A 57,671-nucleotide genomic window follows, 5' to 3' on the forward strand; every position below is an offset into this window, starting at 1 on the left:
GAACCATTGATGATGGGGACGTAATCTCACTCATCCGTAAATTCTTGGTGAGTGGCGTACAAATTGATGAAGAATATAAGGAAACAGTGATAGGCACTCCGCAAGGAGGAAACTTATCTCCCTTACTTAGTAATATTATGCTGAACGAATTGGATAGGGAATTAGAAAATCGAGGATTACAGTTCGTTCGCTACGCTGATGACTGTATTATTATGGTGAAAAGTGAGATGTCAGCTAAACGAGTCATGAGGTCTGTATCGAGATTTATCGAAGAAAAACTAGGATTAATTGTAAATGTGGAAAAATCAAGAGTAACGAAGCCTAGTGACCCCGATATGAAGTTCCTAGGGTTCGGGTTCTTTAAAGACTATCGAGCTGATTTGTATAAAGCAAGACCACATCAAAAATCCCTAGAAAGTTTTAAGTTCAAACTTAAATTGCGAATGTGTATCTGGAAGAAATGGAAAACAGCGAAAAATCGCAAGAAAAACCTTATTAAATTAGGTATGGATAAATATAATGCCTATAAAAACAGCCACACAAGTAAAGGTGCGGCTCGAATCGCTAACTCATGGGTACTCAGCACCACTATAACAAATAAGAGATTAGCCCAATTCGGACTACTCTCTAGTCGACAACATTACATGAAAGTGCATGTTTAGTATAGAATTGAACCGCCGTATACGGATCCGTACGTACGGTGGTGTGAGAGGTCGGATAATCAATTAATGATTATCCTCCTACTCGATAATTGTTCTTAGCAATGAGAATGGGCACTTATTCCTCAGCCCAGAAAAACTGATATATTTGCAAAATTTCCCAAACTTGAAGAGATGTAAGGCCGTCTAACCGCAAAAGGTCATCCGCGTAGCTGTTTTAGTGAACCCATTTTTCCTCACCATTTTTGTTGTGAAAACATTTTGCAACATTTATGTAACTTTATCAATGATATTGAAGTCAAAAAAGTGAAGACAATTTTTAACATATTTATATTTACGAATTTTTTCGTTCAAAGGAGGATGAATAGTTGATGAAAAGGAGAGCGTTTTTTATCACTGCTGCTACGATTTTACTTTGTTCTGTTGCGCTCTATGTTCTTAATAAGGATGATAGCGCTAACCGTCAAGCAAAAGCTCTACCGTTTGCAACCGATAACAGTACAGGTCCTGTTATTTCGTCAAAAGAAAAGCTTAATCAATACTTTAAAAGGGTAATGAAGGAGGAACGAAGCAATTTCAGCTTATATAAGATGGAAGAATCGACTACAGTAGCAGAAGATAGTAGTGGATCTTCTGAGAATAGTGCACAAGCATTTGATGCTTCAGAAACGAATAATCAAGTACAAGGGGTGGATGAAGCGGATCTTGTCAAAACGAATGGAAGTCATATTTTTCAAGTTGTCGACGGAAAAGTGCATATTATCGAGACAAATGATGGCGATGATATGAAATTACTTCATTCATTTTCCTTTCCAGATCACTTTTCTCCGTCAGAACTGTTTCTCCATGGTGATAAGCTGTTAATTGTTGGACATAGCTATGAGGAAATGGAAGCTTCTAAGAAGGTAGACGATTCAAATAAGATGATGATTGCTCCTATCAATGAGATGACTAAGGCAATCGTCTTTAATATAAAAGACCCGAGCAACCCAAAGGAAGAAAGAACGATATCCCTTGAAGGCCATATTGTGTCGATGCGCAAAATAGACGGAAAAGTGTATGTTGTGACAAATCAATTTCCCCAATATTGGCTGTTGAGGGAAAATGAAGATGTGGATTTAAGACCTCGTTATACAGATAGTACTGTAAGTGGAGAAAATCTCTCTATCGGTTATGATCAAATTCACATTTTTCCTCAATCTAAAGAAGGAAATTATACCATTATTGCTGCATTTGATTTAGAAAACCCAGAAAAAGAGGCCAAGATCACTACGTATTTAGGCGGGGGAAATCAACTTTATATGTCTAAGGAAAATTTATATATTGCCCTGCAAAATTGGGAGATCAGACCGTTAAGTGATCGACCAGATGCTACAGTGAACACAACCATTTATAAATATGCAATCGACAATTTAAATGTAGACTTTGTTCATTCTACCGAGATCGAAGGGACAATTTTAAATCAATTCTCAATGGATGAGCATAACGGTTATTTTCGAGTGGTTACGACTGAAGGAAGTACATGGAATGAAGGTAATCCGTCTGCCAATCATTTATTTATTTTTGATGAGCGTTTAGAAAAGGTAAGCTCTATTGAAGATTTAGCAAGAGGAGAAAGAATATATTCAGCACGTTTTATGGGAGAAAAAATTTATATGGTTACTTTTAAAGAAACAGACCCTCTATTTGTCATTGATGCATCTAAACCTGAAAAACCAGAAGTTTTGGGAGAATTGAAAATTCCTGGATTCAGCAACTATCTTCATCCCTTTGATGAAAATCATTTAATCGGTTTTGGTCACGATACAAAAGTTGTACCGGCAAAAGACTCAAGTGAACCTTTAATTTTCACGGAAGGTGTTAAGCTCTCCTTATTTGATGTATCAGATATGAAAAATCCGCAAGAAAAGTTCACGAAAGTGATTGGAGGGAGGGGCACATATTCACCGTTAAATCATGATCATAAAGCACTATTATTCGATAAGGAGAAAAATATTTTCGCATTCCCAATCAATATTTATGAAGAGATTGAGGGAGAGAATTTTGAAGAAGGTTTTAAGTTTCAGGGAGCACACGTATACAATATTGATCTAAATCAAGGCTTCCAATTAAGATCTGAGATCAGCCATATGAAAGGAAAGCAAATATATGAAGAATGGCATAATGAAATTAGGCGACTCCTCTATATAGATGACACCCTGTATGTCCTTTCAAATGCAAAAATTACATCACATTCACTCGCCGACTATAAGTTAAAAGATGAATTAATAATGAATTAGTTATGATTAAGAAAAAACTCAAATCTATCGTTTGAGTTTTTTCTTATTTTTGAAACTTTTTCCTTCTGCCTTTGTCTAAAAACATGAGCTCAGAAAGCATGTTAAAAGGGGTTTAGTAATGGAGTTAATTAGCAGATTTGTTTTATACATTGATAATGCTTTTTATTTGAGTCATTTTAGCAAAGGGATCATTATTTGGTCACTGACTGCTCTTTCAATCTATGGAATCTTTACTTTTTTTTATAAGGCTTGGGATGAAACAAGAATGGCAACTTATGTTGGTTTTATGGTGAGACTCGTCTTATTAATTGGGTTATCTATTGAAATGTTGCATCAAGTAAATATAACCGAAATATCCGCTTTGTATTATGAGCGTCAGCCATCCTTACGTCAGTTTTTGCACTTTCTCTTTTTTGGCTACATCATTGTTGTTGGCTTTTATTATATCGTCACACTTAAACAAAACAAGACAGAAGGGCTGTTTTTTACCTTTGATATAGCCGTTTTAACACTCCCGTCGTTTCAGTTAATCACCAGTCTTGTTATGTATTTACTAAATGGGGAACTTAGCCAATCCGAAATGCTCGGTTTACTAATTATTCTTATCATTATAATAGCAAGTCTTTACTTGTTTTTTTCAAACTATTGGGAAGTACGTATGCGCACGCTCATTCCCTTTTATTTCATTGTTATAAGTGTTAGTTTACTTGCATTTTTAGTAGGTTTTAGAATTATGGAGTTATCCAATTTATTTGTCTTTTTGACATTATTAATGACGTATCATCTTATTAAAAATAGCAAGTGCAGTTGGCTAGAAAAGGTGAAACGTCCGTTTTCGTTTACCGTTGCTATCCTCTTTCTTATCTTGTGCAATCCACTCTATAATGTTGCTGACTTTGCCCTTGCTTCAACAAATGCCGAGGTGAGGTTACGTTATTTCGATTCGACTAAATTGATCCAGTTAAAGGAAGCAAAGGAGATAGCGCAGAATATTACTGGAGATGAGCATTTTTTGTTTCAGCAGCCAGAAACGGAAGATTTTCATAATCGTTATTGGTTCAGGTCGAAAAATTATTCTGTGGAAATTGATGGAATTTCAGGAGCAGTGTTTAGTCTTCAACGTCAAACAGAATCGGTCGGTAAGAAGTTGTCACCTGAAGAATATGTGAATAAGTCCAAGCAATTGTTGGGAAAATTAGGAAGAACCTTGCTTAGTGATGAACAAATTTTAACTTCAATATCCGAGGAAAATGGATTTGTTCATATTGAAATGGCTCCGAAATTAACAAGTGGAGCGCAAATGCCTGGCGTTTTAATGACAACTTTTACATGGGAAAAGGAATCACTTGTTGCATTCTACGAACGATTTAATCTTTATCCTGTTGAAAATTTGAAGGGCATTGAAATAAATACTAAAGAGATAAACTCGATCTTGAAAGAATGGTATACAATGCTTGAACAAGAGATGCCCGATTATGTAATTGAGGATGTTCAATACGGTTACAGTAATCGGACAATTGAAATTTATTTGCTAACAGCAAAAGGACATAGCATTCACTTAGACGGTCATACGGGTGAAGTATTATATTTTGCTGGAAATCTAGAAAATGATGAGGAAGTAGATTTCGAGGAAATGGAAACAAAAATATTAGCAAGTAAAAACATCCATTTTAAAAATTGGAAAAGAGAGCGTGTCTCGATTTTTTGGGAGTGGCGCGAAAACGATCCAGATGATATGAAGCTTTCCTACGTACACCAATTTGCTCATACAATAGGAGACCCCCTATTCATATATGATAAGGGGATCGACTATTACCATAAGGTAGAGCGCCATGTGAAAATTGATTCTAGCAAAGAAGCTTACGCGATCATCGCAAAGGAAATAGATTATACTCCTTATGCTTCAAGAGCAAAGCTGACTGAAGTTATAGATGAAAATGATCAAATTCGATTAGCATGGCTAATTGTGATTCAACCATATAAACAATCAGAACATCGCCTTTACTTAGTAGATATAGAAACGAAAGAGTGGGTTTCTCTTTATGAATAAAAAAGATGAGTGTGCATTATTTCAAGATTTGTATGAATTGTATGTGGATGATGAAGTAGAGGAAGAAACTAAAAAGTGGATGAGTGAGCATGAGAAAAACTGCACTCATTGTCATAATGGGGAGAACGCTAGGAATGTTATACGAGTCGATGTTGAAGAAAATGGAAAAATATGGGGAATCCGAATATTGATGATGCTTATTTATAGCCTGTTTATTTTTCTTTCAATTTGGATGTCCATTTGGTACTGGTGGTAAATGAGCGGCTGGAAGACGTTAGAGGAGCTTTATGCCCTATATTATGATGAGATCTTTCGATATTTACTTCAACGTACGAGGAAAAGAGAACTTGCTCAAGATCTAACTCAAGACACATTTTTGAAGGCATTTAATGGATTAACCTCATTTAAAGGAAAATCGAGTATTAAAACATGGCTTTACACAATTGCCCATAATACTTTTATTAATTGGTATCGACGTGAAACAAAATATAGTAACTATTCCCTTGAAGAAACCTACTCTCTGGAACAAAAAATATATGAAAATCCAGAACATGTGATTGAAAAAAAAGCAGAACAGGCTGAAATGATGAAAGCGATCCAGTTTTTAAAAGAGGATTTTCAGGCTGTTTTAATATTGCGCCAATATCAGGAACTAACATATGAGGAAATAGCTGAAGTTCTTGGCTGGAAGCTTTCAAAAGTGAAAACCAATCTCCATCGAGCCAAGCTTGAACTGCGAAAGCAGCTACTTAAACAAGAGGGTGATCGAAATGAAATGTAACTTAGTGAGAGATTTGTTGCCACTCTATATAGAAGGGGATTGCTCTAGTAGAACGAATCGAATGGTTAAAGAGCATCTCCTAAATTGTTCAAAATGCCGAGAATTATATGAAATAATGGAGCCACCGATTGATCTAAAGTTTGTATTACCTCAAGAGAGTATGAAGGATTTGGAAATACGGCAAAAAAAACTTTGGAGAAAATATTATGGCCGCCTTATTTTGAAGGGGAGCTTGCTTTTTATTGTCGTTTATTCGGCTGTGCTCTCGTTTATAGAGCTAATTAAATAACGGAATCCTTTATGAGAAATGCTTGGACTATACAAAATAAGTTCTAGCATTTTCATTTGAAATGGATTTTTCTGAAAAAAGAGAATGTGGGTCAATTTTTAATCAAGAATGATTTACATTTTCATTTGTCATGGTTATGATATATTTTAGTAGTTTACTAACATGGTGAAATGGAATAAAAATATGTCAGTTAGAGAGGATTTACATTCATGATTCGTCGCTTTATTTCTTATTATAAACCTCATAAGAAATTATTTACGCTTGATTTTACAAGTGCTATTATAGTAGCTTTATTGGAGTTGGCGTTTCCCCTTGCTGTTCAGTGGTTTATCGATGATCTTTTGCCTGATGAAAATTGGTCAATGATTGTCTCAGTGAGTGCAGGGTTGCTTGCTCTATATTTAATGAGTATGTTCCTACAATATATCGTCAATTATTGGGGGCATAAGCTGGGAATTAATATTGAAACGGATATGCGACAGGAGTTGTTCCAGCATGTGCAAAAGCAATCGTTCCGCTTTTTTGACAATACAAAAACGGGGCATGTGATGAGTCGGGTCACGAATGATTTATTTGACATTGGAGAATTAGCCCATCATGGACCAGAGGATGCTTTCATCGCTGTGATGACTTTTGTCGGTGCATTTTGGATTATGCTGACGATCAATGTCCAGCTCGCTCTTGTAACCTTTTTAGTTGTACCTTTTCTTATATGGTTAATTACGTACTGTAATATTCATATGAATAAGGCTTGGAAAAGAATGTACGGAGAGATTGCTGATATCAATGCCCGTGTTGAAGATGCTGTATCTGGTGTCCGCGTCGTGCAATCATTCACGAACGAAAAATTCGAAATTTCGAGATTTACAACCAATAATCAGAGATTTCGTACGGCAAAATTAGCAGCTTATAAGGTCATGTCCTATACTTCTGCTGGAATGTATATGATGACGCGTTTATTTGTGTTAATCGTGTTAGTTTATGGTGCTTGGTTAAGCTTTAAAGGAGATCTCTCATATGGAGAACTCGTCGGCTTTGTTCTTTATGTAAATGTACTTTTTAAACCAATCGATAAAATCAGTGCATTGATGGAGCTATATCCTAAGGGAATGGCAGGATTCAAGCGATTCACTGAGTTGATTGATACGATCCCTGAAGTACAGGACAAAAAAGATGCCATTGAAGTACGGAATTTACAAGGCGATATTACCTTAAATAACGTAAGCTTTGCATATGATAAAAGTAAGCAAGTGCTTGATAATATAAACTTGCAGATTCGTTCTGGTGATACGGTTGCTTTTGTGGGCCCATCTGGTGCTGGAAAAACAACGATCTGTTCTTTAATCCCTCGTTTTTATGATGTGGATGGAGGAAGCATTACGATAGACGGAATGGATATTCGCGACATGACGAAAAAATCTCTCCGTTCCAATATTGGCATCGTGCAACAGGATGTATTTCTATTTACTGGTACGTTAAAAGAAAATATTGCTTATGGCAAGCTTGATGCAACAGATGAAGAAATTAAAGCAGCGGCTCGACGTGCTCATCTTGAGGATTTTATTTATTCCCTTCCAGATGGCTACGAAACGCAAATTGGTGAACGTGGACTTAAGCTTTCTGGTGGACAAAAACAACGCATTGCCATTGCTCGCATGTTTTTAAAGAATCCACCGATACTAATTTTGGATGAAGCAACATCTGCATTGGATACAGAAACAGAATTAATTATTCAGAAGGCGTTAAATGATCTTGCCCAAAATAGGACGACATTAATAATTGCCCACAGACTGGCAACGATTCGCAACGCGGACCGTATTGTCGTCGTGACGGAGGATGGCATTGCAGAAGAAGGAAGCCACGATGAATTGATCAAACGTGGTGGAATTTTTGCAAATCTGCACAACGTACAATATCAACAGAGCTAAACGTTCTTTTATAACACCTGATTCGGGATTTTAGATGTAGAACTTACACCATTGGAACGGCGAAACCGTGATCTAAAAATAAACTTACGAGTCAAAGAGAAGGTGTAAATGTCAGCTAACGTATATTTAGAAAAAAAGCAATATCTTTTGTGGAAATGAAGAATAAGGGGGAATTAATGGTGAAGCTTCGTGTTTCAGCAGTACAATATCAATTGCAAACAGTTAGCTCTTTCGAGGAGTTTGCTAATCAATGTGTTCATTATGTAAAAACGGCGCAAGAGTTCGGAGCGGAAATTGTTCTTTTTCCAGAATTTTTTACAACACAGCTACTATCAATTGGAGATGATGAAGGTGCTCCGCTTACAATAAATGATTTACCGCGATTTACAGAGCTATATGTAAAGTTGTTTTCGGAATTGGCAAAAACAACAAATATGCACATCATTGGCGGCACTCATGTAATTGAAAGGGGCGGTAAATTATATAACGTAGCCCATCTATTCTATCCAGATGGAAGGATAGGAGAACAAGCGAAGCTTCACATTACACCAACAGAAGTGGACGAATGGAATATGTCGGCAGGCGATGATTTCAAAATTTTCGATACTGATAAAGGCAAGATTGCCATTTTAACTTGCTATGACATTGAGTTTCCTGAGATTGTTCGGATGGCAAAGGCGAAAGGGGCGGACGTTATTTTTTGTCCGTCATGTACAGATGATCGCCACGGTTTTCATCGGGTTCGTTATACGAGTCATGCGAGAGCGATTGAGAATCAAGTCTATGTGGTCGTAACAGGTACAGTCGGTTCGTTGCCAACAGTTGATTTTATGAGAGCAAATTTTGGTCAGGCAGCAGTCATTACTCCGAATGATATCCCATTTCCGCCAAAAGGAATTATGGTTGAAGGAGAATTAAATAATGATATGGTTGTTACAGCAGATTTGGATTTATCTCTCCTTTATGAAGTAAGAGAAAGAGGAGCTGTAACGACATGGAGAGATCGCCGAACCGATCTTTATGTTGATTGGGAAAAATCGAGCAAGGGTGAAATGAATGAGCTATAGGAGTGATTTCTATGTCTTTGATAATGGCAAAACTTTGCCTGCAGTGATTCGAAATTACGATATGAACGATTTTGATCAATTAATCAAAATTCAATCGGAATGTTTTCCCCCGCCGTTTCCATCCGAGCTTTGGTGGAATAAGGAGCAATTAAAAAACCATACGGCATTGTTTCCGGAAGGGGCGATTTGTATGGAAATTGATGGGGAGCTTGCCGGTTCATTAACAGGTCTGTTAGTTAATTTTGACCCAAGTACTCCTACCCATACATGGGAGGAAATTACCGACAACGGATATATTAGAACGCACTTGCCAACGGGAAACACTTTATATATTGTTGACATTAGCGTTCGGCCAAAGTTCAGAAAGCTAGGTTTAGGTAAAATGATGATGCAAGCCATGTATCATCTTGTTATTCAAAAAGGTCTCGATCGTCTACTTGGTGGCGGAAGAATGCCAGGCTACCATCATTTTGCAGAACGATTAAGCCCTGAGCAGTATGTGGATGAAGTCGTATCAGGAAAAATAAAAGATCCGGTCATATCATTTTTATTAAAATGTGGCAGAACCCCAATCGGGTTAGTGGAAAATTATTTAGAAGATGAAGAATCACATCATTACGGGGTATTAATGGAATGGAAGAACCCCTTTCAAAAAGGGTAATTGAAAAAGCTTTGTCAAAGGGGTTGATAAAGGTGGTGACCCCACAAAGTTAGAGTTTTTATTAAGCAGCTGATTGGCTGGTTTGAGTTCGGTATTGTATTGGACTTAAACCAGCTAATTTTACTTTTATACGCTTATTATTGTAATAATCTATGTACTCAACAATTTGTTTTTTTAGCTCTTCATAAGAAACTAATTCTTCTCCATAATACATCTCTTGCTTGAGGACCCCAAAGAAATTTTCCATTGCCGCATTATCCGCACATGTTGCTTTTCGAGACATGCTTTGAAAAATATTATTTTTCTTTAATGTTTTTACCCAAGTCTTATGTTGATAATGCCAACCTTGATCCGAATGAATGGTGGTGCGATATTCTGCTTCATTTGTAATGGTTCCTAATGCTTCAATTTAAGAAGCTGAGATGGGTGAAAAGAGTTGATTCATCGTTTCTACTGTTCATGATGAATTCGGCAATAGTTGTGTTGTGGATGAGGGTTCTCTCGACACACGATACTTTCAAAGCAAAATTCTCTTGACAACTAATCGCTTACTGGGCATAATATATAAAAATATTGAACGTTTATGAGGGACTAGTACGCATCGTGTGGAAGTGTCAGAGATTGGGGTTTATGAGCTGAGAGATCCCATCACGAAAGCCTTGTGGAACCTACCCTCAGAGTCCTATGCAAACATAGGCGTTTTCTCAGCGTTATTGGGGTAAAGTGGAATGTTGTTTAAAAAGCATTCAACCAAGGTGGTACCACGGAAAGCTAAACCCTTTTCGTCCTTATTTTTATAGGACGGAAAGGGTTTTTTGACTTTTAGTTAAAGGAGAAGCAACAGCATATGGATAAAAAACGAATTGTCGTTAAAATTGGTAGTAGTTCGTTAACGAATGCAAACGGGGAGATCGCGGAAGGAAAGCTTAAAGACCATGTAAAGGCAATTGTTTCGGCTAGGCGGGCAGGACATGAGATTATTCTCGTATCTTCTGGTGCAGTTGCAGCTGGCTTCAAGAAGCTTGGCTATCCTGTAAGACCGGTTAAGTTAAAAGGGAAACAAGCAGCTGCAGCCGTGGGACAAAGTTTATTAATACAAACTTATGCAAAAGAGCTTGCTCCTTTTGGAATTACTCCAGCACAGATTTTGTTAACGAGAAACGATTTTTCCAAAAAGGATCGTTATCGCAATGCTTATTCAACTATCTCTGAGCTGTTGGCACGCGGGGTTCTTCCAATTATTAATGAAAATGATACCGTCTCGGTTGAAGAATTAACTTTTGGAGATAATGATATGCTTTCTGCACTTGTAAGTGGAATGCTTCATGCTGACCAGCTGATCATTTTGACTGATATTAATGGGTTATATGATCGTGATCCACGTGATGATTATAATGCAAAACGTTTTGATTTTTTAGAGGATGTATCGGAAGAAATGATGGAGGCAGCAAAGGGGACGGGCTCAAATGTTGGAACAGGGGGCATGAAATCGAAGCTATTGGCTGCAAAAACAGCCATTTCTTTAGGGGTGAAGGTATTCATTGGTTTAGGGAATGGTGAAGACAAATTATTGCGAATTCTTACTGGATTTGGAGATGGAACTTATATCGGAACCGAAATGCTCTCCTCCGTCAAGAATAATAAGCAATGGATTTCCCTACATTCACCGATAGCTGGGAAGTTATTTATTGATCAAGGTGCTGAAAAAGCTTTGTTGTCACAAGGGAGTAGCTTACTGCCAGCAGGAATTTATGGGGTTGATGGAGTATTTGATAAAGGAAATGTTGTTGAGGTCTACGGAAGAAGCGGTTTATTAGGAAAAGGAGAGGTTTTATACTCATCCGATGAAATCCGGAAGCTAATGGGGAAAGGGCGAGAAGAACTCAAATTTGAAAAAGTTTACATCACTAATGAGGTTATCCATCGGGATCAATGGGTGCAAATATATGAAGGGAGAGATGAACATGAGTGAGGTCATTTTTAAAGGTGAGAAGGCTAAAGTAGCAAGTCATCAGCTAGTAGGGGTCACAACGGAGGAAAAAAATAAAGCTTTGCAGAAAATTGCTAATAAATTAAGATCGGAAACAGACCATCTCCTTGCAGAAAATGATAAAGATTTACAAGCTGGAAAAATGAAAGGACTGTCAGATAATATTCTAGATCGGATCATGCTGAATGCTAAGCGAATTGACGATATGGCAAATGCGATTGAACTGTTGGTCAAGCTAACGGATCCAATTGGAGAAAATTTAGAAACAATCAACAAAGAAAATGGTTTATTGATTAAGAAAAAGCGCGTCCCAATTGGAGTGATTGGCATGATTTATGAGGCACGTCCTAATGTGACGGTTGATGCTGCGACCTTGTCGATAAAAACAGGAAATGCAGTTGTTTTAAGAGGTAGCTCTTCAGCTTATTATTCAAATAAAGCACTTGTGCAGGTGATTCATCAAGCCCTCGAAGAAACTGCGATTCCACTTGATGCTGTACAGCTTATTGAGGATACAAGTCGTGAGACAGCGAAACAATTATTTACTTTAAATGAGTACTTGGATGTCCTTATTCCCCGAGGCGGAAAAAACTTAATCGAAACGGTAGTCCGTGAATCTACTGTGCCTGTTTTAGAAACGGGTGCAGGAAATTGTCATGTCTATATTGATGAGTCGGGGATTTATGAAATGGCTGAAAGCATTGTTATTAATGCAAAAACACAGCGCCCTTCTGTGTGCAATGCGATTGAGACGGTGCTGATTCATGAAAAATGGTTTCAACAATACGGCTTGAAGCTACTTGCCACGTTAACAAACCATGAAGTGGAGATTTATGGCGATCAAAAAGTCGTTCAGTCTTATAGGAGAGCTAAACGAGCAACAGAGGAAGATTGGGGGACGGAGTTTTTAGCTCTTAAGCTTAGCGTGAAAGTTGTGGAAAATGTTCATGAAGCAATTGAACATATTAACCGATATGGGACAAAACATTCGGAGACAATTGTAACAGAAACAAATGAAAATGCTGAGGCCTTTCTAATGCAGGTTGATGCAGCAGCAGTTTATCATAATGCTTCAACTAGATTCACTGATGGTTTTGAGTTTGGCTATGGTGCAGAAATTGGAATCAGTACGCAAAAATTGCACGCCCGAGGCCCGATGGGACTCGAAGCGTTAACATCAAGCAAGTATTTTATTTATGGAAGTGGACAAATTAGGGAATGAGCTTATTCCCTTTCCCATGAAGCACTTTGTTTATTAGTGTGAACGATTGAATGAACTCCTTCAAAAGTATACCTGCCTGTTTAAAATCATATCTTTACCTTGAGAGGAAAACCGTCCCGGTATACTCATGAAGAAGGGGTTCATTTTTTGCTATTTTCATTTTTGTAAAAAGTTACTTATCGTAATTCCGTTTTCTACTAAACTAACGGAAATTTCCCTTGCTATTGCTAAGGCGTTTTCTCCATCTCCGTGAAGGCAAATGGTATCTGCTTTTATATCGATATCAAGACCTTCGTTAGATTTTATTTTTCCTTCCTTTACGATACGGATCGCTTGTTTTGCTACTGCTTCTTTGTCACTTAGGACACTATTTACTACGTATCGTGAAGCTAATGAGCCGTCGCACATATATGTGCGATCAGAAAAAGCTTCTGCAGCTGTTTGCAAACCAAATTTTTTCCCTGCCTCAATGAGGGCGCTGCCCGCAAGTCCGAAAAGAATTAGTTCGTCATTGACTTTATAAATTGCTTTTGCAATGGCTTCAGCTAATGGTTTATTTTTTGCAGCCATATTATAAAGTGCACCGTGCGGCTTGACATGCTGCATTACTCCTCCCTCTGCGGTAACAAAGGCTTGTAAGGCGCCAATTTGATAGACTACTAAATCATATGCTTCTTCGGGGTTGATATTGATTTCTCTGCGACCAAACCCATTAAGATCGGGAAGACCAGGGTGGGCACCGATGGCTATATTTTTATCAATGGCTAGGAGTACGGTTTCTCGCATAATTCTAGGGTCACCCCCATGAAAACCGCAAGCGATATTTACGCTCGTCACATAGTTCATGATTTCTGCATCGTTTCCAAACTTATAATGACCATAACCTTCTCCAATATCACAGTTCAGATCAATGGTATACATGGCTATTTTCCTCCTTAGCTGTATTTGAGGCAAATTCCTGTTTTCATTAGTTGTAAATATCGTTCTCTTTGTCTCAAAAGTTGTTGCGCTTTTTCAATTGTTATGAATTCAAAATCAATACGATCGCCTGGTTTCATTTGTGCAAGAGAAGGGAAATCGACAGACGCAACCTGTGCGATCTTTGGATAACCTCCTGTCGTTTGCCGGTCAGCAAGAAGAATAATCGGCTGCCCATCTGTTGTAATTTGAATCGTTCCAAATGTGACGGCTTCTGACAACATTTCTTCATCTCTTTGCAATGCTAGTGGTATTCCTTTTAGGCGATAGCCCATTCGATCTGATTCTGTTGTTATCGTGTATGGGGATTTAAAAAAATTCGTTCTACTTATATCCGTGAATTTCTCATATTGTCGTCCTTTCATGACACGGATTAGTTTATTGGAGTAAATACATTGATAGGGGACTGACCAGTTTGCAACCGTGCTTTCAGTCAACTTTTCAAAAATTCGTTTATTTAGTTTCCTAATAGGACCAAAGGTAAGCTTGTCATTCAACTGTAATGTTCTTCCGTCTACACCGCCAAATTTTCCACGAACATATGTGGAGGCACTTTTCATCACTTTGGGCACGTGGAAGCCGCCGCTAACTGCAAGATAGCTTCGAGCACCAGCAAGACATTTGCCAAACGAAATGACGGTATCTTTTTTTATGAGAATACTTTTCCACATCGGTAGAGGTCTTCCATTGATAGATGGTGAAAGATTGCCTCCACAAATCGCTATGATCGCGTCTATATGAAATTGAAGCTGCGGCCCGTTTAATGTTATTTCCAAAGTGGGACTGTTCTCGCAGTTTCCTACTAAATAATTAGCGATGCGGTGGGCATAATCGTCCAATACTCCACTTACTACAACACCATCTTTTTGATATCCATATCTCCCTTGGTCTTGAACAGTAGTAAAGAATCCGCGTTTAAGTACTGTCAACATTGTCCATTCACCCATTCATGATATTCATCTCGCGAAATAGGAATAAATTTAATTTTGTCACCTGCTTTTAAAAAAGCTGGTTTTTGTTTGTCAATTTGAAATAAACGTAGTGGAGTGCGACCGATGATTTGCCAACCTCCTGGTGAATCGATTGAATAAATTCCTGTTTGTTTACCAGCAATGCCAACTGAGCCGGCTGCAATATTTAACCGAGGCGATTTCTTTCTAGGCGCTGCTATTCTTTCTGACATTCCTCCAATATAGGGAAATCCAGGAGAAAAACCAATCATATAAACTAAATAGTTACCATTTGCGTGGATGTTCATCACTTCTTCTTTAGTCAAATTATTAACGTCGGCAACAAACTCTAGATCTGGACCAAATTCGTCTCCATAACAGACAGGAATAGGGACGATGTGCTGATTGATTTCGTTGTGCTCTTCAATATTTAAGACGATCTTGTTAAGTTCTAGACAGGCATCCTTATATAGGATTTCTGTTGGTTTATAAATGATTGTGACCGTCGTAAAAGCTGGAATATATTCAATCATCCACGAAGGCGGTGAATGATCGAGAACATTGGTTACTTTTTGAATTTGCTGATGGATTTCTGAGTCAATAACTTTTCCAAATTCCAGCAAGAGCGCATGGTCTCCCATTGGATAGAGCTGAAAGTTCATTAAAATCTCACCATTCTTTTATAAATTTTTAAAACTATTATAGTACGAAAGAAAGAATTTTCATATTTTTGAAGAAATGGTTTATTTGGTTCAATTGGTCTGAAACGAAGGTTTCAAAGGAATTGAGCCAAAATCAGTACTGACATTTAACAAATGCTAATACGTTAATGTTATCACAACTATACATGAATGATGAACATCGGCTGAATAAAGTCCGACAAACTAAAAAAATGCTCGAAAACAAGAAACTTTTTCCATAATTTAAGAGTCTAATATAGAGAATAATTATGAGAGAGGAGGGTAAATATGTATCCAGAGAAAAAGAAGAAAAAGTCCAATATCCCTTTTCGGGTCAATATTTTATTTTTTGCTGTTTTTGCTATGTTTTCCCTTTTGGTACTCCGATTAGGCGTCGTGCAAATTGTACATGGAGAGGACTATAAAAGAAAGGTCGAGAGTACTGAGGATGTGATCGTTAGCCAACCTGTTCCCCGTGGCAGAATGTTTGATCGAAATGGCGAAATTATTGTTGATAATACACCAAAGAACGCTATTACATATACGAATTATGGTGTAAGTTCTAAAGAGATGCTCGAGGTTGCAGAAAGGCTCGCTTTGTTGATTGATTTTGAGCCCAAAAAAGTGCAAGAGCGTGACAAAAAGGATTATTGGTTGATGAAAAACCCTGAGCGTGGTGATGAAAAAGTTCCTGAGAAAGAACGAAAGAAGTTAAAAGATGAGTTAGAGCAGAAAGAATATGATAAAAAAATATATGACTTAAAGCTCGAACGAATTACTGAAGAAGATTTGGCTGAGCTCACTGAACAGGATCTTGAAATAATAGGAATTTATGTAATTTTTAGTAGTGGGTATGCTTTAACTCCACAAATTGTTAAAAATGAAGGAGTAACGGATGAGGAATTTGCGATTGTGAGTGAAAATCTTCAATATTTACCTGGGGTCGATACGACGACAGATTGGGAAAGAACTTATACATTTGATAAAACATTGCGCACCATTCTTGGTGGTGTTACAACTACAAATGAAGGAATTCCGAAAGAACAATTGGAATATTTTTTAGCAAGAGATTACAGTCGTAATGATCGCGTAGGCAAAAGTTATTTAGAGTTACAGTACGAAGATGTTTTGCATGGACAAAAATCAAAGGTGAAAAACATTACCGACAAAGCGGGAAACACGTTGAGGAAAGAAGTGATCTCAGAAGGGCAAAGAGGGAAGGATCTCGTTTTAGCACTAGATATGGATTTGCAGCTAGAAACGGAGAAAATTATAGAGAAGCATCTTAAAAGTGCGAAACAACTAGGGAATACTGGTTTTCTTGATCGGGCTTTTGTTGTGATGATGGATCCTAATACTGGAGAAGTGTTAACAATGGCGGGCAAACAGCTTGTCAAAAATGAAGAAACAGGAAAAATGGAAATGCAGGATTTTGCTGCCGGTACGATTACGACATCCTACAATGTCGGCTCGACCGTTAAAGGTGCGACGATCATAACCGGACTTCAAACGGGTGCGATTAATACAAATACGTACATCCATGATACACCAGTAAAAATTAAAGGTACGCAGCCAAAAGGTTCGTATAGTAATAATTTAGGAACGCTCGATCCAGTTGGTGCGTTACGAGTCTCTTCTAACGTTTATATGTTCCACACTGCCATTCGGATGGCGGGAGCAACGTACCGATACGACCAGCCGTTAAATATCAATCCAACAGCATTTGATACAATGAGGCATTCTTTTAGCCAGTTCGGCTTGGGTACAAGAACAGGGATTGATCTTCCTAACGAACAAATTGGCTTTAAAGGAGAAGGCACCATACCGGGTCTCCTGTTAGATCTATCGATTGGACAGTATGACACGTATACACCGATGCAATTGGCCCAATATGTGTCAACAATTGCCAATGGCGGAAATCGTGTTCAGGCCCATGTAGTGAAAGAAATTCGTGAACCTGTAATGGATGGGGATAATAAGCTCGGTCCACTATTTGAAGAAATTCAGCCCCAGATTTTAAACCGATTAGATTTACAATCAGGGTGGATGGAAACCGTGCAAAAAGGGTTTCGTCAAGTCGTAACATCTGGTACTGCGAGTAGTTATTTTGCAGACGCTGAATATTTGCCAGCTGGTAAAACTGGTACTGCGCAAGCTTTTTACGATGGACCTCAGCGAAAAAACTATAAAGAGCCACCTGCTGTTATTAATTTAAGCTTCGTTGGCTACGCGCCTTATAATAACCCTGAGGTGGCGATTGCGGTCATCGTTCCTTGGGCCTACACAGGCAAAAATGGTCATCAAGCGAATCTCAAAATTGGAAGAGATGCTCTAGATGCCTATTTTAAGCTAAAAAAAGAACGTGAAGAAAAGAAGAGCCAAACAGTTGACTCGAATTAAACACATTAGTCGGAGGCATAGTCATGCCTCCGACTTTGTTGTTAGTGATTTTGGTTGTTTTGTTGCAATTGCTGTTGCCCGAGTTGGACGAGTCGTTTTGTCATCTCGCCCCCAACTGAGCCGTTTGCACGCGCGGTCGTATCTGCACCTAGCTGTACCCCAAACTCATTGGCAATTTCCTCTTTCATTTGATTAAGAACATTCTCAGATCCAGGAACCAAAAGTTTGTTTCTTGCCATGATACATCACTCCCTTGCACGTATTGAGCAATCTTTGCATTGCTCATTTTTAATGTAACCGCGTTGTCTTTACAATATGCATTGCTGAAATATAGATGTCATTTTCAAAAAAATCTTTAGGCTCAGTCTTGCTTTTCTTCAACCTCTTCAAAAAAGGGTTTATTGACATAATAATACATATAGCCCATCAGAACACTGCCTCCTATTAAATTTCCGAGCGTAACAGGTACTAGATTATGAATAACCCCAGCAAAAGAAATGGTGCCTGGATGATTGAGAACAAGGGCAATCGCAAAAGTACACATATTGGCTATACTGTGCTCATAACCGGAAATAAAAAAGCAAAAAACAAATAGAATCATGACGAAGAGTTTGGCTCCATCCTGTTTTAATGTCATTGGAATAAAAAAAGCAAGGCATACGAGCCAATTACAAAGGATGCCACGAAAAAATAATTCAGTTGTAGGAATATGCATTTTTTTCTCAACAACATCAAGTAAAAAGGCATTTACTGACGTTTCTGCATAAAGCTGCGTTGTTAGAATCAACAAGGCGAATATCATTGCACCGATAATATTGCCAATATAGCTTAGAGTAAGTAAAGTTCCTACATCTATCCATTTCATCTTTTTTCGCAACGCCGCAAATGTAAAATAAAAGGTATTTCCAGTAAATAAATCCCCTCCGCCATAAGCAATTAAAATAATCGCTGCCCCAAAAGTAAAAGCAGCGATTGGATAGGCAATCGGGGAATGTTCATGATAAAAGTATCCGCCTGTCTTAAATGCAACAATAACACCAAAACCAATAAACATACTAGCTAATGCTGCCCTTAAAATGTAATGAAGGGGATTGATTTGATAATATTTCTGTTTTTTTAGCGCTAATTTTTCCACTTCCAATAACGGCCTAACTTCCATTTGATCATCCAATCCAGAAAAATTGTTTATTCTATTTTTTGCTTGCTATAAGGAAATATGTATGCATCCACCTTTTGATGTGTTTTTATTATGACTTTTAGCTCATGACCACCTTTCTTTTCTAATATGAGGCATTACAAAAACTGAGCCGATAGATATTTTATTCAACAATATTTTTTTACAGGGCTTAATAAAAATAAACACACTTCATATAAAAGGTGGATTTGGGGATAGTAAGAAAAAATGGAATAGTCATTTAAAAGGGAGATGGGAAGCTCTTGCGTCGTCGGTTAATCAAACCAAAAAAGTTAAAGGAAAGTATCGAGATTCATCATCAAACAGATGAACCCATTTATGCAGATGTTGAAGAGAATATTGTCATGCTCAAGTCCCTGTTTGAAAGCTGTGCTGACGTTAAATTTCGCTCTTTCAAAGTTCAGGAGTATAGCGCTTATCTTATTTATATAGATGGCTTGATTGACAATATGAGCATTCAGTTTAGTGCGTTACACGAGCTATTATCTGAAACAAGGAAAGAAGATCTGAATGCGGATTTCATCCAAGAAAAAATTGTTTCCATTAGCGATGTTGTCGAAGTTGACAAGCTTGATGAAATCGTTAAGCAAGTATTGGATGGGAATACGGTATTGATGGTCGATGGGATTGATAAAGCGCTTGTTCTAAATGCAAAAGGAGGAGAGCGCCGTTCAGTTTCAGAGCCGGAAACGGAGACAGCTGTCCGTGGTCCAAGAGAGGGATTTACAGAAAATATTGCTGTTAATATTGCTTTAATTAGGCAGAAAATAAGGTCGAGTCATCTAAAATTAATTACGAAAGAAATCGGAACAGAGACTCGGACTATCATCGGTATGATGTTTATTGATCATCTTGCTTCACCCGATTTAGTAGAAGAGGTTGAAAAACGTCTTGAGCGCATTGAAATTGATGGCATCCTTGAAAGTGGTTATATCGAGGAGTTGATCGAGGATGAACCGCGAAGCCTTTTTCCACAAATTCAAAACACAGAGTGGCCAGATACGGTTGTTGGGAATCTTTTAGAAGGAAGAGTTGCGCTGTTTGTCAACGGAAGTCCTTTTACGTTAATACTACCTGCTACTTTTTGGCAATTTTTACAGGCGAATGAGGATTATTATCATCGTTATCATATTTCACTTTTTATTAGACTATTAAGGATACTAATGATTTTTTTAGCATTAATGCTCCCGGCAATTTATATTGCCGTTACGACGTATCATCAAGAAATGATTCCAACAAATTTACTGTACAGTATCGCTGCCAGCAGGGAATCAATCCCTTTTCCAGCTTTTGTTGAAGCGATGATTATGGAGATTGCATTTGAATCATTGCGTGAAGCAGGGCTTCGTTTACCTAAAGTAATAGGACAAGCCGTAAGTATTCTTGGTGCCCTTGTAATTGGACAGGGGGCAGTAGAAGCTGGGATTGTCTCGGCACCGATGGTGATAATTGTGAGTTTAACAGGAATTGCCTCTTTTACGATACCAAAGTTTAACTTAGCGATCACCATTCGTATTCTGCGTTTTCCATTGATGCTCCTAGCTGGACTTTTTGGTTTGTTTGGAATAACACTCGGTTCTATCTTAATCGTGACTCATGTATGCAAATTACGCTCATTTGGAGTCCCATATTTTGCCCCAATAGGACCGTTTAAGTGGAAAGAGCTAAAAGATGTTTTTATACGGGCTCCTTGGTGGGCAATGGATAAACGGCCAACGCAAACAATAAGCGAAAATGTGCAAAGGCAGACAGAACATACGAGACCGTCGCCATTGAATAATAAGTAATGTGATTAAAAAAGGAGTACAGCTATGAATAAGTTAGGTAAATTACTGGTATGTATCCTTTGTGTGACAACTCTTGCTGGTTGCTGGGATCGGACAGAAATAAATGATTTGGCATTTGTCATTGCTACTGGGCTAGACAAAGAAGATGAAAATCACTTTCGTGTCTCTGTTCAAGTCCCTTTGCCGAGTGCGATGGGTGGTCCGAATGGCGGTGGGGGAGGTACTAGTGGAAGTGAACCGTACTACGTGGATTCTGGATTTGGGCGCAATATTCGCGAAGCGGATGATGACCTACAAAAAAGAATGTCAAGGCAGCTTTTATTTTCACATCGAAGAATCTTTATTTTTGGGGAGGAAATGGCAGCAAACGGAATAGAACGGACTTTAAACTTAATTTTAGAACACCCTGAATCAAGGTTATCAACATATTTACTAATCGCAAAAGGGGATGCACTTGATATTTTAACAGCCACTCCTCATTTTGAAGAGTTGCCCTCGGAAGCGGTGAGAGAAATGGTGAAAACATCACTTGATATGGATACTCGTAATATCATTAATGCTCTTAGTCTTCCTGGAAAGGACCCTGTTATTCCAGTGGTGGAAACAGTAAAAACAAGAAATAAAGGGAATGATGAACGAGAGGAAATTCAAATAAACAGTGTCGCGATTATGAAAGACGATAAATTAGTCTTTTTTACGAATGAAGAAGAAACGAATGGCATCTATTGGCTTTTACAGAAGATGAAGCGAAGAAAGGTGACAGTTTCGGTCGAAAAGGATTCTGAACTTAATATTGAGATCCGTGACTATAAGATTGCCCCCACATATAAAAAAGCTCATGGTATTCCTGAATTTTCTATTAAACTCCATGTTGAAGGCATCCTATCACAGAATGAAGCAAGGCTTGATTTAGAGGATCATGAAATTTATAAAATGGTGAAAAATAAGTTTGAGAATCATATAAAAAATGAAATTGAAGCAGTCATCAGCCATGCACAGTCAGAAGGTGTCGACCCATATGGACTTGGCTATTCGGTCTATAGAAGAAGTAATCGTTATTGGGAAAAGCAATTATCGACACAATGGAGAGAGCTATTACCAGATATAAAAGTGAATGTTGATGTAGAGGCAGACATCGTCAGGATAAATAATAAAGGTATTAAGGTAAGGGAGGCATAGGAAAATGCAGATTCTCCTCATTTTAATCATTTGTTTGCTTATTTATTTTCTTAAAATAAGAAAGCTGCTGCTTAAAGATAAGCAAGAGAGACGTTGGTATTTGCTTTTGTCAGCATTATGTATCATGCTGGCAATCGCTTTGATGCTGGAGTTTCCGTTGTATGTAGTCACGAGTTTTTTTAACTATACTTTAGGTGAAATCACCAAGCAAGTGATTAAAATATGAAACAAGAACAAATATCTCCGTTTCAATTAACTTGTCTCATTGGTAATTTTATTTTTACTGGTGTGCTGATATCTGTGCCGCAAATATTAGTTGAAATTTCAAAACAAAATACATGGATTGTCATATTGTTTACCTATATTTTGACAACAACGTTTTTTTATTTAATATGTAGGAAACCAGAAAAATTGGAAAAACTGAAGTCATTATTTAACATTGATAAAAGGACGTGGATAAAAAAAGTCTTTTTCAGTGTCCTATCTATGTATTTATTGTTTATTTACATCCGTGATTTTCGAGCCTTTACTAGCTTTATTGATGGCATCTTACTTCCTGACACTCCAATTGATATTATTGCATTATTAACAACATTAACATTGATTTATATAAGCTTAACGGGTATTGAGGTTATTTCAAGGGTTACCGTCATTCATTTTATTACCATATCTATAGTAGTGATATCATTGCCATTTTTATTATTAAACGAAATTCAGTTAACAAATCTTCTCCCTTTCGGAGGTCTTCATTCTGGTGCAGAAATTTTAAAGTCAACATACATTTTTTTTCCTTGGATGACGGAAGCGATTGTGATTGTATTTTTATTTGTTTTTCTCCATCCTATTTCTCACTTGAATAAAGCAGGTATAATCGGCATAAGTTGTGGATTTTTTCTCCTATTTATTTTAATTTTTTTAAACATTACTGTACTAGGTGTTGCCATTACGTCTGAAGCAACTTACCCCAATATAAAATTAATACAGCAAATTAATTTAACAGATTTTTTAGATCGATTAGATTTGGTTATTGAGGTTGTATGGATTCCAACTATGCTATGTAAGGTATCGTTATTACTATTTGCGCTCAATAGATTATTCAATACTTTCAGGCGTAAGGATTCTGACTTTAACCTTGTTCCACTTGCACTTTTGCTCAGTTTAACGATACGCCTATTTAAAAATAATATTGATGGAATTGAATATTCTTTTTTTACTTGGCCGACAAAAGGCTTGTTGCTTGAATTAATTATTGTATTCCTTTTTCTCATACTCAAAAGGGGAAAGAGCGACAAAGTAAAAAAAATGAGCAAAAAATATGATGGCATTAATTGATATAATGAAGATTTTTAGTCAGTACTCGTTCTCCTCAAGATGTTAACTCTAATGAACATCTTGAGAGGAACGGAACACAACAATTCCGAGCATGCTTGCTCCTCCTAGTTTTTAGTTAAGGCTTTATTTTAAGTTTTTGTTGCTTTTGTCTCTGACCATTCAATTCTACTGAATAATGTGCGAAACGAAGGGATGAGCGAAAATTCGTTTATCAATAACAAAGCTTATGTAAAAAACTCGATAGCATCTTCAATGAAATGAACGGTACTTATGCGTATTAAATCCGGTCAGATTTAATGAGTTATTTTTTTGTTAAGTTTGCCATATCTGCTTTCTAACAGGTTATTTTTTCTGGTTTTAATTCCTACAATAATAGTAAGCTAAAATAATTTAAGTTGTCAGGCAAGTTTCTTATGAGTTAAAATGTTTACTAGATGAAACTTTTTTATATGAATGCATAGCTTCTTATGTAGAAAAGAGAGTGCACTTCAAGTAAGTAATAAAATAGAATTTTCTCTTTGAACAAAAATGGGAAAGTCAGTTAGAAGGAGAATGAGAAATGGATGAAAATTTATTGCTTGCCTTTGGTCTCACATTAATGGCTGGATTAGCAACAGGCATCGGTAGTGTTCTCGCCTTTTTTACAAAGACAACGAATACTAAGTTCCTCTCTCTTGCTCTTGGTTTTTCCGCTGGTGTGATGATTTATGTTTCGATGATTGAAATTTTTGTTAAGGCAAAAGATGCGTTAGTAAGTTCATTAGGCGAAGCAGGAGGTAATTGGGCAACAGTTGCTGGTTTTTTTGGGGGAATGCTTCTTATTGCACTTATTGATAAATTTATTCCAAAACAAGGGAATCCTCATGAATTGAAAAAGGTTGAAGACATGGATTCTGACAAGAAAGCAGTGCAGGATTCTGTTCTATTAAAAATGGGGACATTTACAGCACTTGCCATCGCGATACATAATTTTCCAGAAGGAATCGCCACATTCACGTCTGCTTTGCAAGATCCAGCACTCGGGGTGCCAATTGCGATTGCGATTGCGATCCATAATATTCCAGAAGGGATCGCCGTATCAGTTCCTGTTTATTTTGCAACAGGGGATCGAAAAAAAGCTTTCAAGCTTTCTTTTTTATCTGGCTTATCAGAACCAATAGGTGCAGTGGCAGCGTACTTTTTACTAATGCCATTCTTAAATGATATTATGTTTGGTGTTATTTTTGCAGGCGTTGCCGGGATTATGGTCTTTATTTCTCTTGATGAACTATTACCAGCAGCAAAGAAATTTGATGAAGCCCATATTTCTATATACGGTTTAATTGCTGGAATGGCTGTGATGGCCCTTAGTTTGTTATTAGTAATCTAAACTGCAAAAATAAAGCTGATTCAATTGCTCTTTTTTAAGAACAATTGAGTCAGTTTTTTATATCGGTGTTACTTTTTGATTTATTTGTTCTCGAATGGAGAGCGGCTTGAACCTTTTAGTGTAGCTCAAAGAGGTGTGAAAAAACACTTCTCGCATCCATATGTTTACTAAAGGTTGTTCGGATGTTAATGAGATATTCCGGGTATTCCATTATCAACATTATTGTAAATAAAACAATGATAAAAAGACGGAACAATCCAGATTGCTACTAGAAATTCACGATAATAAAAATTATAATGAGATTACTTGAGCAAATGTCTGATCATAAAATATTTGCGAAAAGGTATGCTAGAGGAGTGTAGAAGTTGGCAATTCATGATATCCCGCTTAGAGAAAAATGCATTATTTTTATCGGTTTCATGGGGGTTGGAAAAACAACGATTGGCAGTGTAGTGGCAAAAAAATTGTATCGAGATTTTTATGATGTGGACGTGGAAATTGAGAAAGAATATGGGATGTCTGTAAAGGATATATTTAAAACCTTTGGAGAAGAGGAGTTTCGCAAAAAAGAAAAAGAAATGATATTTAAGCTGTGTGACCAGCGGCTAAATATCATTTCCTTAGGCGGCGGAGCATTTTTGCAAAGCGAGATAAAGGAGCGCTGTTTAAAAGATGGCATTGTTTTTTTCCTTGATTTATCATGGGATTCTTGGAAGGATAGAATCAGCTTGCTGATCGATAGTCGCCCAGTATTGCAAGGGAGGACGCTTGAAGAAATTGAAGATCTCTTTCATTCAAGACAGAAAATCTATTCCCTCCATCACTCAAGAGTGGAAACAGACGATCTTGAAATCGAAGAAATAGCCAATTATATAGTTGACTCCATAAAACTAGCTTGGGATTTATATGAGCCAAATGAATAATGTTAAAGGAGTGATCACCTCATTGAGAATAAGACTTGTTAAAGCGATTCCTAACATGTTTACACTCGGGAATTTATATTGCGGTTTCTTGTCAATTGGTTTTGCCTCATATGGGGAGTATAAAAATGCAGCGATTCTTATTTTAATTGGGATGATGCTGGATAGCATGGATGGTCGCCTTGCGAGAATGTTAAAAGCTGATAGCATTTTAGGAAAAGAATTAGATTCGTTAGCAGATATTGTTTCTTTTGGTGTAGCGCCATCGTTTTTAGTGTATTATACATATTTTTATCAATTTGAGTTAATTGGCTTACTGATTGCAGGACTATTTCCATTGTTTGGTGCATACCGTTTGGCCCGTTTTAATATAAGTACGGATAAATCCACTCTCAATTATTTTATCGGTGTCCCTATTACCGCGGCCGGTGGAATTCTTGCTCTCCTTACATTATTTGGGGGTAGACTTCCTGACATAATTACGACCGTTGTGTATACAGCGCTATGCTTTTTGATGGTGAGCAGAATTCGAATTCCGAGTTTGAAAGAAGTGCCTCTTCCAAAATACGGAACCATCGTGACGATATTTTTAGGCTGTCTCCTCTATGTTATATATAAAGGCACCTATGGAAACTTCCCGTATTTAATTTATATTGCCGCTCCATTATATGTCACATATTTAGCCTATCGCTTTGTGAAAGGCAGGCATAATAAAAAAGAAATCGAATAATGACAAGCCAACTCTTTCAAATTGATGAGAGTTGGTTTTTTTCTTTATTTCGCTTCATTCTGATCTTGACAGCAAAAAAAAGGATACTTATAGTTAAATTGTTGAATAGTTAAACATGTTAATTAATTGGAGGATGCCACATATGTCAAATGATAATATTCAGCAATTAGTAAATCGTTATGTGGATGTATCTTTTTCAGTAACAAAGAAGGCGGAAGCATTAATTACAGAACAGTTAGGTAGCAAATTGACCCATGATCAACTCTACATAATTAGATACATAAATCGCGTTGGCTCGTGTACTTCAACTGCTCTTGCAGAAGAGTTTGAAGTGAAGAAAAGTGCCATTACAGCAATAATTAACAGACTGTGGGAAAAAGGATTTATTCAAAGAACTCGAGATGAAAAAGACCGCCGAGTTGTCTATTTAACATTAACGGAAAAAGGTGAGGAGTTATTTTGGAGGATCGACAAAAGGATTCAGCAATTAGTAGAAGAATTAATTTCCCAGTTTGAACCATCTGAAATCGAACAATTTATTGAGACATATGAGAAGTTAAACCATGCTTTAGTTGAACAAAAGAATAAAAAATAGAGTTTTATCTGCCTGTATAAATTGGTGATTAGGGGATAGGAAAATGAATTTTATTATTAAAAATAAATGGATAGTCTTGACCTTGTGGATTATAGTAGCTGTTGGTTTATTTTTTATTGCTCCGAACATGGGGGAACTAGTACGTGAAAAGGGGCAACTTAAAGTGCCGGATGAATACTCATCATCCTTATCTGGAAGGATTTTGCAGGAAGCTCAAGATCAAGAAGGTGGACAGAAAGAAACAACAGTTGCCTTGGTATTTCATAATGAAGAAAAATTGACGAATGCAAATATAGAAGAAGCAGAGCGAGCAATACAACTTCTAGAAGAAAAGAAAGAAGAACTTGGGATTACTAAGATCTTAACGCATTTTAATGAATCGCTTCTTCAGGATCAACTTGTTTCAGAAGATGGGAAAGCAATCCTTGCTTCCATTAGCCTAAAATGGGAAGAGCGAGAACAAGGTGAAGTTAAGGAAGCTTTATATCGAACGTTGGACGATATAGAAGTAGATCATTATTTCACAAGTGAATGGCTTATAAATGAAGATTTGGTTAACAGTTCCCAAGAAGGATTAAAAAAGACAGAAGGGATTACTGTTGTCTTTATTTTAGTTGTACTTCTCTTAGTCTTTAAATCTTTTATAGCTCCATTGATTCCATTGATCACGGTTGGTTTTACTTATTTAACATCGCAATCGATCGTATCGTTTCTAGTTGATCAATTGAATTTTCCCATTTCTACCTATACACAAATTTTTTTAGTTGCAATACTTTTTGGAATTGGAACGGACTACTGTATTTTACTATTAAGTCGATTTAAGGAAGAGCTATCTCAAAGAGAGACGGTAGCTGCTGCTATTGTTGAAACGTACCGCAATGCTGGAAGAACCGTTTTATTTAGTGGTATTGCTGTCATGATTGGATTTGCTGCAATTGGATTTTCCCAATTTATTCTTTATCAATCGGCAGCGGCTGTTGCTGTAGGTGTTGCCATTTTACTGCTCGCTCTCTTTACGTTAGTTCCGTTTTTCATGGCAGCGCTTGGAGGAAGGCTCTTTTGGCCATCAAAAAATAGCGCTGAACATAGCGATAGTAAACTGTGGATGTTAGCAGGAAAGTTTTCATTGGGAAGACCATTCGTATCATTGCTTGTGGTAGCAATCATTTGCGTCCCATTTTTGCTTTCTTATGATGGCGAGCTATCCTTCGATTCTATGGAAGAAATAAGTGGGAATGTTGGCTCGATTCAAGCGTTTGATGTAATAGCAGCTAGCTTTAGCCCTGGTGAAGCTATGCCCACGACAATTGTGCTCAAAAATGATGAAGCGATGAATTCTGTGGAGTACATTACACTTGCCGACCATATCACGAAGGAATTAGAAAAAATAGAAATGGTAAAAACGGTACGTTCTGTTACAATGCCTACAGGTGCACCGATCGAAGATTTTCTTGTTGCAAAACAAGCGGAGGCTTTAGAAGAAGGGCTTGACGCTGGAAAAGAGGGGATATTGAAAATTAGCACTGGTTTGCAGGAGGCGAGCAAAGAATTAACTAATTCTGAACCAGAGCTTACTGAGGCGGCGAATGGGATTAATGATTTAGTTTCTGGCACTGGTCAGCTACAGCATGGTTTAACAGAAATTGAAATAAATTTAGCTAAAATTGAAAAAGGTATTCGTCAGGGGTCTGCTGGTTCAACAGAAATTATACAAGGATTAGAACAAGCAAAATCAGGAGCAGAGCTATTGCTAGATCAGTATAGAAGTGAGCTTCTGGAAAATTATCAGGTTATAGGTAGCAATCTTGCGCAGTTAACATCAGGATATCAGCAGGTTGCTGCAGCAATGGGCAGATTAGCAGATACAACAGCTACACTGTTTAATCATTTGGACAATCATTATGAAGAACTTGCTTCAGATCAGCAATATCAAGTATTAAAAGGAACAATGAATGGGTATTTTCATGGCGTTCCTAATCAACAGCAAGGCTTGTTAGATTCTATCGCTCCATTAATTGATGGGTTATCAGGGCTCAATGAAGGAATGGCGAAGGCAAACAAAGGTTTCGATTTAGCTCTAAAAACAGGAAAGAACGAATTAGGTACAGGGCTCCAGCAGTTAATTGATGGGATTGAAGCCCAAAGAAGAGGGTTGACTGCGTTGGCGGATGGTCAAGACTTGATTGTCAGCAATGTACCGAAGTTAACTAGCGGCTTAGACAACGTTAATGAGGGGCAAAAACAGCTCCTTGCTGGATTTGATGATATTAATGGACAGCTATCATTACTTACAGATGGACTTGAACAAAGCGCAGATGGTTTAAATCAAGTATATGAAGGTTTAGGTTCAGCACAAAACTATCTTTCTGGTTTATCAGAGGCTGGAGAAACGAGCGGTTTATATTTGCCACCTGAAGTGTTAGAAAGTGACGATTTCATTCAAGTGCTAGACACATATATGTCTAAAGATCGTAAAATAATGACAATGGATGTCATTTTTGATGCAAGTCCATACTCTAATCTAGCGATCGCTCAAGTTGATGAAATGAAGGAAGCGGTTGAACGTGCTACGAAAGGAACGAAATTAGAGAATGCGATTGTGGCCGTAGGGGGTATTACTAGCACTAACGCTGATTTAAGCACGATGTCTGGAAAGGATTACTCTAGAACAGTAGTATATATGTTGATTGGGATTGCCATTATATTAGTCTTTCTTTTCCGTTCATTAATCATGCCTCTTTACATCATTGGTTCGCTCATTCTTACATACTTTACTTCGATGGCGGTTAATGAAGTACTATTTGTTAATATTTTAGGCTATGCAGGCATAAGTTGGGCCGTCCCGTTTTTTGCCTTTGTCATTCTTGTTGCTCTAGGTGTAGACTATAGTATCTTTCTCATGGATCGCTTCAATGAATATAAAGAGCTAATAATCGCTCAAGCAATGTTTATGGCTATGAAAAAGATGGGAACGGTCATTATTTCAGCGGCAGTTATTTTAGGAGGTACTTTTGCGGCAATGATTCCTTCTGGTATGTTGTCCTTATTACAAATTGCATCCATTACCATTGTCGGGTTATTTTTGTATGCTTTCGTTGTACTGCCACTCTTTATTCCTGTCATGGTCAAAAACTTTGGTGAGGCAAACTGGTGGCCATTTAAAAGAGTTTAATCATTTTGAAGCACGGTTATACCGTGTTTCTTTTTTTGAGGCCCTCGAACATTTCTCAATCATTTTGGCGCTGAATGGAAAAAAACTCTTGAAACAAGGAAACTGTAGGTATATGATAAGAGAAAATATTTTAACATACAGATAATTTAAACAATTATCAAAAAGAGTAGCGATTTCACATCATTGGCAAAAGCGAAATCGACTCGTCAAATTGATTTTTTAGACGATATTTAAAAAAGGAAGGGACCCAAATGGATTATTCATTCTCAGAGCAAACAAAGCACTTTAAATCTTCTGCTGTGCGAGATATTTTAAGTGTCATCCAACAAGGAAATGTTATATCTTTTGCAGGAGGACTGCCTTCTGATGATTTCTTCCCGATTGAAGCAGTGCAAAGTGCATATGAAAAAGTGTTTGCTTCTGGACGCTCATCATTGCAATACGGTTTAACAGAGGGATTTACTCCGCTGAGGGAAGTTTTACAAACTGTGATGACAAATAAAGGAATTACGTCAACAGTTGAGAAAACTTTGTTAACAACGGGTTCCCAGCAGGTAATAGATTTATTTTCTAGAATCATGCTAGCAGAAGGCGATGTAGTCCTAACGGAGGATCCGACCTACTTAGCGGCATTGCAAGTTTTCCGCTCCTATGGAGCAAAAGTTATTGCCGTAAAGGGAGACGAAAACGGAATGGACCCGCATGATTTAGAAGAAAAAATGCGCGTTTATCAGCCGAAATTTGTTTATGTTGTCCCGACTTTTTCGAATCCGGAGGCAAAGATTTGGAGTGCTGAAAGACGACAAAAATTAGTCGAATTATGTTACCAATATCATGTTTTAACATTGGAAGATGATCCTTATGGAGAATTAAATTTTACCAATGATACTTTTGAGCCAATCGCCTCTTTTGATGAAAAAGGAAGCCATATACTGTATACAAGTACATTTTCCAAAACAGTTGTTCCAGGGTTAAGAACTGGTTGGGTAACAGGTCCAGATGAAGTGATAGCGATGATGTCTCAGGCTAAACAAATGACTGATCTGCATTCGAGCTCCATTGATCAACAGGCCCTTTATTATATTATGCGAGATTTCGACTTGCAAAGACATATTGAAACGTTGCGAAAAGAATACTATGTTCGGATGACGATTATGCGAGACTATTTAAATAAGCTTGATCGGGGATTGTTTAAATGGAAGGAACCAAAGGGCGGTATGTTCATGTGGATCGAAGGCGATGAAGAGCTTGATGCTACGAGTCTTCTCGGAGAAGCGGTTAAAAATGGCGTCGCATATGTTCCTGGTACTCCATTTTATGTGAATGAGCCTAAGTTAAATACCTTCCGATTAAATTTCAGTCATTCTACGCCGGATAACATTAAACTCGGAATGGATCGCTTAGTTTCTGTATTGACAAGACAAGTAACTGTTTAATGAAGAAAGAGTCAGTGAGTATAAGCTGACTCTTTTTTTGGAAGTGTTCATTTTGCTAGAATTGTCCTAATTGTGATTTCAGTCGATTTTAGTTATTTTTTAAAATGTGTTATAAATGTTTTCACATTCTTCTGCTGTTGGCTCATAGAAACAGTGGAGCTTAAATCTGCCAGCAAGTGGTTGGTTGTACCATTGAGGTGGACAGTCTCCCGAAGGTCTAAAGTACCATAAACTAAATTTCGATGGCCACACGCGTTCTCCAGCGATTGCTCGCCGTGCTAATTTTCTCTCGACTTCTCTTGCAGGTTGGTAAAAGTATCCTTTCTGTGTCGCTTCAAAAGCATGTGGTTGGTAGATCATTTCAGAAATAGTTCGGATTCCTTCAAAGTCTGAACAATTTCCTCTTATGCGATTTATCCCAACATTGCCAACCATTAACATTCCATCAAGACCTTCTCCTTCAGCTTCTGCTCTAAGCAGTCTTGCTAGCAAATCAATATCTGCATTCGTTGCTTTTACAACTGCCATTTTCTCACCCCCGGCGTATTCATACACCTATCCTATTCAAATCTTTAATGATGTTTCTTGAAAAAATGCTGACTTTTTGAAATTACTGAGTTAGAAGTGAATAGAAAAGAAAATTTGAAATAAATTTACAATAGTAGCTATCTTAATCATAAATGATAGTAGTACAATGGAAATAAAGATCATTCATTTCCTTTATCAGGAAATGTAAGGGGAGTCAAGGATGGCAGCATTAACCAATCGATTATTGGTCATTTCACTGGATTGTTTGTCAGCGAAAGATTATCCAATTATAAAAAAACTTCCAAATTTTAAAAGAATTTTTAAGACTGGCTCATTTATTCGTGAAGTGGAGACGATCTATCCATCATTGACATATCCATGTCATACTACCATTGTTACCGGAAGGCTACCAAAACATCATGGCATTATTAATAATACTTTATTACAGCCTGGAAATCGTTCTCCTGATTGGAATTGGTACAGAAGGAACATAAAGGGGACAACCTTGTATGATGAGGCCCATAAAGCCAATTTGACGACTGCTGCATTGTTGTGGCCGGTTACTGGAAAAGCGAAATCAATCGATTATAATTTGCCAGAAATTTTTGCCAACCGTAGATGGCAACATCAAATCATTGTCTCGTTAATGAATGGAAGCCCGCTCTATCAGTGGGAATTAAATAAGCTTTTTGGGCATATCCGCAATGGTTTGCACCAACCTGAGCTGGATGATTTTGTATTAGAATCAGCTGTCCATACGCTCCGAACGAAACGACCAAATTTAATGCTCATTCATTTTACCGATCTTGATGCGATGAGACATTCTTACGGGGTTTATTCAGAAGAAGCAGTTGAAGCGCTTCACCGCCACGATGATCGACTAGGGACCATTCTTGATGCTATAGAAGAAAATGGTGATCTTGCAGAAACGACCATTGTCGTACTGGGAGATCATGCCGCACTGGATGAAAACAAAGCCGTTAAGATAAATGTCGCTTTGCGCAACAATGGATTAATGACTGTTAATGGAAAAGGGAAAGTGACTGATTGGAAAGCATACTGTAAAGGATGTGATGGTTCAGCATATATTTATGTTAAAGATAAAAATGATAGTGAAACACAGAATAAGCTAAAAAAGCTCCTTCATGATTTAATGCAAGAGCAAGAGCACGGTATTGAAATGGTGCTGACGAAAGATGAAGCGTCAGCATTAGGGGCAGACCCTGAATGCTGCTTCATGTTGGAAGCGAAGCTTGGATATTATTTTATTGAAGACCATTTTGGTGAGTATATAAACATCGTCAATTTACATAATCGAGGAGAAAATGATAAATATATGTTAGCTTCGCATGGATACTCCCCCAATAAACAAGAATATAAGACATTTTTTCTTGCATCTGGCAAAGGGGTTCGAACAAATGCTGAAGTGCCATTTGCTAGACTTATTGATATTGGGCCAACATTAGCTAAGTTGATTGGGGTAGATTTGGGCAAGATAGATGGACAAGTGATTTCAGAGTTATTAGAGGGGGATTAATGTGGGAAAAAAATACAGTACTCCAGAGAAAAGCTGGGCCCTCTATGATTGGGCCAATTCTGCTTATACAATTGTGATTGTGACAGCGATTATGCCATTATATTTTAAATCAGTTGCCACTGAGGCAGGAATTTCGGGCGCAACCTCGACCGCATATTGGGGCTATGCCAATTCAATAGCAACATTGATCGTTTCAATTTTAGCACCAATTTTAGGAACAATTGCTGATTTCAAAGGATTTAAGAAGCGTTTCTTTGTCTTCTTTACTGCCCTTGGGGTGGTTTTTACCTTGCTTTTAGCTGTAGTTCCTTCAGATCAATGGCTTATTTTATTAGTGTTTTTTGTGCTCACATCGGTAGGTTTTGCCGGTGCTAATGTCTTTTATGATGCATTTCTCGTTGATGTTACATCGGAAGAGAGAATGAATAAAGTTTCAGCTCATGGCTATGCTATCGGTTATATCGGCAGCACGATTCCATTTATTATTTCAATTGCAATTATTATTCTTGCACAGGAAAGTATTATTCCTCTATCAGTAACAGTAGCTAGTCAAATAGCTTTTGTGATCACGGCATTATGGTGGGGAACTTTTACCATTCCGATGTTGAAAAATGTGGAGCAAAAATACTATGTTGAAAGAGTTCCTAACCCAGTTAGGGCGAGCTTTAAAAAGCTATATAAGACAATTAAAAATATAAAAATGTACCGTCCGTTATTCTTATTTTTACTGGCTTATTTCTTCTATATTGATGGAGTTTCTACTATAATAAAAATGTCGACTGCATATGGTTCTGATGTAGGAATTAGTTCTTCGACACTTCTTATCGTTTTATTCATCACTCAAGTTGTGGCAGCGCCATTTACGGTCATTTTTGGGAAGTTTGGTACAAAATATGGAGATAAAAAAATGATTATGGTTGGTATCTTTATTTATATCTTCATTTGCTGCTATGCTTTCTTCTTAGATTCAGCATTAGACTTTTGGATTTTAGCGATGCTGGTTGGGACAGCGCAAGGAGGAATTCAATCATTAAGTCGTTCCTATTTTGCAAAACTAGTGCCGAAGGAATCATCAAATGAATTCTTTGGATTTTACAGTATTTTTGGAAAGTTTGCAGCGATAGCCGGTCCTGTTCTCTTGGGGGTAACGGCACAAATTACGGGTAATACAAGCTACGGTGTGTTTAGTTTAATCGTTTTATTTATCATCGGAGCTATTATTCTTACACGAGTACCTAATCCAGATGAAGTTGTGCTAGATCATGGAGTGGGAAAATAATAATGAAAGAGAAGCTGTATCAAAAAGTCATTAAAAATGATTTTTTGATATCAGCTTTTTCTTTTGTGTGCTTTTTTTGGTGTTTTTGGTTATTTTATGGTGGATATAAGGGGGATTTCCCCTTTTCGCTCAGTAACAAAGACACTGTTATTTCGCGAAAGGTTATTCGTTGAGAAAGAACAAATTTAACCTTAGTGAAGCATCGGTTTAAACGAGATCAAAAAGCAAGCGAAAGCTCGGTCATCGCTTGCTTTTTGAGATTTTTCAAGCCTTCACATTATCCACTACAAAAAAAGCTTGAGTTTGCCAATTCGACTTACTGCTTCGATAATCCGGTCTTCATCAACAAGAAATCCTACGCGTACGTAACCTTCGCCAAATTGACCAAAACCATTGCCGGGTGCCACTACAACGTCTGTTTTTTCAAGCAGAAGCTCAGCAAATTGTTCGCTTGTAAAGCCCGTTGGAACTGGTAACCATGCAAAAAAAGAGCCAGCTGGCGCCTCGACTTTCCAGCCAATTTCCTGACATGCTGCAAGCAATGCATTCCGTCGTTTCTCATAACGGGCAACCAGCTCGACTACACAAGTTTGTTCTTCTGTTAATGCTGAAACAGCAGCCTTCTGAATCGCTGGAAATAAGCTAACATAAAGATGATCCTGAATGAGGTTTAATGCTTCTATAATCTTTGCATTGCCAACTGCAAAACCAACACGCCATCCAGCCATATTATAGGTTTTCGATAATGTGTACATTTCAACTCCAATATCTTTTGCTCCTTCTGCTTGAAGAAAGCTTACTGGTTTCTTGCCGTCAAAGCCAATTGCACCATAAGCAAAATCATGAAGAATGGTTATATGGTTTTCCTTAGCAAAACGAACGGTCTCTTCAAAAAATGCCAGATCGGCTGTCGCTCCCGTTGGATTATTGGGATAATTTAAATACATCAGTTTAGCTGCCTCGACCTGTTCTTTTGCAATGGATTTAAAATCAGGCAAAAATTGATTTTCTGCTTTGAGTGGAAATAAATGATACTTTACGTTAGCAAGCACTGCCCCGGAAAGATAATCAGGATAACCAGGGTCGGGAAGAAGCATCAAATCACCTTCATTTAATAAACAAAGTGGAAGTTCAACAAGACCAGTTTTTGTACCGAAAAGAATGGCAACTTCTTGATTTGGATCGATTTCAACTCCATAGTGAGTTTGGTAGAAATGGGCAGCGGCTTCTCTTAATTCCTGTAGGCCGCGAAAGGGTGAGTATTTATGCATATTTGGATCCTCAACAGCATTTTGAAGTGCCTTAACAATATGATTTGGAGTTGGCTGGTCGGGATTACCTTGTCCTAAATTGATAATATCTCTGCCTTCTGCTATGGCTTTATTTACTTTTTTTACGAGACTAGCAAAAAATTGAACGGGTAGCATTTTTAATCTTTCGGAATATTCCATATGTTCCACCTTTAAAAAGTATTTGCGATTTTATATCAAATTCTATAATCTTTAAATAAAAATGTCTAGAGGGAGGCAATTATGAAAATTGCATGTGTACAAATGAATATCGAATTTGGTGAACCGATAAAAAACTTTGCTGCTGTTAAACATTATATAGAAGAGGCAGCAAAAAACGGAAGTGATACGATAGTTTTACCTGAGATGTGGAATACAGGTTATGCTTTAACTGAACTTAATAGAATAGCAGATGAGAATGGAGAGAGGACAAAACAGTTTTTACAGGAGCTTGCTTATCAACATCGAGTAAATATTGTTGGGGGATCTGTTGCAACAAAGCGGAGTGAGAGATTCTATAATACGATGTATGTCGTTGAAAGAGGAGGTAGCGTGACTTCTGAATATGATAAAGCTCATTTGTTCAAGCTGATGGATGAACACCTTTATATGGAGCCGGGGCAAAAGCTTAACCGATTTCAACTTGACGGCGTGGAATGCGCTGGAGTCATCTGCTATGATTTAAGATTCCCTGAATGGATCCGAACTCATGTATTACAAGGTGCTAAAGTAGTCTTTGTTCCTGCTGAATGGCCGAAAAAGAGAATTGATCATTGGCAATTATTACTCCAGGCAAGAGCAATTGAAAATCAATGCTATATTGTTGCCGTTAATCGTGTCGGAAATGATCCAGACAATGAATTTAATGGACATTCAATGATCATTGGCCCATGGGGAGAGCTCCTCGTCACGAACGAAGAGGAAGAAGGTATTTTTTACGCGGAAATAGATATGAAGGAAGTGGAAGATGTGCGGCAAAGGATTCCCGTATTTGCAGATAGACGTGAGGAATTGTATTCTCTTAAAAAATAATTTTTTTCTGAAACGGATTGATATCCGCGATGTAAGCGCATCACATAAAAATAAAGAATCAATTAACTATTGACAGATAATTTGTCCACTAGTATTATCTAAATTACATTCTAATTAAAATTTTCAAACTTATCCAGAGTGACCGAGGGACATGGCCCTATGACGTCCGGCAACCCCCTTTTTTTGGGAAGGTGCCAATTCCTGCAGAATGGTTATACATTCTGAAAGATAAGTCGAGATATAGTATTTCGATGCGTCTTTCAGTAGAAGGGCGCATTTTTTAATTGTTTACTAGATTATTCCGTGAAAGTTGCCTGATTTTAAATTGTATCTCTGCAAACGTCAGGTCGATCTGTTCGATATCTACTACGGAAGAACTGCAATCGCGGGTTCATATTTCCTTTAGGCCGTTATCTTTGTCAATGAAAGGCTGCTAGAGGAGCATTCTAAGCAGACCAGAGTAGTTTCAATCTTAATTGCTCAAAAGGAGCTTCTTACTAAGTATGTGAAAAATGGGGTTTGTGTATGATAGAAATTCAAAATCTTTCAAAGATATACAAAACAAAAAAGGGCGAAGTTAATGGTGTTGATAATGTCTCACTATCCATTGAAAAAGGTGAGATTTATGGGATTGTCGGCTATTCTGGTGCTGGCAAAAGCTCATTGCTCCGCTGCATTAATTTACTTGAGCGTCCAACGACTGGACACTTAACTGTCGATGGAGTAGACCTAACTGTGCTACGTGGTGAAGCATTAAGATTAGCTCGATTAAAAATTGGGATGATCTTTCAACATTTCTATTTAATTAGTCAGAAAACAGTCTATGAAAATATTGCTTTTGCCTTAAAGGCAGCAAAGGTACCTGCTAAGGAAAGAACTGATAGAGTGGAGAAGCTTCTTGAAATGGTTGGTCTTTCCGAGAAACGGGATGTTTACCCTTCACAGTTAAGTGGTGGGCAAAAGCAAAGAGTAGCAATTGCAAGAGCATTAGCCAACAACCCAAAAGTGCTACTTTGCGATGAAGCAACATCTGCTCTTGATCCAACAACTACAAAATCAATATTGAATTTGCTTAAGAAAATCAATCAAGAATTAAAGATCACCATTGTCTTAATCACACATGAAATGAATGTAGTGAAAGAAATTTGTAATCGAATGGCCATTATGCAGGAAGGAAGAGTTGTTGAAGAAGGGGCTGTATACAATATTTTTGCCAGTCCGAAAACAGAGCTTGCCAAGGAATTTATTGCAAGCGTGGTGTCTTATGATATTCCTGAAACCATTGCTAATAGCTGTGAAGGTCCGATCGTAAAAGTAACGTTCCGTGGAAAGGTTGCAGGGGAAGGTGTTATTTCAGATACATTACAACAATATCAAGTTAAGGGGAATTTTTTGCATGGTTCTATTGAGTATATTCAAGATTTACCGCTTGGCATTTTTGTAATGGAATTAAAGGGTGAAAGAGAAGAAATTAAACAGGCGCTAAAATATATTGAAGAGCGTGATGCAGAGGTGGAGGTGTTGCGAGATGGGGTTTGATTTCGGACATTTCGTCGAACTTTTACCAGATATTAATACAGCCTTTCTCCAAACGATTTACATGATATCAATTTCTCTTGCCGTTGCTGTCATTGTTGGACTTCCAATTGGCATCCTATTGTATATCACAGATAAAGGGCTGTTTTGGGAAAATCAAGCTGTTCAAAGTATTTTAGGATTTATCGTAAATTTAGTTCGTTCAATCCCTTTTATCATTTTATTAGTAGCGCTGATTCCGCTCACTAAAGCTATTGTTGGTACTCAAATTGGTCCAGCGGCGGCAAGCGTCTCCCTTTCGGTTGCAGCCATTCCTTTTTTTGCACGCATAGTAGAAACGGCGTTAAGAGAAATTGATAAAGGTGTTATTGAAGCAGCTATTGCGGCTGGAGCGACACCGTGGATGATTATTAAAGATGTTCTTCTTTTAGAAGCAAAGTCAGGAATTATCTCTGGTGTTACGTTAACACTTATTAGTTTAATTGGTTTTTCAGCAATGGCTGGAACTGTTGGAGGTGGGGGAATTGGGGATTTGGCCATTCGATTCGGCTATTATCGCTATGATAATACGATCATGATAGCGACAGTTCTTATCCTCGTCATCTTAGTTCAAGTGATTCAAATCCTTGGTGATTTTATCGCAAAAGTTGTAGATAAGAGATAGCATTTATATATTGATATAAAAGAAATTTACGAGAGAGAGTGTGGGAAGAAAAGATGAAAAAATGGGTAAAATTAGCATTTGTATTGTTTGTACTAGGGTTTTTAGCAGCATGTGGGAGCAACGACTCAAATTCTGCTGCTGAAGGCGAAGAAACAAAGGAAATTCAAATCGGGGCAACAGCAGGTCCGTACAGTGACATGCTAAAGAAGGCAATTATCCCAGGCCTTGAGGAAAAAGGATACAAAGTGAAGGTGATTGAATTTAGCGATTATATCCAGCCAAACAACGCATTGGATAATGGTGATATTCAAGCAAATCTATTCCAACATACGATCTATTTAGAAAATTTTGCGAAAGAAAATAATATGGATTTAACAGCATTAATCACAGTTCCAACTGCACCTATGGGGATATATTCTAATGAATTTACATCGATCGAAGAAATTTCTGACGGTGCATCGATTACGATTCCGAATGATCCGACCAATGCAGCACGGGCATTTAATACACTTCAAGATGAAGGATTAATAGTTCTTGATGAAAATGCGGATCCGTTAACAGTGTCAGAAAAAGATATAATCGAAAACAAAAAAAATCTAAAATTCGAACCGATTGAAGCTGGACAACTTCCGCGCTCAGTGGAAAGTGCTGACCTTGCCGCAGTTCCTGGGAACTTTGCTCTAGCGGCAGGCATGGATTTATTAAGTGCTTTAGCATTGGAAAATATGCTCGATTCATATCGTAATGTTGTTGCTGTCAAAGCTGAGAATAAGGATGATCAGCTTGCAAAAGATATTGTCGAAATTGTTCAATCTGATTCGTTTGAAAAGGTGATCGATGACGAATTCCAAGGTTTTGGCAAACCAGAGTGGATGAATGAATAAATAATATAATGGTTTGACCCACTTCGATAATGAGTGGGTCTTTTTATAGAGGAGGGATTCTATATGCAGTCAATTTCCGTACACGGAGCACCAAGTGAGTATATTTTACAAGAGGGAGCACTTGAGCTTCTTGAGAGAAAGCTTGTGGAGAGAGGACTTAAACATATCCTCATTGTTCATGGCATGAAATCGTGGATTGCAGTTCAGCCATATTGGCCAACGTTTTCTGAAGTTGTTTATCAGGAGCATACTTATGGAGGGGAGTGTTCTTTAGATGAAATAACTGAATTAGCAAAAACTGTCGAGAAGGATGGCTTTGATGCAGTGGTCGGTGTTGGCGGAGGAAAGGTACTCGATTTAGTAAAAGCAGTTTGCGATATGACTCATACTCAAGCAATTTTAGTTCCGACACTTGCATCCAACTGTTCACCATGGACACCTCTTAGTGTCATATATGATCAAACTGGTGCTTTCATCAAATATGACGTCTATCCTATCTGCGCTAGTTTAGTCTTAATAGAGCCCAATATTTTACTTCAGGCACCAAAAGCAATGTTTATCGCAGGAATTGGTGATACATTGGCAAAATGGTATGAAGCAGATGTGCAAATGGAAAGATTACATAATAAACCAGTTCCATTGCAAATATCTCATTATACTGCACGGCAATGTAAAGTTCTTCTCATGGAACATTCAGAAGGAGCGCTCAAAGCGATAAATGCTGGTGCTTTAAATGATGATTTTATAAAAGTAGTAGAGACGATTATCGTTTTAGGGGGAATGGTTGGGGGGTTTGGTGACCATTATGGGCGTATTGCTGGTGCCCATTCCATTCACAATGGCTTAACTGCGTTAGTCGCAACTCATCACGTTTTGCATGGTGATAAGGTAGCATATGGAATTCTTGTACAGCTTGTTTTAGAAGGCAAACAACATGAAATTGAACTATTGCTTCCATTTTATCGCTCTCTCGGTTTACCGTACTCACTTAAGGGATTAGGAATTGAAGAAATAGAGGACGATATCGTAACCATGATCGCAGAGAAATCGACAATAAAAGAAGAATCTATTCATGTTTTGCCAATCGGAGATGTTGATGCAGATAGGGTTAAAAAGGCCATATATGAGTTAGAAACAATGATTGCCAGGAAACAAGTGTAGCGTTGAGAGCATCTTCCATTCTGTACGTGAAAATTTGTTGTCCATAGTGATATTTTATGAGATTCTATGCCAATAGCACCAAGCCTAGCGAAAATGTGAGGCTTGAATAAAAAACCTGGATAAGTTTGGACTGTATCTTCCGAATTATTCAGGTTTTTTTCGTTTATCTCGTTTAGGCTGTTCAAATTTGTAATTTCAATTAAGTAAACAAATAAGCCTCAGAATTCTTTTTAAGTAATTGTAAATGTTTGGTAAATATTTGTAAAATCTCTTGATTATTATGGTCAAATAGAATATGATTTTATTAGACCGACGGTCGGTCGATAAAAATGGAGGGTCAGTATGAGAATTTCGAAACCACATGATGAACGTAGAAATGAAATATTAGATGCTGCTGAAATGTTATTCACAATGAAAGGTTATTCAAAGACGACGGTGAATGACATTTTGAAAGAAGTTGGAATAGCTAAAGGAACCTTTTATCACTATTTTCAATCGAAGGAAGAAGTCATGGATGCTGTTGTTCAACGCTTTATTGATATTGGTGTGAATATGGCAAAATCAATTGCGGCCAAACCAGATTTAAAGGCTCCAGAAAAACTCTTTCAAATTCTTATGGCACAAAGAACTGATTCAGGGCGCAAAGAAGGCATGATTGAGGAGTTGCATGAGGCAAATAATGCAGAAATGCATCAAAAAAGTCTTGTTGAAACAATTCAACAATTAACCCCAATATTAACGAAGGTGATTGAACAAGGGATTACGGAGGGATACTTTTCAACCCCTTATCCAAAGGAAACAATCGAAATGTTATTGGTCTCTTCTCAGTTTTTATTTGATGAGGGAATCTTTGGCTGGCAATCGGATGAACTTCTACAAAAAGTGGTCGCTTTTGTTTATATTGTCGAAACAACATTAGGAGCTGAAAAAGGAAGCTTTCATTATTTGTTAGAGATGATGAAGCCGTCGAATATGACGGAAGATGGAGAGGGTGAAAATCACTCTTTATAAATGGGATGGTGAGAATGTTGGAATCGATCATTGTTGTGAAGGATTTTGTTAAGAAGTATGGCAGCTTTACTGCAGTGAATAAAATCTCGTTTGAGGTTAAGAGGGGGAGCATTTTTGCTTTATTAGGTCCGAATGGAGCTGGGAAAAGCACGACGATAAATACACTATGTACGATTTCGGAGAAAACCTCAGGATTTTTAACGATTGATGGAAAGGATGTTTCACGGGAGAAAGAAGCTGTTCGCAGAGAAATTGGTGTCGTTTTTCAAGACTCTACTCTCGATCAAAAAATGACAGTAGAAGAAAATTTACGAATGCATGCCCATTTTTATGCAATTCCGAAATCTTTAGTAAATGAGCGAATCGTTTTTTGTCTGCGTGTAGTTGATTTATTGGAGTGGCGCAAAGAGGTAGTTGGTCGCTTATCTGGTGGGATGAAAAGAAGAGTGGAACTGGCAAGAAGTTTACTTCATTTACCTAAGCTATTAATTTTAGATGAACCAACGACTGGTCTTGATCCTCAGACTAGAACGAGTATTTGGGATTATTTAATTAAGCTGCAAAAAGAAGAGGATCTAACCATTCTGTTAACGACTCATTATATGGATGAAGCGGAAATTTGTAATCAAGTCGCTGTTATCGATCATGGCAAAGTTGTTGCGTTTGATCAACCGAAGCATTTAAAGGAAAAGTACACAAAGGATAAAGCTTATCTTAGAACAAGTAATGAACAGGAATTAGAACGACTATTAAAGGATGGCAACTTTGTCTATCATCAAAACAGTTTCGGCGAATTTATGATCGAAGTTAATCATTTGTCCGAATTGCTTAAGATGATGAACGAGCATTCTCCTTATATAACCGATATGGAAATAAAAAAAGGGACCTTAAATGACGTTTTTTTGGAGATAACCGGTAGTGAAATAAGGGGGTAAGTAGATTTGAGAATTATAACTGCACTATGGTTAAGAAATGTAAAACTATTTTTTCGAAATCGTCTACAATTAGTATTGCTTGTTGTTTTGCCATTTTTCTACTTGTATTTATTAAGCACATTATTTGAGAGTGTTTCGATCAACAATCATATACATTATGTCTTAGCCGGGATTGTCATTATTGTTGTTTTTCAAACATCGTTGAATATCGCAACCTCCACAATTGACGATATCGTTTCTGGTTATATGAAGGAGGTGCTGGTTAGTCCAGTGAAGCGAATTGAAATCGCGCTTGGACAAATTTTTGCCTCAACAACAATTGCCACATTTCAAGGGATGCTTATTCTAATCGTCGGCTCTTTTATTGGCATGACTTATCGCTCAATCTTTACTCCGCTTGCACTTATTTGTTATATGATTTTTGTCGGTCTGGTTTTTTCCGCATTTGGATTATGGGTTGCGACAATTGTCAAAAATGCACAAACCTTCCAGATTGCTTCTATAGCGATTACAACACCAATAACCTTTTTGTGCGGCGTTTATGTTCCGCTTAGTCTTCTGCCAAATGGCTTACAATATGTTGCCCTTATAAATCCAATGACGTATGCGACAGCTTTTTTCCGTACGATAAGTTTGGAAAAAATGTCTGTACCTGTAGATGAATTGTTATCAGAACAATTAGCCTTTCAGGTGAACAGTTTTATCATTACGCCACAACTAAGCATTATAATTGTTTTTCTATTTGGACTATTATGCTTAATTCTGGCGACAGCAGCTTTTTCGAAGGTGGACTTTACGTTGATTGATCGTTCAAACGTGCAAAAGGATATTTTCCAGCAATAGATTTTCTTGAAAGAGGAAGGGAGAAACTCGGTGCTTATAAAAATATTGCGAAGAGATTTGCGAAAGAAGAAAAGCATTACTAGTGTTTTATTTCTATTTGTATTTCTGGCAGCCATTCTTGCTGCCAGTGGAACAGGGATGATTAGTAAGTTATTTCAGTCGATGGACTATTTATTTACGAAAGCGGAAACCCCTCATTTTGTGCAGATGCATGCAGGAGAAATAAACAAACAGGAAATAGAGGATTGGGCAATGAACCATCCGTTTGTGAGCAAGCAGCAAACTGTAGAGATGCTTAACATCGATGGGACTAAGCTATTGCTTGGGAATAAGCAGGAGCCTGAAATAAACAGTGTCATGGATATAAGCTTTGTGAAACAAAACGAGGCATTTGATTATTTACTCGATCTAGAAAATGAGTTGATTCAACTTTCTTCTGGTGAAATCGCAGTTCCTGTTTACTATATGGTGCGTGATCAATTGCAAATAGGTGATGAAGTGAGCATTATAAATGGGAATGAAAGGATTACATTTACAATATCTCATTTTCTCCGTGATTCACTTATGAATCCTTCCATGGTTCATTCGAAGAGATTTTTAGTCAGTGATGAAGATTATCAACTATTGAAAGTTCATATAAAAGAGAGCGAATATTTAATCGAATTTCTACTAAAGGATATTGAGCAATTGAATAATTTTAGTCAGTCTTATCAAGAATCTCCACTGCCAAGCGGCGGGCCCACTCTTGATTACCAAACTTTTAAAATACTAAATGGTCTTACGGAGGGCGTTTTGGCAGTTACGATAATTTTTATTAGTTTACTGCTTATCGTTATCGCTGTTTTATGCTTAAGATTGACGATATTGGCAACATTGGAAGAAGACTATCGGGAGATCGGCGTTATGAAAGCAATTGGAATCAACCAAGCATACATGAAAAAAATATATATGAGCAAATATGTAGTCATTGCAGCAACCGCCTCCCTGTTTGGCTATCTTATGTCTCTATGGTTTAGCCCGCTGTTTACACGAAATATGGCTACTTATTTAGGATTGGTTCCAAGAAATATTGTCGATTATGGCACTCCTTTTGTGGCAGCTTTTTTAATATTTATTTTTTGCCTTGTCTGTTGCCGAATGACGCTAAGAAAATTTAATCATATTAGTACAGTAGAGGCGCTTCGGGCTGGGAAGACGGGTAGGATATCAAAAGGACAGGGTAATTTTCCTATCCATAAAAATCGGTTCGTTCCTATCAATCTTTTGCTAGCAATAAAAGATTTATTTAGTAGAGGAAGAATGTATCTATTATTATTTGTTGTTTACATTATCTGCACCTTTATCATGATTGTACCTGTGAATTTTTTGAATACAATACAGTCTTCCAGTTTTATCAACTATATGGGAATAGGAAAAAGCGACTTAAGGATTGACCTCCAGCAGTCTGAAGATATGAGCGCACGGTTTGGTGATATTCTCACCTATATTGAAAAGGATGCTGATGTTGAAAAATTCACTTCGCTAGTAGTAAAGCGGCTGAAAGTAGCCGGTAGTGATGGACGATTAGAAAATATGAATGTTGAGACAGGAGATATGTCCCTTTTCCCATTGGAGTATTTAAAAGGAAATATACCGAATAAAGAAAATGAAATTGCTCTATCGTATTTAAACAGTGAGGAGTTAAATAAGGACGTCGGAGATATTCTCCAGCTAGAGGTCAATGGCGAAATGAAAGATTTGATTGTAAGTGGCATTTATCAGGATATAACAAATGGAGGTCGAACTGCAAAAGCGATTTTTCCAACTGATCATGAACAAGCGATATGGTACGTTATTAGTTTGAATTTAGTGAATGATGTGGACGTTTCAGAGAAGATAAAGGAGTATACAAAAGTTTTTCACCCGGCTAAAGTAACAGATATAAAGGGTTATTTAGCAGAAACGCTAGGCGGTACAATTGAACAGTTAAGACTATTAACGATTATAGCGATTGTCATTACATTAGGAATCTCTATTTTAATTTCAACACTCTTTGTGAAAATGATTGTTGCAAAGGATTCATCACAAAATGCTATATTACGAAGTATCGGATTCTCGTTAAGGGATATTCAAGGGCAATATGTCATGCGACTACTTATAGTATTATTTGCAGCAATTTTATCCGGAACGATTTTGGCGAATACCGTTGGACAGAACTTTGTCAGTGCTTTATGGTCAATGCTGGGTGCTGCAAGGATTGAGTTTGTAATTAATCCTGTTCATGCATATCTTCTTTGTCCATTCCTTTTATTAATAGCTGTTACGGTTACAACACTAATCAGTACAAACTCAATTGCAAACAATAAAATTTCTGAGATGAATGCAGATTAATTAGGAGGGAAGTGAAGAATGAATACGATACTGGAAGCGAAGGAACTTACTAAATTTACGGGTGATAAAGAAAGTGGTCAAATATTAAAATCAGTGAATCTTCAGGTGAGCGAAGGAGAATTTGTTTCAATTATGGGTCCTTCAGGCTCTGGAAAATCAACATTGCTCTATAATATAAGTGGAATGGATAAGGCAACTAAAGGACATGTAAAATTAGATGGACAGGAAATAACGTTGCTCCCTGAAAAGGAATTGTCAAGATTACGATTAAATGAAATGGGGTTTATTTTTCAGCAAATCCATTTATTAAAAAATCTGTCCATTTTCGATAATATTGTTTTATCGGCTTATTTGGCGGAAAACAATAGTCGAGAATTGATAAATAAAAGAGCAATTGAATTGATGGAAAAAACAGGGATTTTATCACTGAAAGATCATGATATCACTCAAGCTTCGGGAGGGCAGCTACAAAGAGTTGCCATTTGTCGAGCGCTTATTAATCAGCCAAAAATTGTTTTTGCCGATGAGCCGACCGGTGCGCTAAATTCAAAAGCAGCAGCGGAAATCATGGAACTTTTAATTGAATTCAATCAGACAGGGACTGCTATTTTATTGGTGACACATGATTTAAAAGTTGCAGCCAAAACAGAACGGGTTCTGTATATGCTAGATGGAAATCTAGTCGGAGAAAAGAAGCTGGGGAAATATCAATTGAATAAAAATGATCTACGAGAGAGAGAAGAATTGCTTTCACGCTGGTTAGCTAAAATGGATTTTTAATATGAACGAGGTGGACATCGTGAGGTAAGTTAATTCACGTATGTCCACCTTTAAAAATTTGGATGGAAGCGAGCGAACGATTTTGTGAATGAGTTTTACGTCCAATGTGCACAAATATGCTCGGTTTATAGCATTTTTATTTTTTGAATTTACTTTCCTTTTTCTTAGCACGAAGTTGAGCCATTAGGTGCTCAACCGATTTTTTGGCCGAGTTTGTACTTTCTTCGTCTAGCTCCATTTTTATTATTTCGTTATTTTTTAACGTCAACGTTAACCACATTCCTGGAGAAGAACCTAATGGCAAGTGGTCGATCGGCTTTATATACTGTTTCTTACTTTCTTCAAGTAAGAGCACAGCATAGCTTTCTTCAAAGCGATCAATATAGGCTTTCATGTCAATTCACTCCTATACAAGCTAATCCTTCTTTTTTAATATCATCGACTCGTGCCGGTCCAATTCCATTAATCTTTTCCAGATCCTCAATAGAATAGTAAGGCCTTAAAGTAATTAAATCATGCGCCCGTTCTGGACCAATATGGACGATGTCTTCAATTTCTTCTGCTGTAGCAGTGTTTATATCGATGCAACTCTCATTAGCTTCATTTTGTAAGTCCGTTTTGCTTGGCTGCTCAAATGTCTTTTTCGCTGGTACTTGTCCGGACTTTTTTGTCTTTACCGTGTACGTTTTCCCATCGGTAGTAATAATAATTGTACCATCAACGTCTGTTCCATAAAGTGCAATTCCTGATTTTTTGATAAGGGATACGACTTCTTCATGGGGGTGACCATATGAGTTGCCGGTTCCAGCACTGTATATGGCGACCTCAGGTCGGACTGCTTGTAAAAATTCTTCGCTCGTAGAGGTAGATGAGCCGTGATGACCCAGCTGCAAAAAGGTTGCTTGTAATTGAGCACCACTTTCAATCATTTCTTTTTCGCTCTTTTTGTCTGCATCCCCTGTAAAAATAAAACGGACTTCACCAAATGTTATTTTCATGGAAATTGATTCTTCATTTGTCTTCCCACTGATTTCTTGTGGATATAGAATATCTATTTGTAGAGGTCCAAGCTCATAGCTTTCACCCATTCTTGGTTCAACATAATCAATGTCATTTTCATTTATTGCTATTAGGACACGCTGGAAAGTATCAGATTGACTTGTGTTGCCTGAAAACCATACCTCATCGACGTCAAATTGATTAAGCACTTGATCCAACTGCCCAATATGATCTGCATCTGGATGCGTGCCAATGGCGATATTGATTTTATCAATTCCAGCTTCTTCAAGATAGCTAACAACTTCATTTCCGGTGAAGTCTCCTGAGTCGATTAAAATTACATATTGCTTTTCGTTTTCTGTTACTTGAAAGAGAGTAGCGTCAGCTTGACCAACATCTAAAAAATGAACATTCAGTTCACCATTAGGAGAATGGTTTTTGTTCGATATATCTAAGTTTGCTGATGCTGGATTTTTATCAAAGTTGCTCGAAGGCTGTTGGACATTGCAGCCAACTAAAATTAGAATTACAGTGATCGAAATAAGTAAGTTTTTCAATTAAATCCTCCTGCTTGTATTATGCTCGTGATATTTGCCCGCACCCATTATTCTATCATATGAATGGTAGAAAAATGACCTATTCAGCGTTCTGATAGAAATCAAGATATTTGAATTTGCCTATGTCTCTTTTCTTTTTAATATAGATATAGGTAGCACGGGCAGGTTGAGTAGTGGGAAGGTGGTGGCGTTTTCCGCGGTCGAAATACCGCACGAACGACTGCTCGGAGGAGGATCGTGCGAACGCAAACCCTAGTGCGTAAATCAATGTAATTGAACCACAATTCCGTCAAGAAATGACAAATAAATATGGAGAGGGAGAAATGAAAAAACATTTTTTTCAGTGTACTTAATTTTTGTTTGGAGGTTGTTAATTGACACTTTCTGATTTATGTGATATTTAAATTATGGATGTTAGCACTCTTGAGGTAAGAGTGCTAAACTATCAAAAGTTCGGGAAGGAGCAAGGTTATGGAAAAGAGGCAGTTTCAGGCAGAATCTAAACGGTTATTAGAAATGATGATTAACTCTATTTATTCTCAAAAGGAAGTGTTTTTAAGAGAATTAATCTCCAATGCAAGCGATGCAATTGATAAAATTTATTATAAGGCTTTAACTGATGAGGAACTAACCTTTAACCAGGATGACTATTACATTAAAGTAGTGGCTAATAAAGATGATCGGACATTAAAAATCATAGATACTGGTATAGGGATGACGAAGGAAGAGCTTGAAAATAATCTTGGCGTTATTGCTAAAAGTGGCTCTTTAGCTTTTAAAACAGAAAATGAAATTAAAGATGGACATGATATTATTGGTCAATTTGGCGTTGGTTTTTATGCTGCTTTCATGGTTGCTGATGTTGTGACAGTTATAAGCCGAGCGCTTGGGAGTGATGAGGCTTATAAATGGCAATCAGAAGGGGCAGATGGCTACACAATCGAACGAACCGAGAAGGATGAAGTTGGCACAGAGATTATTTTAAAAATGAAAGAAAATGACGAAGAAGAATCCTATGATGAATATTTAGACGGGTATCGTCTGCAAACGATTATAAAAAAATACTCAGATTTTATTCGTTACCCAATTAAAATGGATCTCACAAAAAGCCGGAAGAAGGAAGGTAGCGAAGATCAATATGAGGACTATGTTGAAGAAGAAACCATAAATAGCATGGTTCCGATTTGGAGAAAAAATAAAAGTGAATTGACAACTGAAGATTATGAGAATTTTTATAATGAAAAACGCTACGGCTTTGATAAACCGTTGAAGCATATCCATATTAGTGTTGATGGAACGATTCGCTACAATGCAATTCTTTATATTCCGGAAAACATTCCATTTGATTATTATTCAAAAGAATACGAAAAAGGACTTGAACTGTACTCAAATGGAGTATTAATAATGAATAAATGCTCAGATCTGCTTCCTGATTATTTTAGTTTTGTAAAAGGATTGGTAGATTCTGAGGATCTTTCTTTGAATATTTCAAGAGAAATGCTCCAGCATGATCGCCAATTAAAATTAATCGCGAAAAACATTAATAAGAAAATTAAAGGCGAACTTCAATCTCTCTTGAAAAACGAACGGGATAAGTATGAAATTTTTTATAAAGCATTTGGAAGACAATTGAAATTTGGAGTGTACAGTGATTTTGGTGCGAATAAAGAAACCCTTCAAGATTTGTTGATGTTCTATTCCTCTAAGGAAAAAAAGATGGTCACATTGGATGAGTATATTTCCAGAATGCCAGAGGAGCAAAAGTACATTTATTATGCGACTGGTGAATCGATTGAACGGATCGAGAAATTACCACAAACAGAGCTGGTGGCTGATAAAGGCTATGAGATTCTTTATTTTACAGAGGATATTGATGAATTCGCTATCAAAATGCTCATGACTTATCAAGAAAAAGAATTTAAGTCTGTTTCCAGCGGTGACCTTGGTATTGAGGAAAATGAAACAGATACGGAGAGTAAAGACGAAGAGAATAAGGAACTTTTCAATGAAATGAAAGACATTCTTGCAGGGAAAGTAAAGGATGTTCGCGTTTCAAAGCGGTTGAAATCCCATCCGGTATGTTTAACAGCTGATGGAGAAGTAACGATCGAAATGGAAAAAGTCCTTAATGCAATGCCGGATAACCAAAATGTAAAAGCAGATAAAATTCTTGAGATAAACTCTAACCATGAAGTATTTGAAGCATTAAAGAATGCTTTTGCAAATGATAAAGAAAAATTAAGCTTGTATACAAATTTACTATATAATCAAGCACTTCTTATTGAAGGCTTGCCGATCCAAGATCCAGTTGAATTTACGAACGATATTTGTAAAGTCATGCTTTAAGATATGAACAGCCTCCCACGGTGGTGGAGGCTGTTTTTTATCTTCTAAATGAGTGTAAGGGGATAACTAAAAAATAGTATCGTATTTCCAAGTGGTTTGTTTTAAAAAGGCAGAAGACATCATAAATGGGATCAATTCGTTATTATCGCTATTTATCTGCTATTTTATATAATTCGGTCATCATCGTGGTAAAATGTTAAAATAACAATATTGCTGAATTGTGTTAAGTGAATTTTCACTTTTAATAAGTAAAACATTTGAATTTATTATTGTAAACTAGCAATATTGAAAGAGGAGTTCATTTTCTAAAAATTAAAAATTTATTAAAAAAATAGTTTATATTCTGACAAGCGTAATTTATAATAAAAAAGAACTACATAAATCTAGGGGGAATTATATGGAAGCATTTGTTAATTGGTTAAATGGGATTATTTGGAGCCCTGCGCTTGTTTATTTATGTTTAGGTGTAGGTCTAGTTTTCTCTATCGCAACAAAGTTTTTGCAGATTAGGCATATTGGCGATATGGGAAAATTAATGTTTAACCGCCAAGCATCAGATTCAGGAATTTCATCCTTTCAGGCGATCTCGATGTCATTAGCTGGAAGAGTCGGAACAGGAAATATAGCTGGGGTAGCAACCGCGATTGCGTTTGGTGGACCTGGAGCAGTATTCTGGATGTGGGCAATTGCTTTTCTTGGAGCAAGTTCAGGGTTTATCGAGGCAACGCTTGGGCAAGTATATAAAACAAAGCAAAATGGACAATTCCGCGGGGGACCAGCTTACTATATTGAAAAGGGACTCGGAATTAAATGGTATGCCATTTTATTTGCAATTGTGACCGTTGTTGCAACTGGTGCATTATTACCAGGCGTGCAATCTAACAGTATGTCTACGGCTGTAAATACAGCTTTCGGAATAAGTCCTTGGATTTCTGGAATTGCAGTTTGTGTAATTTTAGCTATTATTATCTTTGGTGGAGTCAAGCGTATTGCAAAAACAGCAGAGTTTGTCGTCCCAGTAATGGCTGTTGGTTATATTTTCGTGGCACTTATTATTCTCATTATGAATATTGATAGAGTTCCAGAAATCTTTGGACTTATCTTTTCGAGCGCATTTGCAATGAACTCTGCTTTTGGCGGTATTTTAGGTGCTGCAATTTCATGGGGAGTTAAACGCGGGGTTTATTCAAATGAGGCAGGGCAAGGTACAGGACCACATGCTGCCGCAGCTGCTGAAGTTTCTCATCCGGCAAAGCAAGGGCTTGTGCAAGCATTTTCTGTTTACATTGATACATTGTTTATTTGTTCAGCTACAGCGTTCATGATTTTAATTACAGGAATGTACAATGTTACACCTGAAGGTGAAGAAGCAATTGTTGTTAACTTAGCGGAAATGGAACCAGGACCAGGGTATACTCAGTCTGCGGTTGAATCTGTAATGCCTGGTTTCGGAGCACCGTTTGTTGCCATCGCTTTATTGTTCTTCACATTTACTACGATTATGGCATACTACTATATGGCTGAGACAAATTTAGCATATATTAACCAAAAGGTAAGAAGGGTTTGGTCTGAGTACCTTTTAAAATTTATTTTTATTGCGATGGTTCTCTATGGTAGTGTCAAGACGGCCGATGTGGCATGGGCTCTAGGAGATGTAGGGGTTGGAAGTATGGCTTGGCTCAACATTATAGCTATCCTTCTTTTAGCAAAACCGGCGCTTGCTGTACTTAAAGATTATGAAGAACAGAAAAAAGCTGGAAAGGATCCTATCTTTGATCCAGTCAAAGTTGGCATTAAAGGAGCTGACTTCTGGGAGAAGGAATACAAATACCCTGGGGCTGATGGTAATAAAACGACAGCAACTTCCGGATCATCAGTAGACAAATAAAGTGAAATGAAAAGGCGCTCATTTGTGTGCGCCTTTTCATATTTCATTGTTCTAAAATCCGAAACATTAATATTTTGCTTTTGTGGCAAGTTTTTGATTATGTTTATCATCAATTAAACGTTCAATACGCTCAAGTTCTTTTTTATCGGTTAAAATTTCTTGTTTATTTCGGCTAATTAATGTTTGCATGGATATAAATTGTTTTCTCATGTTTTTGCTCCTTTCTTTCGAGAAATTTGTCGAAAAATAGTATATGATAAATATATCAAAATTTTCAGAAATAATCAAATGACTAGTCGTGAAAACAAGAATATTTACTGAGAATTTACAAAGTTAATAATCCGTTAACCACCTTCCGCAAATTTGAAAAAAAGCTTTGCAAAGACTGAGCATTGGTAAAGTGGCGTGAAATCAAAAAAAAGAAATAGCCATGCTCTGTAGTAACTTGCTATATGTGGTGGAATGCATGAAGTTTTGAGGAATTGATACCGGATAAAGTATCAATGAAGAAAGACAGGAAATTTTCCTGTCTTTTATTAAGTCGCCATTACTTGACCACCGTTAACATGCAGTGTTTGTCCTGTAACAAATCTAGAGTCGTCCGAAGCTAAATAAACAAAGGTTGGGGCCAATTCAAATGGCTGACCTTGACGTTCCATCGGATTTCCAGCAAGTGTTACCTCGTCAGAAGAGAAACTAGCCGGAATTAGTGGTGTCCAAATTCTTCCAGGTGCCACGGCATTAACACGAATCCCTTCTTTTACGAGGCTATTGGCTAGGGCCCTTGTGAATCCAACGTTTGCAGCTTTCGTGGCTGTGTAATCGATTAATTGGTCAAATCCTACATAGGCGACGACAGAAGCAGTGTTAATGATCGAGCTTCCAGCTTTTAGATGAGGCAGGGCAGCTCGTGTTGTATAAAAGTGAGAGTAAATATTTACTTTGAAGGTATCGTCAAATTGTTCATCACTTATATCGAGTAAACTTAATTGTTGAAATTGAATTCCAACATGATTGCAGAGGATGTCAAGTTTTCCAAATGCAGCGATTGTTTTTTCGACAATATCTACACATTGCTGCTTTTTTCGTAAATCTCCAGGTAGGAGAATACACCTTTGTCCTAATTCTTCGATTCTATTTTTGGTGCGATTGGCATCTTCATGTTCATCTAAATAAGCGATGGCAACATTCGCTCCTTCTTTGGCGAAAGCGATCGCGACTGCAGCACCAATCCCACTATCACCACCAGTGATGAGTGCAACTCTCCCTTTTAGTTTTTCGCTCCCTTTATAATGAGGATTTTCAATAATTGGTTTTGGTACCATGTATTTTTCTTCTCCAGGTTGACGAAATTGCCGCTGTTCCGGTACGGTAATGGGAATTTCTTGAAATTGTGTAATTCTTCCGTAGTTAGGGTACATGGGATAATCGTTCAAATTTTCTTTTTGTGACATGATGGCCTCCTAAAAAACATTATTCTGAGTTACAGTATGAAACTGAAGTAAATTAAGTGCATTCGTACTGGCTCATTTTAAACCGGTAACGAATACCGTGATAACAAATTGGCGATGGAGGGAAGAGGAAGTGAATGATTATAATCAAGAAGTTACTTATTTACTTGTAAATGAATCAGAGGGAACAGTAGAGGTATTATATGGAAATCAATCATTTGAGTTGCCTTTAATAGGAAAAAGGCCGCCATATTATGCGTACCCTAGATATGAACCGAATTATCCTATTATATAGATAAGAGAAATTGACTTTTAGCTCGTCATATTTACACCTAGAGCACCGGTGAGAAAGCAGGCTTAAACAGCCCCGTTTTCAAAGCGTTGAATATCGTCATTTTCACCAATGACAATGAGAATGTCCCCAGAATAGACGACTTCTTCAGCAGATGGGGAGACAATTATGTCTCCTTCTCTCTGAATGCCAATAATATTACATCCATACTTTGCTCTTACATTTAATTCAGCGATTGTTTGTGCGTGTATTTTGGCTGAAGCCAAAATTTCTACAATGCTGTGTTTTTCCGAAAGTTCAATATAGTCAATGACTTTGTCTGATATGATATGGTGTGCAATCCGTTTAGCCATATCCTTCTCTGGGTGTATTACCCGGTCAGCACCGATTTTTTCCAGTACTTTACGATGATAATGATTTACTGCTTTTGTCCACACTTTGTTAATCCCTAAATCCTTTAATAATAGAGTTACAAGTACACTTTTTTCAATATCATTGCCCAGAGAGACGATGGCATGATCCATGTTTTTTATGCCGACCTCTTTTAATCTTGTTTCGTTCAGGGCATCAGCATGAACGGCATATGTAGCAAATTGTTCGTATTTTTCGACCCGCTCTTTATTCTTATCGATTGCCAAGACGTCAATGCCAAGTACACTAAATTCTTCAACAAGACTTCCACCGAAGCGCCCTAAACCAATTACGGCAAATTGCTTTTTCATATTAATCCTCCTCAAAATTGTTTTCCTATAGAATTTCCACTAAATGAAATTTTTATCAAACATTTGATTATTCAGAATATTATAATAGAGAAGGGGTGGATGCTAATGGATCAATCAGTGAAAGAAGGCGAGCTTCTTTGGAAGCCTTCAGATGATTTGCAGAAACAGTCTAATATGGCGGATTATATGAAGTGGCTACAAACAAATAAGAATCTCCATTTTAAAAATTATGAGGATATGTGGAAATGGTCTGTCACTGAGATCGAATCATTTTGGGAATCTTTATGGGAGTACTTTTTGATAAAATCTACTACAGGTTATTTACAAGTATTATCAGAGCGGAAAATGCCGGGAGCTAAATGGTTTACTGGAGCTAAAGTAAATTATGCAGAGCATATATTTCGAAATTATCATGAAAATGATATAGCTATCCTTGCAAAATCAGAGCTTCGTCCATTAGAAGAAATGAACTGGGCAACTTTGAAAAAAAATGTAGCTTCCTTTGCAGCAGGTCTCAAAAAAAATGGAATTAAAAAGGGAGACTGTGTTGCTGCTTATCTTCCCAATATTCCAGAAGCAATAATTGCTTTTTTAGCATGCGCAAGTATCGGTGCAGTGTGGTCAAGTGCTTCACCGGACTTTGGAGGTCCAGCCGTAATTGAGCGCTTTAAACAGATAGAACCAAAGCTTCTCATTGCTGTTGACGGATACCGTTACGGTGGCAATGATTTTAATCGAATGAAAACAGTAAGAGATATTAAGAAATCGATCCCGACGATTGAAATGACAGTATTGCTACCATATTTGAATGAAAAATTAACATGTGATGAATGTAAAGGCATCATGCTCTGGGAGCAGTTCATTACTGAAGTAAATGATGAGGCATTGCAGTTTCTTCCTTTAGCATTTGATCATCCGTTATGGATCTTATTTTCATCCGGTACGACCGGAACTCCGAAAGCTATTGTTCAAGGTCATGGTGGCATTTTGCTGGAGCATCTTAAACAATGTGTATTACATATGGATTTAAAAAGAAAAGAGCGTTTTTTTTGGTTTACAACCACAGGATGGATGATGTGGAATGTTGTAGTAAGCGGTCTACTCGCAGGCGCAGCTATTGTACTTTATGATGGTAGCCCTGGATTTCCTACACTTGATAACCTATGGCAACTTGCCGCTGAAACAAAAATCACTCTATTTGGAACAAGTGCAAGCTTTCTTCTTTCTTGTATGAATAAACAAATTGAGCCTTCCAAATTTAATCTTTCCCATTTAAAAACAATTGCTTCCACAGGTTCACCATTGCCAGTGGAAGGGTTTTCGTGGGTTTATAGTTGTGTAAAACAAGATTTATGGTTATCCTCTGTCAGTGGCGGAACAGATATTTGTTCAGCGTTTGTCGGTGGCTCACCACTATTGCCTGTCCATGCTGGAGAAATTCAATGCAGAGAATTGGGAGCAAAGGTCGAGGCATTCAATGATGATGGCGAAAGTGTATTGAATGAAGTTGGAGAGCTTGTATTAACAGAGCCAATGCCATCAATGCCCCTCTACTTTTGGAATGATCAAAACGGTGAGCGCTATTATGATAGTTATTTTGCCTTTTATTCAGGGGTTTGGAGACATGGGGATTGGATAAAAATATTTTCAAAAGGCAGCTGCCAAATATATGGTCGTTCCGATTCTACTATCAATAGGGGAGGGATTCGGATAGGGACAAGTGAAATATATCGTGCAGTGGAAGGCATGGAAGAAATCGCCGATAGTCTTGCTATCGATGTAAGCAATAACATTCTGCTATTTGTTGTCTTAGAAAAAGGAAATTTATTTACGGAGGCTTTTGTAACAAGGGTTCGCAAACAAATTCGCCAAGTTTGCTCCCCGAGGCATATCCCCGATCAAATTTATGAAATTACGT

At 37.4% G+C, this 57,671-nt stretch carries 50 protein-coding genes, 1 pseudogene and 1 riboswitch (1 of these 52 running past the window's edge); of the genes and pseudogenes, 38 read left to right on the plus strand and 13 right to left on the minus strand.

All coding sequences use genetic code 11. The features are described 5' to 3' along the window. The 9 genes from PZE06_RS13090 to PZE06_RS13130 form a co-directional block, all read left to right on the plus strand. On the plus strand, positions 1 to 662 hold a 662-nt coding region (locus tag PZE06_RS13090), incomplete at its 5' end, for a reverse transcriptase domain-containing protein (RefSeq protein WP_275791696.1). A gap of 368 nt (positions 663 to 1,030) precedes the next feature. Continuing rightward, positions 1,031 to 2,938, plus strand: coding sequence for a beta-propeller domain-containing protein (locus tag PZE06_RS13095; protein ID WP_150917536.1), 1,908 nt, complete (start codon positions 1,031 to 1,033; stop codon positions 2,936 to 2,938). 118 nt (positions 2,939 to 3,056) lie between these two features. Further along, a complete protein-coding gene (locus PZE06_RS13100; RefSeq protein ID WP_150917530.1) occupies positions 3,057 to 4,988 on the plus strand; it encodes a hypothetical protein in 1,932 nt (643 codons plus the stop codon). Beyond that, positions 4,981 to 5,244, plus strand: coding sequence for a zf-HC2 domain-containing protein (locus PZE06_RS13105; RefSeq protein ID WP_150917527.1), 264 nt, complete (start codon positions 4,981 to 4,983; stop codon positions 5,242 to 5,244). The genes PZE06_RS13100 and PZE06_RS13105 overlap by 8 nt, the downstream gene beginning before the upstream one ends. Next, positions 5,245 to 5,769 (plus strand): RNA polymerase sigma factor, encoded by a 525-nt coding sequence (locus PZE06_RS13110; RefSeq protein ID WP_150917524.1) that lies wholly within the window; start codon positions 5,245 to 5,247, stop codon positions 5,767 to 5,769. It abuts the gene before it with no gap. Next, a complete protein-coding gene (locus PZE06_RS13115; RefSeq protein WP_150917521.1) occupies positions 5,759 to 6,058 on the plus strand; it encodes a zf-HC2 domain-containing protein in 300 nt (99 codons plus the stop codon). Before PZE06_RS13110 ends, PZE06_RS13115 begins: the two co-directional genes overlap by 11 nt. A 209-nt stretch (positions 6,059 to 6,267) precedes the next feature. Beyond that, a complete protein-coding gene (locus PZE06_RS13120; protein ID WP_150917518.1) occupies positions 6,268 to 7,986 on the plus strand; it encodes an ABC transporter ATP-binding protein in 1,719 nt (572 codons plus the stop codon). Positions 7,987 to 8,165: 179 nt separating this feature from the next. After that, the gene (locus tag PZE06_RS13125; RefSeq protein ID WP_150917533.1) at positions 8,166 to 9,053 is read left to right on the plus strand and encodes a carbon-nitrogen hydrolase family protein; all 888 of its coding nucleotides are present in this window, start codon (positions 8,166 to 8,168) and stop codon (positions 9,051 to 9,053) included. Beyond that, positions 9,043 to 9,714 carry a GNAT family N-acetyltransferase gene (locus PZE06_RS13130; RefSeq protein WP_150917515.1) on the plus strand — a complete coding sequence of 224 codons (672 nt, stop codon included), beginning with the start codon at positions 9,043 to 9,045 and terminating at the stop codon, positions 9,712 to 9,714. Before PZE06_RS13125 ends, PZE06_RS13130 begins: the two co-directional genes overlap by 11 nt. A 61-nt stretch (positions 9,715 to 9,775) precedes the next feature. On the opposite strand, the pseudogene PZE06_RS13135 reads toward PZE06_RS13130, so the two are convergent. After that, positions 9,776 to 10,075 (minus strand): annotated as a pseudogene (locus PZE06_RS13135) (transposase); the annotation flags it as partial. Between the two features lie 486 nt (positions 10,076 to 10,561). Here PZE06_RS13135 and proB point away from each other — a divergent pair. Both proB and PZE06_RS13145 read left to right on the plus strand, forming a co-directional pair. Beyond that, positions 10,562 to 11,686 (plus strand): glutamate 5-kinase, encoded by a 1,125-nt coding sequence (gene proB, locus PZE06_RS13140; RefSeq protein ID WP_150916283.1) that lies wholly within the window; start codon positions 10,562 to 10,564, stop codon positions 11,684 to 11,686. After that, positions 11,679 to 12,926, plus strand: a complete 1,248-nt coding sequence (locus PZE06_RS13145; protein ID WP_150916285.1) for a glutamate-5-semialdehyde dehydrogenase — start codon at positions 11,679 to 11,681, stop codon at positions 12,924 to 12,926. The genes proB and PZE06_RS13145 overlap by 8 nt, the downstream gene beginning before the upstream one ends. Before the next feature lie 156 nt (positions 12,927 to 13,082). On the opposite strand, the gene PZE06_RS13150 is transcribed toward PZE06_RS13145, so the two are convergent. The 3 genes from PZE06_RS13150 to pxpB are packed head-to-tail and all read right to left on the minus strand — an operon-like array spanning position 13,083 to position 15,516. Then, positions 13,083 to 13,847, minus strand: coding sequence for a LamB/YcsF family protein (locus PZE06_RS13150; protein ID WP_150916288.1), 765 nt, complete (start codon positions 13,845 to 13,847; stop codon positions 13,083 to 13,085). Positions 13,848 to 13,861: 14 nt separating this feature from the next. Next, positions 13,862 to 14,836: a 5-oxoprolinase subunit C family protein gene (locus tag PZE06_RS13155; RefSeq protein WP_150916290.1), complete on the minus strand. Its 975-nt coding sequence runs from the start codon at positions 14,834 to 14,836 to the stop codon at positions 13,862 to 13,864. After that, the gene (gene pxpB, locus PZE06_RS13160) at positions 14,830 to 15,516 is read right to left on the minus strand and encodes a 5-oxoprolinase subunit PxpB (RefSeq protein WP_150916292.1); all 687 of its coding nucleotides are present in this window, start codon (positions 15,514 to 15,516) and stop codon (positions 14,830 to 14,832) included. Before pxpB ends, PZE06_RS13155 begins: the two co-directional genes overlap by 7 nt. Before the next feature lie 306 nt (positions 15,517 to 15,822). On the opposite strand from pxpB, the gene PZE06_RS13165 reads away from it, so the two are divergent. Beyond that, positions 15,823 to 17,934: a peptidoglycan D,D-transpeptidase FtsI family protein gene (locus PZE06_RS13165; protein ID WP_150916294.1), complete on the plus strand. Its 2,112-nt coding sequence runs from the start codon at positions 15,823 to 15,825 to the stop codon at positions 17,932 to 17,934. A gap of 41 nt (positions 17,935 to 17,975) precedes the next feature. Here PZE06_RS13165 and PZE06_RS13170 read toward each other — a convergent pair whose 3' ends face one another. Both PZE06_RS13170 and PZE06_RS13175 read right to left on the minus strand, forming a co-directional pair. Beyond that, positions 17,976 to 18,173, minus strand: coding sequence for an alpha/beta-type small acid-soluble spore protein (locus PZE06_RS13170; RefSeq protein WP_150916296.1), 198 nt, complete (start codon positions 18,171 to 18,173; stop codon positions 17,976 to 17,978). A 122-nt stretch (positions 18,174 to 18,295) separates the two neighbouring features. Then, positions 18,296 to 19,093, minus strand: a complete 798-nt coding sequence (locus PZE06_RS13175; RefSeq protein WP_150916298.1) for a formate/nitrite transporter family protein — start codon at positions 19,091 to 19,093, stop codon at positions 18,296 to 18,298. Positions 19,094 to 19,371: 278 nt separating this feature from the next. Between PZE06_RS13175 and PZE06_RS13180 the strand changes: the two genes are divergently transcribed. From PZE06_RS13180 to PZE06_RS13225, 10 genes are all read left to right on the plus strand, one after another. Next, positions 19,372 to 20,916 (plus strand): spore germination protein, encoded by a 1,545-nt coding sequence (locus tag PZE06_RS13180; RefSeq protein ID WP_225310687.1) that lies wholly within the window; start codon positions 19,372 to 19,374, stop codon positions 20,914 to 20,916. Positions 20,917 to 20,940: 24 nt separating this feature from the next. Further along, entirely contained in the window at positions 20,941 to 22,095 is a 1,155-nt protein-coding gene (locus tag PZE06_RS13185) for a Ger(x)C family spore germination protein (protein ID WP_150916299.1), read from the plus strand. 4 nt (positions 22,096 to 22,099) lie between these two features. Beyond that, positions 22,100 to 22,321, plus strand: a complete 222-nt coding sequence (locus tag PZE06_RS13190) for a hypothetical protein (RefSeq protein WP_150916301.1) — start codon at positions 22,100 to 22,102, stop codon at positions 22,319 to 22,321. Beyond that, the gene (locus tag PZE06_RS13195; RefSeq protein ID WP_150916303.1) at positions 22,318 to 23,427 is read left to right on the plus strand and encodes a GerAB/ArcD/ProY family transporter; all 1,110 of its coding nucleotides are present in this window, start codon (positions 22,318 to 22,320) and stop codon (positions 23,425 to 23,427) included. Before PZE06_RS13190 ends, PZE06_RS13195 begins: the two co-directional genes overlap by 4 nt. A gap of 559 nt (positions 23,428 to 23,986) precedes the next feature. Then, on the plus strand, positions 23,987 to 24,796 hold the full coding sequence (gene zupT, locus PZE06_RS13200) for a zinc transporter ZupT (protein ID WP_150916305.1): 810 nt from the start codon (positions 23,987 to 23,989) through the stop codon (positions 24,794 to 24,796). Positions 24,797 to 25,215: 419 nt separating this feature from the next. Next, positions 25,216 to 25,719 carry a shikimate kinase gene (locus PZE06_RS13205; protein WP_191963234.1) on the plus strand — a complete coding sequence of 168 codons (504 nt, stop codon included), beginning with the start codon at positions 25,216 to 25,218 and terminating at the stop codon, positions 25,717 to 25,719. A 28-nt stretch (positions 25,720 to 25,747) separates the two neighbouring features. Further along, on the plus strand, positions 25,748 to 26,446 hold the full coding sequence (gene pssA / locus PZE06_RS13210; RefSeq protein WP_095306351.1) for a CDP-diacylglycerol--serine O-phosphatidyltransferase: 699 nt from the start codon (positions 25,748 to 25,750) through the stop codon (positions 26,444 to 26,446). A gap of 142 nt (positions 26,447 to 26,588) precedes the next feature. Continuing rightward, positions 26,589 to 27,041: a MarR family winged helix-turn-helix transcriptional regulator gene (locus tag PZE06_RS13215; protein ID WP_150916309.1), complete on the plus strand. Its 453-nt coding sequence runs from the start codon at positions 26,589 to 26,591 to the stop codon at positions 27,039 to 27,041. Between the two features lie 43 nt (positions 27,042 to 27,084). Beyond that, complete coding sequence (locus PZE06_RS13220; protein WP_150916311.1) at positions 27,085 to 30,213, plus strand: MMPL family transporter; 3,129 nt, start codon at positions 27,085 to 27,087, stop codon at positions 30,211 to 30,213. A 251-nt stretch (positions 30,214 to 30,464) separates the two neighbouring features. Beyond that, positions 30,465 to 31,649 carry an aminotransferase-like domain-containing protein gene (locus tag PZE06_RS13225; RefSeq protein ID WP_150916313.1) on the plus strand — a complete coding sequence of 395 codons (1,185 nt, stop codon included), beginning with the start codon at positions 30,465 to 30,467 and terminating at the stop codon, positions 31,647 to 31,649. A gap of 99 nt (positions 31,650 to 31,748) precedes the next feature. Here the strand turns inward: PZE06_RS13225 and PZE06_RS13230 are convergent, their stop codons facing one another. Beyond that, positions 31,749 to 32,177: a cell wall hydrolase gene (locus PZE06_RS13230; RefSeq protein WP_150916315.1), complete on the minus strand. Its 429-nt coding sequence runs from the start codon at positions 32,175 to 32,177 to the stop codon at positions 31,749 to 31,751. Positions 32,178 to 32,397: 220 nt separating this feature from the next. On the opposite strand from PZE06_RS13230, the gene PZE06_RS13235 reads away from it, so the two are divergent. Next, positions 32,398 to 33,714, plus strand: coding sequence for an alkaline phosphatase family protein (locus PZE06_RS13235; RefSeq protein ID WP_150916317.1), 1,317 nt, complete (start codon positions 32,398 to 32,400; stop codon positions 33,712 to 33,714). 1 nt (position 33,715) lies between these two features. Further along, a complete protein-coding gene (locus PZE06_RS13240) occupies positions 33,716 to 34,993 on the plus strand; it encodes an MFS transporter (RefSeq protein ID WP_150916319.1) in 1,278 nt (425 codons plus the stop codon). Between the two features lie 284 nt (positions 34,994 to 35,277). On the opposite strand, the gene PZE06_RS13245 is transcribed toward PZE06_RS13240, so the two are convergent. Continuing rightward, positions 35,278 to 36,444: a pyridoxal phosphate-dependent aminotransferase gene (locus PZE06_RS13245; RefSeq protein WP_150916321.1), complete on the minus strand. Its 1,167-nt coding sequence runs from the start codon at positions 36,442 to 36,444 to the stop codon at positions 35,278 to 35,280. Between the two features lie 81 nt (positions 36,445 to 36,525). Between PZE06_RS13245 and PZE06_RS13250 the strand changes: the two genes are divergently transcribed. The 10 genes from PZE06_RS13250 (at position 36,526) to PZE06_RS13295 (ending at position 47,498) form a co-directional block, all read left to right on the plus strand. Continuing rightward, positions 36,526 to 37,314: a carbon-nitrogen family hydrolase gene (locus PZE06_RS13250; RefSeq protein ID WP_150916323.1), complete on the plus strand. Its 789-nt coding sequence runs from the start codon at positions 36,526 to 36,528 to the stop codon at positions 37,312 to 37,314. A gap of 126 nt (positions 37,315 to 37,440) precedes the next feature. Beyond that, a riboswitch (SAM riboswitch) is annotated at positions 37,441 to 37,549 on the plus strand. A 290-nt stretch (positions 37,550 to 37,839) separates the two neighbouring features. Beyond that, positions 37,840 to 38,853, plus strand: a complete 1,014-nt coding sequence (locus tag PZE06_RS13255; RefSeq protein WP_150916325.1) for a methionine ABC transporter ATP-binding protein — start codon at positions 37,840 to 37,842, stop codon at positions 38,851 to 38,853. After that, positions 38,843 to 39,514, plus strand: coding sequence for a methionine ABC transporter permease (locus PZE06_RS13260; RefSeq protein WP_150916327.1), 672 nt, complete (start codon positions 38,843 to 38,845; stop codon positions 39,512 to 39,514). Before PZE06_RS13255 ends, PZE06_RS13260 begins: the two co-directional genes overlap by 11 nt. 53 nt (positions 39,515 to 39,567) lie before the next feature. Then, positions 39,568 to 40,398, plus strand: a complete 831-nt coding sequence (locus tag PZE06_RS13265; protein WP_150916329.1) for a MetQ/NlpA family ABC transporter substrate-binding protein — start codon at positions 39,568 to 39,570, stop codon at positions 40,396 to 40,398. Between the two features lie 63 nt (positions 40,399 to 40,461). Beyond that, positions 40,462 to 41,559, plus strand: coding sequence for an iron-containing alcohol dehydrogenase family protein (locus PZE06_RS13270; RefSeq protein ID WP_150916331.1), 1,098 nt, complete (start codon positions 40,462 to 40,464; stop codon positions 41,557 to 41,559). 342 nt (positions 41,560 to 41,901) lie between these two features. Then, the gene (locus PZE06_RS13275) at positions 41,902 to 42,570 is read left to right on the plus strand and encodes a TetR/AcrR family transcriptional regulator (RefSeq protein ID WP_150916333.1); all 669 of its coding nucleotides are present in this window, start codon (positions 41,902 to 41,904) and stop codon (positions 42,568 to 42,570) included. Between the two features lie 14 nt (positions 42,571 to 42,584). Beyond that, a complete protein-coding gene (locus PZE06_RS13280) occupies positions 42,585 to 43,505 on the plus strand; it encodes an ATP-binding cassette domain-containing protein (RefSeq protein ID WP_225310686.1) in 921 nt (306 codons plus the stop codon). Between the two features lie 6 nt (positions 43,506 to 43,511). Then, positions 43,512 to 44,348, plus strand: a complete 837-nt coding sequence (locus PZE06_RS13285) for an ABC transporter permease (RefSeq protein WP_150916335.1) — start codon at positions 43,512 to 43,514, stop codon at positions 44,346 to 44,348. A 30-nt stretch (positions 44,349 to 44,378) separates the two neighbouring features. Further along, entirely contained in the window at positions 44,379 to 46,718 is a 2,340-nt protein-coding gene (locus tag PZE06_RS13290; RefSeq protein ID WP_225310685.1) for an ABC transporter permease, read from the plus strand. Positions 46,719 to 46,736: 18 nt separating this feature from the next. Beyond that, positions 46,737 to 47,498, plus strand: coding sequence for an ABC transporter ATP-binding protein (locus tag PZE06_RS13295; protein WP_150916337.1), 762 nt, complete (start codon positions 46,737 to 46,739; stop codon positions 47,496 to 47,498). 136 nt (positions 47,499 to 47,634) lie between these two features. Here the strand turns inward: PZE06_RS13295 and PZE06_RS13300 are convergent, their stop codons facing one another. Both PZE06_RS13300 and PZE06_RS13305 read right to left on the minus strand, forming a co-directional pair. Further along, positions 47,635 to 47,892, minus strand: coding sequence for a DUF3006 domain-containing protein (locus PZE06_RS13300; protein WP_150916339.1), 258 nt, complete (start codon positions 47,890 to 47,892; stop codon positions 47,635 to 47,637). Position 47,893: 1 nt separating this feature from the next. Next, on the minus strand, positions 47,894 to 49,054 hold the full coding sequence (locus PZE06_RS13305; protein ID WP_150916341.1) for an MBL fold metallo-hydrolase: 1,161 nt from the start codon (positions 49,052 to 49,054) through the stop codon (positions 47,894 to 47,896). 471 nt (positions 49,055 to 49,525) lie between these two features. On the opposite strand from PZE06_RS13305, the gene htpG reads away from it, so the two are divergent. After that, positions 49,526 to 51,400 (plus strand): molecular chaperone HtpG, encoded by a 1,875-nt coding sequence (htpG, locus tag PZE06_RS13310; RefSeq protein WP_150916343.1) that lies wholly within the window; start codon positions 49,526 to 49,528, stop codon positions 51,398 to 51,400. A gap of 397 nt (positions 51,401 to 51,797) precedes the next feature. Then, on the plus strand, positions 51,798 to 53,288 hold the full coding sequence (locus tag PZE06_RS13315; protein WP_150916345.1) for an alanine/glycine:cation symporter family protein: 1,491 nt from the start codon (positions 51,798 to 51,800) through the stop codon (positions 53,286 to 53,288). A 66-nt stretch (positions 53,289 to 53,354) separates the two neighbouring features. Here the strand turns inward: PZE06_RS13315 and PZE06_RS13320 are convergent, their stop codons facing one another. Both PZE06_RS13320 and PZE06_RS13325 read right to left on the minus strand, forming a co-directional pair. Further along, the gene (locus PZE06_RS13320; RefSeq protein WP_150916347.1) at positions 53,355 to 53,498 is read right to left on the minus strand and encodes an FbpB family small basic protein; all 144 of its coding nucleotides are present in this window, start codon (positions 53,496 to 53,498) and stop codon (positions 53,355 to 53,357) included. Between the two features lie 326 nt (positions 53,499 to 53,824). Continuing rightward, complete coding sequence (locus PZE06_RS13325; protein ID WP_150916349.1) at positions 53,825 to 54,742, minus strand: SDR family oxidoreductase; 918 nt, start codon at positions 54,740 to 54,742, stop codon at positions 53,825 to 53,827. Positions 54,743 to 54,872: 130 nt separating this feature from the next. Between PZE06_RS13325 and PZE06_RS13330 the strand changes: the two genes are divergently transcribed. Next, positions 54,873 to 55,034, plus strand: a complete 162-nt coding sequence (locus tag PZE06_RS13330; RefSeq protein ID WP_191963232.1) for a hypothetical protein — start codon at positions 54,873 to 54,875, stop codon at positions 55,032 to 55,034. A 62-nt stretch (positions 55,035 to 55,096) separates the two neighbouring features. Here the strand turns inward: PZE06_RS13330 and PZE06_RS13335 are convergent, their stop codons facing one another. Next, entirely contained in the window at positions 55,097 to 55,753 is a 657-nt protein-coding gene (locus tag PZE06_RS13335; protein WP_150916351.1) for a potassium channel family protein, read from the minus strand. Between the two features lie 105 nt (positions 55,754 to 55,858). On the opposite strand from PZE06_RS13335, the gene PZE06_RS13340 reads away from it, so the two are divergent. Continuing rightward, positions 55,859 to 57,671, plus strand: the 5' portion of a protein-coding gene (locus tag PZE06_RS13340) for an acetoacetate--CoA ligase (RefSeq protein WP_150916353.1). Its footprint extends 164 nt past the window's final position; the window shows 1,813 of its 1,977 coding nt (coding positions 1-1,813); it begins with the start codon at positions 55,859 to 55,861; its stop codon lies off the right edge, out of view.

Origin of the sequence: Robertmurraya sp. DFI.2.37 (assembly GCF_029211245.1) — a bacterium.
Taxonomy (GTDB): Bacteria; Bacillota; Bacilli; order Bacillales; family Cytobacillaceae; genus Robertmurraya; species Robertmurraya methanolica_A.

Bases quoted from the DNA above. Each gene is read 5' to 3' on its own strand.
- PZE06_RS13205 (WP_191963234.1), top strand. From the start codon at position 25,216: ATGGGGGTTGGAAAAACAACGATTGGCAGTGTAGTGGCAAAAAAATTG.
- htpG (WP_150916343.1), top strand. From the start codon at position 49,526: ATGGAAAAGAGGCAGTTTCAGGCAGAATCTAAACGGTTATTAGAAATG.
- proB (WP_150916283.1), top strand. From the start codon at position 10,562: ATGGATAAAAAACGAATTGTCGTTAAAATTGGTAGTAGTTCGTTAACG.
- PZE06_RS13185 (WP_150916299.1), top strand. From the start codon at position 20,941: ATGAATAAGTTAGGTAAATTACTGGTATGTATCCTTTGTGTGACAACT.
- PZE06_RS13115 (WP_150917521.1), top strand. From the start codon at position 5,759: ATGAAATGTAACTTAGTGAGAGATTTGTTGCCACTCTATATAGAAGGG.
- PZE06_RS13255 (WP_150916325.1), top strand. From the start codon at position 37,840: ATGATAGAAATTCAAAATCTTTCAAAGATATACAAAACAAAAAAGGGC.
- PZE06_RS13235 (WP_150916317.1), top strand. From the start codon at position 32,398: ATGGCAGCATTAACCAATCGATTATTGGTCATTTCACTGGATTGTTTG.
- PZE06_RS13130 (WP_150917515.1), top strand. From the start codon at position 9,043: ATGAGCTATAGGAGTGATTTCTATGTCTTTGATAATGGCAAAACTTTG.
- PZE06_RS13230 (WP_150916315.1), bottom strand. From the start codon at position 32,177: ATGGCAGTTGTAAAAGCAACGAATGCAGATATTGATTTGCTAGCAAGA.
- pxpB (WP_150916292.1), bottom strand. From the start codon at position 15,516: ATGAACTTTCAGCTCTATCCAATGGGAGACCATGCGCTCTTGCTGGAA.
- PZE06_RS13190 (WP_150916301.1), top strand. From the start codon at position 22,100: ATGCAGATTCTCCTCATTTTAATCATTTGTTTGCTTATTTATTTTCTT.
- PZE06_RS13325 (WP_150916349.1), bottom strand. From the start codon at position 54,742: ATGTCACAAAAAGAAAATTTGAACGATTATCCCATGTACCCTAACTAC.
- PZE06_RS13170 (WP_150916296.1), bottom strand. From the start codon at position 18,173: ATGGCAAGAAACAAACTTTTGGTTCCTGGATCTGAGAATGTTCTTAAT.
- PZE06_RS13315 (WP_150916345.1), top strand. From the start codon at position 51,798: ATGGAAGCATTTGTTAATTGGTTAAATGGGATTATTTGGAGCCCTGCG.
- PZE06_RS13145 (WP_150916285.1), top strand. From the start codon at position 11,679: ATGAGTGAGGTCATTTTTAAAGGTGAGAAGGCTAAAGTAGCAAGTCAT.
- PZE06_RS13300 (WP_150916339.1), bottom strand. From the start codon at position 47,892: ATGAAAGCCTATATTGATCGCTTTGAAGAAAGCTATGCTGTGCTCTTA.
- PZE06_RS13295 (WP_150916337.1), top strand. From the start codon at position 46,737: ATGAATACGATACTGGAAGCGAAGGAACTTACTAAATTTACGGGTGAT.
- PZE06_RS13250 (WP_150916323.1), top strand. From the start codon at position 36,526: ATGAAAATTGCATGTGTACAAATGAATATCGAATTTGGTGAACCGATA.
- PZE06_RS13195 (WP_150916303.1), top strand. From the start codon at position 22,318: ATGAAACAAGAACAAATATCTCCGTTTCAATTAACTTGTCTCATTGGT.
- PZE06_RS13155 (WP_150916290.1), bottom strand. From the start codon at position 14,836: ATGTTGACAGTACTTAAACGCGGATTCTTTACTACTGTTCAAGACCAA.
- PZE06_RS13150 (WP_150916288.1), bottom strand. From the start codon at position 13,847: ATGTATACCATTGATCTGAACTGTGATATTGGAGAAGGTTATGGTCAT.
- PZE06_RS13175 (WP_150916298.1), bottom strand. From the start codon at position 19,093: ATGGAAGTTAGGCCGTTATTGGAAGTGGAAAAATTAGCGCTAAAAAAA.
- PZE06_RS13095 (WP_150917536.1), top strand. From the start codon at position 1,031: ATGAAAAGGAGAGCGTTTTTTATCACTGCTGCTACGATTTTACTTTGT.
- PZE06_RS13270 (WP_150916331.1), top strand. From the start codon at position 40,462: ATGCAGTCAATTTCCGTACACGGAGCACCAAGTGAGTATATTTTACAA.
- zupT (WP_150916305.1), top strand. From the start codon at position 23,987: ATGGATGAAAATTTATTGCTTGCCTTTGGTCTCACATTAATGGCTGGA.
- PZE06_RS13220 (WP_150916311.1), top strand. From the start codon at position 27,085: ATGAATTTTATTATTAAAAATAAATGGATAGTCTTGACCTTGTGGATT.
- PZE06_RS13280 (WP_225310686.1), top strand. From the start codon at position 42,585: ATGTTGGAATCGATCATTGTTGTGAAGGATTTTGTTAAGAAGTATGGC.
- PZE06_RS13100 (WP_150917530.1), top strand. From the start codon at position 3,057: ATGGAGTTAATTAGCAGATTTGTTTTATACATTGATAATGCTTTTTAT.
- PZE06_RS13265 (WP_150916329.1), top strand. From the start codon at position 39,568: ATGAAAAAATGGGTAAAATTAGCATTTGTATTGTTTGTACTAGGGTTT.
- PZE06_RS13105 (WP_150917527.1), top strand. From the start codon at position 4,981: ATGAATAAAAAAGATGAGTGTGCATTATTTCAAGATTTGTATGAATTG.
- PZE06_RS13335 (WP_150916351.1), bottom strand. From the start codon at position 55,753: ATGAAAAAGCAATTTGCCGTAATTGGTTTAGGGCGCTTCGGTGGAAGT.
- PZE06_RS13225 (WP_150916313.1), top strand. From the start codon at position 30,465: ATGGATTATTCATTCTCAGAGCAAACAAAGCACTTTAAATCTTCTGCT.
- PZE06_RS13275 (WP_150916333.1), top strand. From the start codon at position 41,902: ATGAGAATTTCGAAACCACATGATGAACGTAGAAATGAAATATTAGAT.
- PZE06_RS13120 (WP_150917518.1), top strand. From the start codon at position 6,268: ATGATTCGTCGCTTTATTTCTTATTATAAACCTCATAAGAAATTATTT.
- PZE06_RS13110 (WP_150917524.1), top strand. From the start codon at position 5,245: ATGAGCGGCTGGAAGACGTTAGAGGAGCTTTATGCCCTATATTATGAT.
- PZE06_RS13260 (WP_150916327.1), top strand. From the start codon at position 38,843: ATGGGGTTTGATTTCGGACATTTCGTCGAACTTTTACCAGATATTAAT.
- PZE06_RS13245 (WP_150916321.1), bottom strand. From the start codon at position 36,444: ATGGAATATTCCGAAAGATTAAAAATGCTACCCGTTCAATTTTTTGCT.
- PZE06_RS13215 (WP_150916309.1), top strand. From the start codon at position 26,589: ATGTCAAATGATAATATTCAGCAATTAGTAAATCGTTATGTGGATGTA.
- PZE06_RS13320 (WP_150916347.1), bottom strand. From the start codon at position 53,498: ATGAGAAAACAATTTATATCCATGCAAACATTAATTAGCCGAAATAAA.
- PZE06_RS13165 (WP_150916294.1), top strand. From the start codon at position 15,823: ATGTATCCAGAGAAAAAGAAGAAAAAGTCCAATATCCCTTTTCGGGTC.